General features: G+C 72.8%; 42 protein-coding genes (1 of these 42 running past the window's edge). 19 read left to right on the top strand and 23 right to left on the bottom strand.

From position 1 onward, the window contains the following. The 6 genes in view from ACFC0B_RS29395 to ACFC0B_RS29370 are tightly spaced (at most 22 nt apart) and all read left to right on the top strand, a layout consistent with a single transcriptional unit that may run on beyond the window. On the top strand, nucleotides 1-1146 hold the 3' portion of the coding sequence (locus ACFC0B_RS29395; protein WP_376092312.1) for a KamA family radical SAM protein. It extends 291 nt beyond the left edge of the window; only the last 1146 of its 1437 coding nucleotides appear in the window; its start codon lies off the left edge, out of view; its stop codon occupies nucleotides 1144-1146. Then, a complete protein-coding gene (locus ACFC0B_RS29390; RefSeq protein WP_376092309.1) occupies nucleotides 1143-2192 on the top strand; it encodes a RimK family alpha-L-glutamate ligase in 1050 nt (349 codons plus the stop codon). The genes ACFC0B_RS29395 and ACFC0B_RS29390 overlap by 4 nt, the downstream gene beginning before the upstream one ends. Beyond that, nucleotides 2189-3439 carry a phenylacetate--CoA ligase family protein gene (locus ACFC0B_RS29385; protein WP_376092306.1) on the top strand — a complete coding sequence of 417 codons (1251 nt, stop codon included), beginning with the start codon at nucleotides 2189-2191 and terminating at the stop codon, nucleotides 3437-3439. The genes ACFC0B_RS29390 and ACFC0B_RS29385 overlap by 4 nt, the downstream gene beginning before the upstream one ends. After that, the gene (locus ACFC0B_RS29380) at nucleotides 3436-4731 is read left to right on the top strand and encodes an MFS transporter (RefSeq protein ID WP_376092303.1); all 1296 of its coding nucleotides are present in this window, start codon (nucleotides 3436-3438) and stop codon (nucleotides 4729-4731) included. The genes ACFC0B_RS29385 and ACFC0B_RS29380 overlap by 4 nt, the downstream gene beginning before the upstream one ends. Continuing rightward, complete coding sequence (locus ACFC0B_RS29375) at nucleotides 4728-5594, top strand: SDR family NAD(P)-dependent oxidoreductase (protein ID WP_376092300.1); 867 nt, start codon at nucleotides 4728-4730, stop codon at nucleotides 5592-5594. Before ACFC0B_RS29380 ends, ACFC0B_RS29375 begins: the two co-directional genes overlap by 4 nt. Nucleotides 5595-5616: 22 nt before the next feature. Next, nucleotides 5617-6870: a phenylacetate--CoA ligase family protein gene (locus ACFC0B_RS29370; RefSeq protein ID WP_376092297.1), complete on the top strand. Its 1254-nt coding sequence runs from the start codon at nucleotides 5617-5619 to the stop codon at nucleotides 6868-6870. Nucleotides 6871-6940: 70 nt separating this feature from the next. On the opposite strand, the gene paaI is transcribed toward ACFC0B_RS29370, so the two are convergent. Beyond that, nucleotides 6941-7405 carry a hydroxyphenylacetyl-CoA thioesterase PaaI gene (gene paaI / locus ACFC0B_RS29365; protein WP_376092294.1) on the bottom strand — a complete coding sequence of 155 codons (465 nt, stop codon included), beginning with the start codon at nucleotides 7403-7405 and terminating at the stop codon, nucleotides 6941-6943. Nucleotides 7406-7539: 134 nt separating this feature from the next. Next, complete coding sequence (locus tag ACFC0B_RS29360) at nucleotides 7540-8991, bottom strand: WGR domain-containing protein (protein WP_376092291.1); 1452 nt, start codon at nucleotides 8989-8991, stop codon at nucleotides 7540-7542. 230 nt (nucleotides 8992-9221) lie between these two features. Between ACFC0B_RS29360 and ACFC0B_RS29355 the strand changes: the two genes are divergently transcribed. Next, nucleotides 9222-12095: a hypothetical protein gene (locus ACFC0B_RS29355; RefSeq protein ID WP_376092288.1), complete on the top strand. Its 2874-nt coding sequence runs from the start codon at nucleotides 9222-9224 to the stop codon at nucleotides 12093-12095. Between the two features lie 28 nt (nucleotides 12096-12123). Here the strand turns inward: ACFC0B_RS29355 and ACFC0B_RS29350 are convergent, their stop codons facing one another. From ACFC0B_RS29350 to ACFC0B_RS29320, 7 genes are all read right to left on the bottom strand, one after another. Beyond that, on the bottom strand, nucleotides 12124-13362 hold the full coding sequence (locus tag ACFC0B_RS29350; protein ID WP_376092285.1) for a styrene monooxygenase/indole monooxygenase family protein: 1239 nt from the start codon (nucleotides 13360-13362) through the stop codon (nucleotides 12124-12126). A gap of 165 nt (nucleotides 13363-13527) precedes the next feature. Next, nucleotides 13528-14571 (bottom strand): LacI family DNA-binding transcriptional regulator, encoded by a 1044-nt coding sequence (locus tag ACFC0B_RS29345; RefSeq protein WP_376092283.1) that lies wholly within the window; start codon nucleotides 14569-14571, stop codon nucleotides 13528-13530. A gap of 29 nt (nucleotides 14572-14600) precedes the next feature. Further along, nucleotides 14601-16385 (bottom strand): glycoside hydrolase family 36 protein, encoded by a 1785-nt coding sequence (locus tag ACFC0B_RS29340; protein ID WP_376092280.1) that lies wholly within the window; start codon nucleotides 16383-16385, stop codon nucleotides 14601-14603. 8 nt (nucleotides 16386-16393) lie between these two features. Beyond that, a complete protein-coding gene (locus ACFC0B_RS29335) occupies nucleotides 16394-17269 on the bottom strand; it encodes a carbohydrate ABC transporter permease (protein ID WP_376092277.1) in 876 nt (291 codons plus the stop codon). After that, nucleotides 17266-18204 carry a carbohydrate ABC transporter permease gene (locus ACFC0B_RS29330; RefSeq protein WP_376092274.1) on the bottom strand — a complete coding sequence of 313 codons (939 nt, stop codon included), beginning with the start codon at nucleotides 18202-18204 and terminating at the stop codon, nucleotides 17266-17268. The genes ACFC0B_RS29335 and ACFC0B_RS29330 overlap by 4 nt, the downstream gene beginning before the upstream one ends. Further along, nucleotides 18201-19544: an ABC transporter substrate-binding protein gene (locus ACFC0B_RS29325; RefSeq protein WP_376092271.1), complete on the bottom strand. Its 1344-nt coding sequence runs from the start codon at nucleotides 19542-19544 to the stop codon at nucleotides 18201-18203. Before ACFC0B_RS29325 ends, ACFC0B_RS29330 begins: the two co-directional genes overlap by 4 nt. Before the next feature lie 81 nt (nucleotides 19545-19625). Continuing rightward, complete coding sequence (locus ACFC0B_RS29320) at nucleotides 19626-20786, bottom strand: aminotransferase class V-fold PLP-dependent enzyme (RefSeq protein WP_376092268.1); 1161 nt, start codon at nucleotides 20784-20786, stop codon at nucleotides 19626-19628. Nucleotides 20787-21167: 381 nt separating this feature from the next. Here ACFC0B_RS29320 and ACFC0B_RS29315 point away from each other — a divergent pair, with 381 nt between their 5' ends. After that, nucleotides 21168-23519, top strand: a complete 2352-nt coding sequence (locus ACFC0B_RS29315) for a collagenase (protein ID WP_376092265.1) — start codon at nucleotides 21168-21170, stop codon at nucleotides 23517-23519. A 74-nt stretch (nucleotides 23520-23593) separates the two neighbouring features. On the opposite strand, the gene ACFC0B_RS29310 is transcribed toward ACFC0B_RS29315, so the two are convergent. From ACFC0B_RS29310 to ACFC0B_RS29300, 3 genes are all read right to left on the bottom strand, one after another. Beyond that, nucleotides 23594-24595: a substrate-binding domain-containing protein gene (locus ACFC0B_RS29310; RefSeq protein WP_376092262.1), complete on the bottom strand. Its 1002-nt coding sequence runs from the start codon at nucleotides 24593-24595 to the stop codon at nucleotides 23594-23596. A 242-nt stretch (nucleotides 24596-24837) separates the two neighbouring features. Then, complete coding sequence (locus ACFC0B_RS29305; RefSeq protein WP_376092259.1) at nucleotides 24838-25794, bottom strand: Gfo/Idh/MocA family protein; 957 nt, start codon at nucleotides 25792-25794, stop codon at nucleotides 24838-24840. Between the two features lie 66 nt (nucleotides 25795-25860). Beyond that, the gene (locus tag ACFC0B_RS29300) at nucleotides 25861-26676 is read right to left on the bottom strand and encodes an SAM-dependent methyltransferase (protein ID WP_376092256.1); all 816 of its coding nucleotides are present in this window, start codon (nucleotides 26674-26676) and stop codon (nucleotides 25861-25863) included. Between the two features lie 425 nt (nucleotides 26677-27101). Here ACFC0B_RS29300 and ACFC0B_RS29295 point away from each other — a divergent pair, with 425 nt between their 5' ends. From ACFC0B_RS29295 to ACFC0B_RS29280, 4 genes are all read left to right on the top strand, one after another. Continuing rightward, the gene (locus ACFC0B_RS29295; protein ID WP_376092253.1) at nucleotides 27102-27662 is read left to right on the top strand and encodes a sigma factor-like helix-turn-helix DNA-binding protein; all 561 of its coding nucleotides are present in this window, start codon (nucleotides 27102-27104) and stop codon (nucleotides 27660-27662) included. Beyond that, nucleotides 27659-28321 (top strand): hypothetical protein, encoded by a 663-nt coding sequence (locus ACFC0B_RS29290; protein WP_376092250.1) that lies wholly within the window; start codon nucleotides 27659-27661, stop codon nucleotides 28319-28321. The genes ACFC0B_RS29295 and ACFC0B_RS29290 overlap by 4 nt, the downstream gene beginning before the upstream one ends. A 218-nt stretch (nucleotides 28322-28539) precedes the next feature. After that, nucleotides 28540-30279 carry a hypothetical protein gene (locus ACFC0B_RS29285; RefSeq protein ID WP_376092247.1) on the top strand — a complete coding sequence of 580 codons (1740 nt, stop codon included), beginning with the start codon at nucleotides 28540-28542 and terminating at the stop codon, nucleotides 30277-30279. 181 nt (nucleotides 30280-30460) lie between these two features. After that, the gene (locus tag ACFC0B_RS29280; RefSeq protein ID WP_376092244.1) at nucleotides 30461-30670 is read left to right on the top strand and encodes a hypothetical protein; all 210 of its coding nucleotides are present in this window, start codon (nucleotides 30461-30463) and stop codon (nucleotides 30668-30670) included. Nucleotides 30671-30678: 8 nt separating this feature from the next. On the opposite strand, the gene ACFC0B_RS29275 is transcribed toward ACFC0B_RS29280, so the two are convergent. Both ACFC0B_RS29275 and rpe read right to left on the bottom strand, forming a co-directional pair. Continuing rightward, nucleotides 30679-31638, bottom strand: a complete 960-nt coding sequence (locus ACFC0B_RS29275; protein ID WP_376092241.1) for a pirin family protein — start codon at nucleotides 31636-31638, stop codon at nucleotides 30679-30681. 128 nt (nucleotides 31639-31766) lie between these two features. Further along, on the bottom strand, nucleotides 31767-32450 hold the full coding sequence (rpe, locus tag ACFC0B_RS29270; protein ID WP_376092238.1) for a ribulose-phosphate 3-epimerase: 684 nt from the start codon (nucleotides 32448-32450) through the stop codon (nucleotides 31767-31769). A gap of 242 nt (nucleotides 32451-32692) precedes the next feature. Between rpe and ACFC0B_RS29265 the strand changes: the two genes are divergently transcribed. Then, on the top strand, nucleotides 32693-33553 hold the full coding sequence (locus ACFC0B_RS29265) for a hypothetical protein (protein ID WP_376092235.1): 861 nt from the start codon (nucleotides 32693-32695) through the stop codon (nucleotides 33551-33553). A gap of 51 nt (nucleotides 33554-33604) precedes the next feature. Here ACFC0B_RS29265 and ACFC0B_RS29260 read toward each other — a convergent pair whose 3' ends face one another. The 6 genes from ACFC0B_RS29260 to ACFC0B_RS29235 form a co-directional block, all read right to left on the bottom strand. Beyond that, nucleotides 33605-34114 (bottom strand): DUF4188 domain-containing protein, encoded by a 510-nt coding sequence (locus ACFC0B_RS29260; protein ID WP_376092232.1) that lies wholly within the window; start codon nucleotides 34112-34114, stop codon nucleotides 33605-33607. Between the two features lie 135 nt (nucleotides 34115-34249). Further along, the gene (locus ACFC0B_RS29255) at nucleotides 34250-34903 is read right to left on the bottom strand and encodes a TetR/AcrR family transcriptional regulator (RefSeq protein ID WP_376092229.1); all 654 of its coding nucleotides are present in this window, start codon (nucleotides 34901-34903) and stop codon (nucleotides 34250-34252) included. Nucleotides 34904-35019: 116 nt separating this feature from the next. Continuing rightward, on the bottom strand, nucleotides 35020-36465 hold the full coding sequence (locus tag ACFC0B_RS29250; RefSeq protein ID WP_376092226.1) for an FAD-dependent monooxygenase: 1446 nt from the start codon (nucleotides 36463-36465) through the stop codon (nucleotides 35020-35022). A gap of 290 nt (nucleotides 36466-36755) precedes the next feature. After that, on the bottom strand, nucleotides 36756-37742 hold the full coding sequence (locus ACFC0B_RS29245) for an aldo/keto reductase (protein ID WP_376092223.1): 987 nt from the start codon (nucleotides 37740-37742) through the stop codon (nucleotides 36756-36758). A gap of 101 nt (nucleotides 37743-37843) precedes the next feature. After that, nucleotides 37844-38683, bottom strand: coding sequence for an ABC transporter permease (locus ACFC0B_RS29240; protein ID WP_376092220.1), 840 nt, complete (start codon nucleotides 38681-38683; stop codon nucleotides 37844-37846). Then, nucleotides 38683-39759: an ATP-binding cassette domain-containing protein gene (locus ACFC0B_RS29235; RefSeq protein ID WP_376092217.1), complete on the bottom strand. Its 1077-nt coding sequence runs from the start codon at nucleotides 39757-39759 to the stop codon at nucleotides 38683-38685. The genes ACFC0B_RS29240 and ACFC0B_RS29235 overlap by 1 nt, the downstream gene beginning before the upstream one ends. A 108-nt stretch (nucleotides 39760-39867) precedes the next feature. Between ACFC0B_RS29235 and ACFC0B_RS29230 the strand changes: the two genes are divergently transcribed. After that, nucleotides 39868-40614, top strand: coding sequence for a TetR/AcrR family transcriptional regulator (locus tag ACFC0B_RS29230; RefSeq protein WP_376092214.1), 747 nt, complete (start codon nucleotides 39868-39870; stop codon nucleotides 40612-40614). A 37-nt stretch (nucleotides 40615-40651) separates the two neighbouring features. Here the strand turns inward: ACFC0B_RS29230 and ACFC0B_RS29225 are convergent, their stop codons facing one another. Continuing rightward, nucleotides 40652-42121, bottom strand: coding sequence for a protein kinase (locus tag ACFC0B_RS29225; RefSeq protein WP_376092211.1), 1470 nt, complete (start codon nucleotides 42119-42121; stop codon nucleotides 40652-40654). A 126-nt stretch (nucleotides 42122-42247) separates the two neighbouring features. On the opposite strand from ACFC0B_RS29225, the gene ACFC0B_RS29220 reads away from it, so the two are divergent. Beyond that, a complete protein-coding gene (locus tag ACFC0B_RS29220) occupies nucleotides 42248-43384 on the top strand; it encodes a serine hydrolase domain-containing protein (protein ID WP_376092208.1) in 1137 nt (378 codons plus the stop codon). 152 nt (nucleotides 43385-43536) lie between these two features. Here ACFC0B_RS29220 and ACFC0B_RS29215 read toward each other — a convergent pair whose 3' ends face one another. Further along, nucleotides 43537-47043 (bottom strand): ricin-type beta-trefoil lectin domain protein, encoded by a 3507-nt coding sequence (locus ACFC0B_RS29215; RefSeq protein ID WP_376092527.1) that lies wholly within the window; start codon nucleotides 47041-47043, stop codon nucleotides 43537-43539. 843 nt (nucleotides 47044-47886) lie between these two features. On the opposite strand from ACFC0B_RS29215, the gene ACFC0B_RS29210 reads away from it, so the two are divergent. Beyond that, nucleotides 47887-54870, top strand: coding sequence for an RHS repeat-associated core domain-containing protein (locus ACFC0B_RS29210; protein WP_376092205.1), 6984 nt, complete (start codon nucleotides 47887-47889; stop codon nucleotides 54868-54870). A gap of 1 nt (nucleotide 54871) precedes the next feature. Continuing rightward, complete coding sequence (locus ACFC0B_RS29205) at nucleotides 54872-55348, top strand: hypothetical protein (protein WP_376092202.1); 477 nt, start codon at nucleotides 54872-54874, stop codon at nucleotides 55346-55348. Nucleotides 55349-55411: 63 nt separating this feature from the next. On the opposite strand, the gene ACFC0B_RS29200 is transcribed toward ACFC0B_RS29205, so the two are convergent. Next, nucleotides 55412-56221 carry an alpha/beta fold hydrolase gene (locus ACFC0B_RS29200; protein ID WP_376092199.1) on the bottom strand — a complete coding sequence of 270 codons (810 nt, stop codon included), beginning with the start codon at nucleotides 56219-56221 and terminating at the stop codon, nucleotides 55412-55414. A gap of 268 nt (nucleotides 56222-56489) precedes the next feature. Here ACFC0B_RS29200 and ACFC0B_RS29195 point away from each other — a divergent pair, with 268 nt between their 5' ends. Together ACFC0B_RS29195 and ACFC0B_RS29190 are read left to right on the top strand one after the other, a co-directional pair. Beyond that, complete coding sequence (locus ACFC0B_RS29195) at nucleotides 56490-57353, top strand: helix-turn-helix domain-containing protein (protein WP_376092196.1); 864 nt, start codon at nucleotides 56490-56492, stop codon at nucleotides 57351-57353. Further along, on the top strand, nucleotides 57350-57583 hold the full coding sequence (locus ACFC0B_RS29190; RefSeq protein ID WP_376092193.1) for a DUF397 domain-containing protein: 234 nt from the start codon (nucleotides 57350-57352) through the stop codon (nucleotides 57581-57583). Before ACFC0B_RS29195 ends, ACFC0B_RS29190 begins: the two co-directional genes overlap by 4 nt. The last annotated feature ends 88 nt before the right edge of the window (nucleotides 57584-57671 follow it).

Raw genomic sequence — 57671 nt, 5'->3', positions numbered from 1 at the left:
ATGGCCGCGCACGCCCCGACCACCCCCGAGGCGTTCACCGCCGCCTTCCTGGCGGACCCGGTGCGCCGCTACATGCTGCCGGTGCACGCCGACCGGCTGCCGCACTGGCCCAGCCACCCCAAGGCCGAGCGCGACTCGCTGCACGAGGCCGAGATGTGGGTGGTCGAGGGCCTCACCCACCGCTACCCCACCAAGGTGCTCGCCGAACTGGTCGCCACCTGCCCGCAGTACTGCGGCCACTGCACCCGGATGGACCTGGTCGGCACCTCCACGCCGCAGGTCGCCAAGACCCGCCTGGCACTGCGGCCGGAGCACCGCCAGGAGCAGATGCTCGACTACCTCAAGCGCACCCCGACCGTGCGCGACGTGGTGGTCTCCGGCGGCGACCTCGCCAACGTCCCCTGGCCACAGCTGGAGTCGTTCCTGGTCCGGCTGCTGGAACTGGAGTCGGTGCGCGACATCCGGCTCGCCAGCAAGGCGGTGGTCGGACTGCCGCAGCACTGGCTGCAGCCGCAGGTCCTGGAGGGCGTGCACCGGGTGGCGACGCTCGCCGCCGGCCGGGCCGTCAACCTCGCCGTGCACACCCACGCCAACCACGTCCGCTCGGTCACCCCGCTGGTCGCCGAGGCCGCCCGGGCGCTGCTCGACGCGGGCGTGCGGGACGTGCGCAACCAGGGCGTGCTGATGCGGCGGGTCAACGACACCCCCGAGGACCTGCTGGACCTCTGCTTCGCCCTCCAGGGCGAGGCCAACATCCTGCCGTACTACTTCTACCTCTGCGACATGATCCCCAACGCCGAGCACTGGCGCACCAGCCTCCACCAGGCGCAGCGCCTCCAGGAGGCGATCATGGGCTACCTGCCCGGCTACGCCACCCCGCGCCTGGTCTGCGACGTGCCGCGGCTCGGCAAGCGCTGGGTGCACCAGGTGGTGGCGTACGACCGCGAGCGCGGCATCTCGTACTGGACGAAGAACTACCGCACCGGCCTGGAGGTCCGCACCGCGGAGGCCGCCCCGGCCGGGCACGACGCGCTGGACCGCCTCCACCCCTACCACGACCCGGTGGACACGCTCCCCGAAGCCGGCCGCCGCTGGTGGGCGGAGCGGGCCGGGCACCCCGCACCCCAGGAAGGAGCAGCACGGTGAACCCCGCCGCCCCGCAGCACCCGGAAGCCCCGGACGATCCCGGCCCGCTGCGCCGGATGTGCTGGATCTTCCCCGACCGCGAGTCCACCCGGACGACCGCGACCTGGAGCCACTACTTCTGGGACCTCTACGCCGAGGTGGCCGGGGACCTGGGCCTGACGTGGTGCCGGCACGCGCCGGACGCGGTCACCGTCGACGCCACCGACCCGGCCCGCCCGCTGGTGTACGTCGACGAGGAGCCGGTCACCCCGCAGGACACCCTGTTCATCACCGCGCTCTACTCGCTGCCGTACCAGTCGATGGACGTCTTCAACCAGTACGCGCTGTACGCGGTGCTGGAGCAGGCCGGCTTCTACCTGCCGTTCCCGCCGCAGGTCTCGCTGATCGGCAACGACAAGCTGGCCACCGTGCTGCACCTCGCCGACTCGCCGGTGCCGCCGATCCCCTCGATCCGGATCGGCACCGGCCGGGACGTCGCCAAGCACCACTACGAGGTGGCGCTCGGCTCGCTGACCTACCCGGCGATCGTCAAACCGGCCGGCTGGTGCGGCGGCGGCGGGATCAACCTGGCGCGCGGCCCGGAGGACGTCCGGGGCCTGGCCAGCCTCGCCCAGGGCGGCGACACCACGCTGGTCGCCCAGCCCTACCTCGGCGACGGCACCGTGGACTACCGGGTCTACGTGATCGACGGCAAGCCGTACGCGGCGCTGCGGCGGGTGCCCGAGCCCGGTTCGCCGGTGGCCAACGCCAGCCGCGGCGGCTCGATGGAGTTCCCGCCGGTGCCGCCCGAACTGGCCGAGGCCACCGCGTACTTCGCCGAGAAGCTGGCGATCCCGTTCTTCTGCGTGGACTTCCTGTACGACGGCGAGCGGTACTGGTTCTCCGAGCTGGAGCCGGACGGCGTGATCGCCCCGGACTTCGACGACCCGGGGCGCACCCTGCAACGGGACATCACCCGGGCCCGGTTCACCGCCTACCGGGACGCCCACGCCAAGTGGCTCGCGAACCGCCCCCTCTCCCCCGCCCCCCGATCGGAAACCCGATGACCGACGCCTTCTCCCTGCCGCCCGAGGCGGCCGGGGCCCGACTGAACGTCGCCGCACGGACGCTGGAGCTGCTGCGGACGGTGCCCGCGCTCGCGCCGCGCTACGCCGGCCTCCCCGAGGGCCTCCGCGGCCTCGACGAGCTGGCCGCCCTGCCGCCGCTGCTCAAGGACGACCTGAACACCGCCCTGGCCCATCTGGAGCCCCGCTCGGAGACCGCCGCCACCTGGCTGTTCCAGAGCGGCGGCTCCACCGGCGCGCCCAAGGTCGGCTACGCGCCGACCGGCTTCTACATGGCCGCCGTCCAGGACCACTGGCAGGCGCTCGACCGGGACGACGTGTTCGCCAACGCCTGGGGCGCGGGCCGGATGTGGGGCGCGCACTTCCTCGCCGCCGCGCTCGCCGACCGGGCGGGCTGCCGGGTGATCGCGCTCGGCTCGATCACCCGCGAGGAGTACCCGGACTGGCTGGCCTTCCTCGCCGACCGCGGGGTGACCGCGATCGGCGGCACCCCGAGCGTGCTGCGCCTGTGGTTCGCGCAGGCCCGCGCCGCGGGGATCGAGCTGCCCGCCCTGCGCAAGGTGCTCTGGCTCGGCGAGGCCTGGCAGCCGCAGCTGGAGGAGGACCTCGCGGCCGTCGCGCCGCAGGCCCGCCGCTGGGGCATGTTCGGCTCCACCGAGACCTGGGTGGTCGGCACCAACACCCCCGACTGCCCGGCCGACACCTTCCACCCGCTGCCCCGGCAGCTGGTGCACGCGGGCCCGGACGGGCTGCTGGACTTCACCACCCTCGACCCGGAGGTGCTCAACCCGGTGCTGCGCTACCGCACCGGCGACGCGGGCGAGTTGACCGACTGCCCGTGCGGGCGGCCGGGCCGGGCGATGCGGGTGCTGGGGCGGCGCGACAACGTCGTCCAGGTGCGCGGCCTCGGCCTGCACGTGGACGAGCTGGTCGCCCGGGCGGAGCGTGAACCGGGCGTCTCCCGGGCGCAGGTGGTGGTCACCGAGGACGGCGGCCGGGCCACCGGTGTGGACGTCCTGCTGCTGGCCGACCCGGGCGCGGCGGTGGACACGGCGGCGCTGCGCGCCGAGCTGCTGTCCGGCACCTTCACGCTGAGCACCGCCTTCCAGCACGACCCGGAGCACGTCACGGTCCGGGTCGCGGACGCGCTGGTCAGCAACGACCGCACCGGCAAGACCGCCTCCTTCGCGGTCCGCGAGGTCCGGCCGGCCACCGGGGAGGCCTCGTGAAGCCGCGGCGTCCGGAGGACCTGGGGCGCGGCTTCAACCTGTTCTGGGCCGGCCAGACGGTCAGCGTGGTCGGCGACCGGATCACCGTGTTCGTCGTCCCCACCCTGATGATCTTCGTCCTGCACGCCTCCGCCCTCCAGGTCGGCGTGGTGGCGATGGCCCAGTACCTCGGCATCCCGCTGCTCGGCCCGGTCGCGGGCGTGCTGGTCGACCGCTGGGACAAGCGCCTGACGATGCTCGTCTGCGACCTGCTGCGGCTCGCCGCCGTGCTGGTGATCCCGCTCGCGTACTGGCTGGACTTCCTCTCCACCCCGCTGCTGTTCGGCTGCGTGGCGGTGATCAGCGGCGCGACCATCTTCTTCAACGTCGGCTATCTGATCGCCGTCCCCGCCGTGGTGCCGGAGGACCGGATGGTGCGCGCCTACTCCCGGCTGGAGGGCAGCAACTCGGTCTCCGAGGTGGCCGGCCCGTCGATCGCCGCCGGGCTGTACAGCGCGCTCGGGGTGGGCGCGCTGCTGGTGGACGCGGCCAGCTACCTGGTGTCCGCCGCCTGCTTCCGGTCCATGCCGCCGTGGGGCGGGCGGACCGTCGTCGAGGGCACCGTGTGGGAGCGGCTGACCGCGGGCTTCCGGATGAACTGGGCCGACCCGGTGCTGCGGCGGGTGGTGCTGGCGGCCGTCACCCTCAACTCCGGCGGGCCGATCTTCGTCACGGTGCTGCCGGTGCTCGCCTACCGGGGCCTCGGCGTGTCGGTCGGGGTGCTCGGCGCGGCCATGTCGGTCGGCGCGGTGGGCGCGCTGATCGGCGCCGTGGTCGCCCCGCGGATCGGCGCGCGCCTCGGCCTGGGGCGGACCCTGGCCTGGTCGCTGCTGCTGCACTGCCTGGTCGGGCTGGGCGTGCTGGCCGCGCCCGCGCTGCCGTCCGGGCCGGTGATCGCGGTGACCATGGGCTGCTACGGCTTCTTCATGTCCTGCATCAACGTGTGCAGCGCGCCCACCCGGCAGTCGCGGATGTCCGCCGAGCACCAGGGCGTGATGCACGCGGCGTTCCGCACCGTCACCTGGGGCGTGATCCCGCTCGCCGCGCTGATCGGCGGCCTCGCCGTCTCCGCGCTCACCGATCCGCTGGGCATCCGGGACGCGGCCCGCTGGGTGATGGCCGGCGGCACGCTGCTGGCGGCCTGCTCCTTCCTCCCCGCGCTCGGCATCCAGCCCCGGCTGGACGCCGCCGCCCGCGCGGCGAAGGAGCAGCCCTCCGACGCGGCACCCGAGTTGTCGGAGAGCGCGTCGTGAGCGCGCCCGACGTCCTGCTGATCACCGGCTGCTCCTCGGGCATCGGCCTGGCCACCGCCGTGGCCTCCGCCCGCGCCGGGTTCACCACGGTGGCCACCCTGCGCGACCCGGCCCGCGCCGAGGCCCTGCGCGAGGCCGCCGAGCAGGCCGGCGTCACGCTGGACGTCCGCCGGCTGGACGTCACCGACCCCGCCTCCGTCACCGCCTGCGTCGACGGCGTGGCCGCGGCCTACGGGCGGCTGGACGCGGTGGTCAACAACGCCGGGGTCTCCAACTTCGACCCCACCCTGGAGATGTCCACCGACGCCGCGCTGCGCGCCAACCTGGAGGTGAACTTCTTCGGCGTGATCGCCGTCAGCCGCGCCGCGCTGCCGCTGCTGCGCGCCTCCGGCGGGCGGCTGGTCACCATCGGCAGCGTGCACGGGCTGGTCGGCCAGCCGTTCAACGAGGCCTACTGCGCCGCCAAGTTCGCCGTCGAGGGCTTCATGGAGAGCCTCGCCCCGGTGGCCGGCGCGCACGGCGTGCGGGTCTCCGTCGTCGTCCCCGGCTTCGTGCCCGACACGGAGTTCGGGATCTTCCCGGACATCGACCGGCGCACCATCGCGGCCGCCTCCGGCCCGTACGCGCCGACCTTCGCCGACTACCTGGCCCGGGTCGGCGGCCAGGGCTGGGAGGCCGCCGGACAGCCGGCCCGCGAGGTGGCCGAGGTGGTGGTGCGGACGCTGCGCGCCGAGCGGCCCGCCTTCCGCGTCCCCACCAACGCCTGGGCCGCCGACCACCTGGCGCAGAAGCTCGCCGACCCGGACGGCTCGGCCGTCCAGACCCTCGCCCGTACCTGGATCGGCCGCGCCGACCACCGATGACCACCCGTCAGGAGCAGTCCGCATGCCCGCCAAGCCCCTCCCCGAGCTGGTCGACTTCGCCCGCCGCAACTCCCCCTTCTACGCCGAGCTGTACCGGGACCTGCCGCCGCGCGTCGAGCACCTCACCCAGCTGCCGCTGATCGAGCAGACCGCCTTCTGGGCCGCCAACTCCTGGCCGGACAACCGCCTGCTCACCGGCCCGCTGACGGACGCCGGCGTCTACAAGACCGGCGGCACCAGCGGCGTCCCCAAGTTCTCCCCCTGGACCCGCACCGAGCACGCCGACTCGGTCACCGCCTTCGGCGCGGGCCTGGTCCAGGCCGGCCTCAAGCCCGGCCACCGGGTCGCCAACCTGTTCTGGGCCGGCGAGCTGTACGGCGGCTTCCTCTACATCGAGAACGCCCTGCACCACGCCCCGGTCGACAACGTCCGGCTGCCCGTCGGCGCCGCGCCCGACGCCTACGTGGCCGGGCTGATCCACGACTTCGGCGTGGACGTGCTGGCCGGCGAGCCGATGAAGCTCAGCTCCGTCGCCGAGCAGCTGGTCAAGGAGGGCAGGGCCGCCGAGCGGATCGAACTGCTGCTGTTCGGCGGGGACCTGCTCTTCGCCGACCTGCGCCCGATCCTCTCCCGGGCGTTCCCCAACGCGGCGGTCTCCTCGATCGGCTACGCCTCGGTGGACGCCGGCCTGGTCGGCGCGCCGGTGCCGGGCGACGACGTCCGGGTGCACGAGGCCTTCCCGAACCGGACCGTGGTGGAGCTGGTCGACGACACCACCGGCGAGCCGATCACCGAACCCGGGGTGCCCGGGCGGGTCGTGGTCACCAACCTGTTCCGCACCCTGATGCCGATCCTGCGCTACCCGACCGGCGACCGCGCCGAGTGGGTCGACGCGGAGCGCGGGCGCTTCCGCCTGGTCGGCCGGTCCGCCGAGGGCGCCCGGGTCGGCACGGTGGCGATGCCGACCGAGGAGATCCGGGCCGTCCTGCTCGCCCACGACCCGGAGCAGATCATCTCCGGCATGCAGCTGGTGCAGCGGCGCTGGGACGGCAAGGACGGGCTGATCCTGCGCCTCGGCTACACCGAGGAGCCGCCGGCCGGGCTGGCCGGGCAGCTGGTCGAGGCGGTGTACAAGGCGCGGCCGCTCTACCCGGACGACGTGGCGGCCGGGGTGATCCACGACCTGGTGGTGGAGTGGGTGCCGCGCTCCGAGCTGGTCACCAACCCGCGCACCGGCAAGCTCCAGCAGGTCATCGACGAGCGCCCGCCGGCCTGACGCGCCGCGCCGCCCGGTCGGGGGTCTCCCCCGGCCCGGGCGGCGGGCGTCCGGCCCGTCTGCGCGGCGCTCAGCCCTTGTACGGCGTCCCGGCCAGCATCACGCTCTGGCCGCGGAACTCCGCGATCGCCTTCCCGGCCGCGTTGCGCACCGTCACGTCGTACACGCCGGTGCGCCCGGAGCGGGTGCGCTCCACCGCCTCGGCGGTCAGTTCGTCCCCCACCGCCGCCGGCGCCAGGAAGGTCACCTGCGCGGCCTGGGCGACCGTCACCGGTCCGTAGCTGTTGCAGGCGTAGGAGAACGCCGCGTCGGCGAGAAGGAAGAGGAAGCCGCCGTGCGCGATGCCGTGCCCGTTCACCATGGCCGGGCCGATCGTCATCCGCATCACCGCGTGTCCGGTGGACACCTCGTCGAGCGCGATGCCGAGCCCCTGGCAGGTCCGGTCCCGCTCGTACAGCGCGGCCATCCGGGATTGCGGCACGCCGGCGCCCGCCGACCCGCCGGAGTCCGCGACGGCCGCGGTGTCCACGCTCATGACGCCCTGCTTCCCCGGGAACGGCCCGAAACGGTTCGGTGTGCGGTGCGTGCGCATTGCCCCCGCATTACACCGAGGCCCGCTCCGGGCTGTCAACGGTCATCAGACGTGGACGGAGCGTCCGTCAGGGGAACTCAGAGCAGCCGCTTGATGTCCCCCCGCGCGCGGTAGAACGAGCCGCTGCCGGACTCCAGGACCTCCGCCACCAGGTAGCGCGCCCCCGGCACCCGGATGTCCTTCGGGAACTGCACCCGGCGGGTCGCGTCGAAGCCCGGCGACACCACCCGCACCCGCAGCCGGGTGCCGTCCTGCACGCACTCCACCTCGATGCCGCCCGCCGCGCCCGCCGAGCCGACGGCCACCGACTCGATCTCGGCGCCGGCCACCGCCGCCGTCCAGCCGCTGCCGTCCACCTCGGCGGCCTGCGGCAGCCGGCCCTCCTCGGCCGCCCGCACCGCCTCCTCGCTCGCGTCCAGGCAGACCAGCGAGCCGTCCGTGGTCACCAGGTAGAGCCGGCCGTCGCGGTACTGCATGCTGTACGCCGAGCCACAGCCGGTGCCGAGCTTCCACAGCCGGGTGCCGTCGGCCGCGAAGCAGTACACCGAGGAGTGGTTGTCGCCCGCGAACACGTAGCGGCCGTCGGCCGAGGCCGCGCAGGAGAACACCGCGGCGTCGCAGCGGTAGCGGGCCACCTCGGAGCCGTCCGCCTTGCGCAGCCGGTGCACCGAGCCGCGCGAGGTGCCGGCGAACACCTCCTCACGCTCCTGCCAGCCGAACAGCACCGCGCCGTCGGTGGCGGTGTGCCAGACCGGCGCGCCGCCGCGCGCCGCGTACCGGGCCACCCCGCGGGAGTGGCCGTGGTAGACGCCGTCGCTGTCGCAGCGCACCATCCAGCCGTCGGTGCCCTCGGCCTTGCGGCGCCACTGGAACTCGTCCTCGTGGTCGACGGTGGTGATCCCGCCGCGCGCGTCGGCCACGCCGAGCACGCCGTCGTGGATGTCCAGCCAGTAGATGTCGACGTCCTCGGCTATCTCGTACGCCACCCGCGGCACCTTGCCGCCCAGGTCGTACACCTTGCCGTCGTCGCAGCCCGCGTAGATCCACCAGTCGTCGGCGACGATGCACTTGACGCCGTCGGGCAGGCCGAAGCGGCCGGTCACCACGCCGTCGTGGGTGAGCGTGTAGACGTCGCCGCTCTCGTTGCCGACCCAGGCGTGCTCCTCGCCGACGAAGATGCCGAAGGCCGCCGCGCCGGAGCGGAACCGCCACAGCACCGGCGCCTGCCGGGCCGTCGAACGGGTGCTGACGATCGCCCGTCGCGTCACCGCCCGGGGCTGCCGCACCCCGCGCACGGCAGGGGCGTAGCCCTTGCGGACCTTCTCGCCGATCTTCTTGGCCGCGGCCGACGCGGCCTTCTCCGGCGAGGGGTAGCCGGTGGTCTTGGTCTGGCCGCCCTCGCCGATCCGCCCGTAGGTGATGGTGACCTCCGCCCCGCTGACCCGGACCTCGTAGAACTTGTGCGCGCTGCCGCTGTCCTCGGACAGCTCCAGGTAGGTCGACTGCTCGTCGGTGGCGGTGGCTGACATGGCGTGGGCCCCTTCCGGGCACGGCGTGACGTGGTGGGGATGACGCGGCGGGCGGCTTCGCGTCGAGGCGCCCGGCGACACCTCAGAACCTAGCCGCCCGCACCGACAGCGGTCCGACCGGGCCGGGGGTGCGCGGAGTCTGCCCGAACGGACCTTCCCCCGCGGGCACCGCTCTGACAGCATCGTCCGCTATCCGGTCACCAGGCACCGGGGCCGGGGGGAGCCGACGGATGCAGGACCTGGCGCCACCCGCCGCCCCCGCCACGCCGCCCGCCGCACCGGCCAAGCAGCGCGGCCACCGGCCCGCCCGCTGGGTGCGCACCCGGCTGCGGGCCGCGCCCTGGACGGCGCTGCTGAACGCCGTCCTGGTGTTCACCGTCGTGCTGCTCTCGACCGGACTGCCCCGGGGCGTCGACCGCGGCGAGGACGCCGCCCTGCGCGACTTCCTGCGCGACCGCGGCATCGACGCGACCAGCCTGGTCACCCACGCCGAGCTCCGCCCGGACGACACCGCCGCCCGACTGGACGCCGTCGCCGAGCGGTTGACGGCCGCCGCCGACGGGGAGTTCCGCGTCTCGGCGAGCGGACCGGTGTACGGCGTGCGGACCGCCCAGCCGCGGACCCTCACCGACCCGCAGCTGTCCAGGCCCGACGGCCCCGACCCGAGACTCCGGTTGCGCTACCTCGCCCGGCTCGCCGAGCACGCCACCCTGACCGAGGGCCGGTGGCCGGCCGCCTCCCCCGCCGACCGGCCGCTGCAGATCGTGGTGTCGCAGGACACCGCCGAGAAGCTCGACATCCGGGTCGGCGACGTCCTCTCCCCGGAACCGCTCCCCCGCCTCCCGCCCTCCCCGGGGACGGAGGTGGTCGGCACCTTCCGGGTCCGGGACGAGGCCGACCCGTACTGGACGGACGTCTCCTGCCTCGACCGGCCGTGCCTGCGGATCCCCGACACCTTCGAGTGGAAGCGCTGGTGGGAGGCCACCGGCCTGACCAGCGGCGACGACCTGCCCCGGCTGCTCACCTGGGCGGACGGCGGACAGCTCTACTGGCGGCTGCCGGTCGACCCGGACTCGCTGCGCGCCGACCGGCTGCCGCAGGCCGAACGGGAGCTCGCGAGCCACCTGACCGGCCCCACCGCCGCCCGGCTCGCCGCCGAGACCGGCCGCCCCGATCTGCGCACCTTCTCCTCCCTGCCCGAACTGTTCGCCCTGGCCACCGCCCGCCGGGACGCCGCCGCGCCACTGGCGGCGCTCGGCCCGGCCGGGCTGGCCGGCGTCGTCGTGGTCGTCCTCTGCCTGGCCGCCGCGCTGGCCGCCGACCGGCGCGGCCCCGAACTCCTGCTGCTCCAGGCCCGCGGCGGCTCCCGCCGGGGCGTGCTGCGGTGGCTGCTCGGCGAGGGCGCGACACTCGTCCTGCCCGGCGCCGCGCTCGGGACCCTCCTCGCCCTCCTGCTGCTGCCCACCCCCCGCTGGGGCCCCGCCCTGCTCGCCGGGACCGCGGCCACCGCCTTCGCCCTGCTCGCCTTCCCGGCCAGGGCGCTGCTGCTGCTCAGCCCGCGCGCGGGGGCCCGCAGGGGCGCGCGCAGCCGCGGCGCGCGCCGGGTGGTCGGCGAACTCGCCCTGCTCGCCGTCACCGCCGCCGCCGTGGTCGAGGTCCGCCGACGCGGCGCCGCCCCGCCCGGCGCCGGGATCGACCCGCTGCTCGTCGCCGCCCCGCTGCTGATCGCCCTCGGCACCGGCCTGCTGCTCGCCCGGCTCCAACCGCCGCTGCTCGGCGCCCTCGCCCGGGCGGTCGGCCGGCGGCGCGGCACGGTCGGCTTCCTCGGGCTCGCCGGTGCCGCGCGCGGCACCGGCGGCCGCCCGCGCCCCGCCGTCCTGCCGGCGCTCGCGCTGCTGCTCGCCGTCACCACGGCCGGATTCGGCGCCGATGTGACCGCCGCGGTCGACGCCGGCCGCACCCGCGAGTCCGCGCTCGCCACCGGCGGCGACGTCATGGTGAGCGCCCCCAAGGGCTTCGGACTGGCGTCCGCCTTCACCGAGGCGGCCGGCCGGCTGCCGGGCGTGCGGGCCGCCACCGCCGTCACCCTGCTCACCGACGCGGCCGTGCTGCGCCCCGGCCAACGCCACCTCACCATCAGCCTGCTCGTCGTCGACCCGGCGGCCTACGCCGAGATCTCCCGCTCCGTCGGCCGCGGCGCCTTCGACCCGGCGCAGCTCGCCGCCCCCGACGGCCCGGCCTGGCCGGACGGGCGCGACATCCCCGTCCCCGCCCTCTACTCCCGCGGACTCGTCGAGCAGCTCGGCGGCCGGGCCGGGGCCGAACGGATCTACCTCACCAGCACCGGCGAACTGCGCGCCCAGTACGCGGGCACCGTCGACGCCACCCCGGCCCTGCGCGACTCCACCCACCCGTTCATCGTCCTCCCGGCCGGCCCCGCCGGCGCCCGGCTGCCCGAACTACGCGACCACGGCCACTGGTTCGCCGTCGGCGACATCGACGAGACGGCCGTCCGGCGCCTGCTGCACGACCAGCCGGTGCACCCGCTGCTCGCCGACACCGCCCGGCTCACCGGTGTCCCGGTCGTCGGCCCGCGGCCCGAGGACATCCCGGACGGCTACCTGCTGACCGCCTCCGACGCGCTCACGGCCGCCCTCGCCGACGACCCGCTCCAGCGCGCCGCCCTCCGGGTCTTCCGGGCCACCACCGCCGGCGCGGGCGTGTTCGCCCTGATCGCCGCCCTGCTCACCCTGCTGCGCGCCGCCCCCGACCGCGCCGCCGCCCTCGCCCGGCTGCGCACCATGGGCCTGCGCCCGCGCCAGGGGCTGGCGCTCATCCTGGTCGAGGCCCTGCCGCAGACCCTCCTCGCGGCGGCCGGCGGCGTCCTCGCCTCCCTCGCCGCCGTCGCCCTGCTCGGTCCGGCCCTCGACCTGTCGGCCCTGATCGGCACCCGCGTACCGCCGGGCCTGCCGCTCCACCCCGCCGCCGTCCTGGCGCCGGCCCTCGCCCTCACCGCCCTGGTCACCGCCGGCGTGCTCGCCGAGGCCCTGCTGACCGGCCGCCGCCAGGTCACCACCGACCTCCGGGTCGGCGACGCGCCCTGACGGCGGCCGGTCCGCGCGGGCGGGCCGGCTACGTCCGGGCGTCCACCGAGGCCAGATAGGCGCCGGTCAGTTCGGGGGTGGCCAGCCAGGCGGCGTGATCGGCGGGCTCGGCGTAGGTGTTGGCGAGCCGCCGGGCCACCGCCTCGTGCTCGGCGGCGGCCGCGAACACCGCCTGGAGGTGGTCGGGCATCGTCAGCAGCGCCGCCGTCAGCTCCACACCGTGGCGGGCGTGCCGCTCCCAGAACTCCTCGAAGACCCCGGCCATCCACGCCGCGGTGAACGGCCCGTCGCCGCGCTCGACGATCGCCCGCAGATACGCGTCGGCCGCCCGCGCGGCGCCGTTCGCGCCCTGCCCGGTGATCGGATCGTTCACCACGACGGCGTCCCCGATCCCCCACACGGCCACCCCGCCTCCCAGGTCCGCCACCGGCCGCCGCACCACCGGCGTCAGCGCGCCGTACAGCGAACCGCCGGGGTCGGTGGGCTCGGCCCCGGCCCACAGCTCCGCTTCCCAGGGCAGGTACTCGGCCATCGACTCCCGCATCCTGCGCAGCTGCTCCACGCCGCCGGGCCGGTCCCCGAAGCAGTCGAACGGGCTCCCCGGCACGGCCTCCCAGAGCAGGATGTCGCAGGGTCCCGACAGCGTCAGCGCCGGCTGCAGGTACAACTCCCCCACCCCGGGCACCGCGTGCATCCGCGCCCGCGGCGCGGCCGCCGGATCGGGCGCCCCCACCCCGTGCGCGTACAGCGCCGCCAGCCGCCGCTGCGGAGCCTCGAACGGCGAACGGGCGGCGTCCCGTTCGAAGATCCCGGCCAGTTCGCCCCGGCCCGCCGCGACCAGCGTCAGCTCGTTGGCCGCCGCCAGCTCCCGCAGCCCGGCGAGGTCCAGCTCCCGGTACTCCACCCGCCCGCCGCGCTCCTCCACCAGCTCCAACCAGCGCGCCATCTTCAGCCGCTGGTCCACCGACTGCGCCGGCTCGTCCAGCGTCATGGTGAACTCCAGGGCCCGCACCCCGGGTTCGGGCACCAGCACCGCGTCCACCGACCGCACCCCCGGGGCCTCCCCCTCCCACAGGTCCAGCCCCGCCGCCCGCTCCACCCGCAAGGCCGGCCCGAACATCGCCTGCGTCGACATCACCGCCCCGCCCCGCACCTGCGCCGGCGTCCGCGCCGCCACCACCGTGACCTCGTACCCGCCCGCCCCCAGCAACCCCAACGCCACCTGCAACCCCGCCTGCCCCGCCCCGACCACCGCGATCCGCCGCACAGCACACCCTCCGACCTGCCGTCGATAATTGACGAAGGATCAGTTCTACCCCCGCACCGCACACGGCACCACCTGCCGACCCCCGCCCGGACGGGCGGCAGCAACCGGAAGGACGACCCGCCGCACCCACCTCGCACCCCCCCGGCCAACCGCGGGCCGGCTCCCTCAGGCGGGCGGCGGCAGCTGGTGGTGGTGGTGGTCGGACGAGCTGGGGCGGACGATCAGTTCCGCGCGCAGTTCGAGGCCCTCCGCGGGGGCGGGTTCGCCGCGGACCTGGGCGAGGAGGCGGGTGACCAGGGCGGTGGCGATGGGGCGGAGCGGGAGGCGCAGGGAGGTGAGGGGCGGGCGGAGGTGGCGGGCGAGGGGGGTGTCGTGGAAACCGGTGACGGCGAGGTCCCGGCCGATGTGGAGGCCCTCGGTGCGGGCGGCCTCGTAGATGTCGAGGGCGGCGAGGTCGTTGTCGGCGGCGAGGGCGGTGGGCCGGTCGGGGGAGCGCAGCAGGGCGCGGAGGTCGCCGTCGGCGGGCGGGGTGACGAGGGTGAGGCCGAGCCGGGCGGCCTCGCGGTGGAAGCCCTCGCGGCGGGCGGCCAGCCAGGGCAGGGACGCGGGGGCGCCGACGAAGGCGACCCGGCGGTGGCCTCGTTCGGCGAGGTGGCGGGCGGCGTCGGCGGTGGCGGCCCGGTTGTCGATGTCGACCCAGTGCGGCGGGAGGTCGGGGCCGGTGCGGCCGAAGGCGGCGAAGGGGATGCCGAGGCGGGCGGCGTGCGCGGCGCGGACGTCGTCGGGCAGGACGTCGGCGAGGACCAGCCCGTCGACCTGGCGGGCCGCCGCCACCGCGTCGATCGCCGCCCGGACGTACCGCTCCCCCGCCGCCGGGCGCAGGAGCAGCACGTGGTGGCCCTCGGCACCGGCGGCGTCGACCAGGGCTTCGAGGAAGCCGGCCATCAGCGGGTTGGGGTCGTGCGGGTCGTCGACCGGGGCGAGGTAGCCGAGGGTGCGGCGCTCGCCGGTGCGCAGCGACCGGGCGGACTGGTCGGGCCGGTAGCCGAGCCGGTCGACGGCGGCGATGACCCGAGCGAGGGTGTCCGGGTGGACGCGGTGCGGGGCGTTGAGCGTGTTGGAGACGGTCTGCCGGGACACCCCGGCCGCGCGGGCGACGTCCGCGACGGTGGTGGCGCGGCGGGCCGGACGCGGTCCCGGGGTGGTCATCGGCGCTCCTCGGACGGGGGCGGGGCCGCTCAGACCCGGCGGAGGGTCAGCAGGCCGCCCCGGGGGACGTGGACGGTGGCCCCGCCGTCGAGGTCGACGGTCGAGGTGCCGACGGTCCGGCCGCGGGCGTCCTGGACGGTGGCCTCGGCCGTGCCGTGCCCGCCGGCCAGGCGGACGTCCGGGTCGGCGTCGGCGTTGGCGACCAGCAGGCTACGCCACTGGCCCGCGGCCGCCACCGGCAGCGCCGCGTAGCGGCCGGTGATCACCTCGCCGTCCCCGACCGCCGTCACCATCGGGTAGCCGAGGTCCGGCCGGGCCGGACGCAGCGCGCCGAGCTGCAGGGTGTCGAGGTGGGCGCGGGCGACGCCCAGCCAGAAGGCGAGCGCCTCCCGCTGCCCGGCGGTCTGCGCGGCGAGGTCGACGGAGATCTGCGGCACGCCGAACAGGACGTTGATCAGGTGGCAGGCGACCTGTTCGGCCGGTTCGGCCGGGTGCCACATCAGCATGTCGGAGTGGACGGCGAGCGGCCCGGCGATCAGCCGGGTGTCGACGATGCGCTGGCGGTTCTCGTGCGGGCTGAGCGGGCAGTCGGTGGCCCGGACCATGGTGGCGTAGGGCCACAGGCCGGGGCTGACGTAGGGCTGGCGGTGTTCGATCATCGCCTCGGGGCACGCCGCGTCGACCCGGCGGCGGATCTCGCCGAGCAGCAGGCGCACGCCCTCGTCGACGGTGGCGCAGTCGGCCTCGGGGCCGGGGGCGGGCGGGTCCTGGACGCCGAACCAGTCGACGAAGTCGACCTTCAGCCCGTCCATGCCCCACTCCTCGGCGGCGCGGGCGAGCCGGTCGGCGAGGTGGGCGCGGACCTGCGGGTAGCGGGGGTCGACGACGACGGCGCCGAGGTGGCCGGCGTCGGCGAGCGCGTACGGGGAGAGGGCGTCCCAGGCGGCGCTGTCCTTGCCGATGAACGGCAGGGCGTACCAGAGGAGGTAGCGCACGCCGAGGTCGTGGACGCGGGCGACGTGGGCGGCGGTGTCGGGCAGCGAGCGGGGTTCCCAGTCGCCGCAGTGGGCGTAGCCGCGGGTGCGGTCGGTGGTCATCCAGCCGTCGTCCACGATGATCGTGTCGAGGCCGAGGTCCTTGCCGAGGGCGGCCTGCCGCTCGACGGCCTCGGGGGTGATGTCCTGGTGCAGCGCGTACCAGGTGGAGTAGGCGGGCAGGCGGGCGGCGTCGGGGACGTGCGACGGGCGGTCGGCCCGGTCGGCCCACCAGTCGGCGAGGTCGGCGAGGCTCTGGGCGAAGTGCCGGCCGGAGGTGTCGATGCGGACGGTGAGGTGTCCGGCGGCCTGGACCCAGAAGCGGAACTCCCCGCTCTCCTCGACGACGCCGGCGCTCGCCAGGGCGTCCTCGCGGTCGGCGGCGAACGCGCAGCGCGTGGTGTCGCCGGTGCCGACCAGGGCGGCGACGGGGGCGCCGCGGGAGAGGGTGGTGCGGCGCGGGGCGCTCCAGGCGGCGGGCAGCCAGCCGGTGCCGCGCGGTTCGGGGGTCCAGAACGAGGTGACGTCGGTGCAGGGGAGGCGCCATTCGATCCGGACGTCCCCCGGGCCGTCGCGGTCGGCGTCCTCGGCACCCGCCTCGGCGGTCACCTCGACGACGTCGGCGGCGACGGTGCGCACGCTCGCGGTGCCCGTGGCCAGCAGTTCCAGCCGGCCGGCGGCGAGGCCGGGCACGGCGAGCGGGCGCGGGCGGGCGGTGGTGGCGGCGGCGTGCGGCTCCCAGATCTCCGCGGCCGCTGTGCCTTCGGCGTTCTCCGTCATGGTTCGGTTCAGCCTTTCGTGGCGCCGGCCAGCAGGCCGGAGATGAACTGCCGTTGGAGGACCAGGAAGAGGATCATCATCGGCAGGGTGGACAGCGCGGTTCCGGCGAGGATCAGGCCGTAGTCGGTGTTGGCCTTCATGCCCTGGAGGGTCGCGAGCGCGACCGGCAGGGTGTGCATCTCGGGGGTGCGCAGGGCGATCAGCGGCCAGACGAAGTTGTTCCACGAGCCGAGGAACAGGAAGATCCCCAGTGCGGCGAGCACCGGCCGCATGACCGGCACGACGACGCCGAACAGCACCCGGATCTCTCCTGCGCCGTCGACCCGGGCGGCGTCGAGCAGTTCGTCGGGCATGCTCGCCAGCGCCTGGCGCATCAGGAAGATGGCGAACGGCACGCACAGGCCGGGCAGGATCAGGCCCTGGTAGCTGTCGAGCAGGCCGAAGGACATCATCATCTTGAACAGCGGGACGAGCATCACCTGGTCCGGCACGACCAGCGTGGACAGCAGGACGGCGAACAGCACCGTGCGGCCGCGGAACCGGAACTTGGCGAAGGCGTAGCCGGCCAGCAGTGCCACGACGAGCGCGCCGACGGTCTGGATCCCGGACACCAGGAGCGAGTTGAGCACGACCCGGCCGATGCCCACCCGGTCCTGGAGGTGCCGGAGGTTCTCGCCGAGGTGGGAGCCGGGCAGCAGGTGGGGCGGCCAGTCGAAGATCTCGGTGTCGCTGTGGGTGGCGGCGACCACCAGCCAGTAGAAGGGGGCGACGGACAGGCCGGCGACGCCGGCGAGCAGCAGGGTCATCGGCCAGCCGCGCAGCCGGCGGCGCCGGCCCGCGGGGGCGGCGGGCGTGACCGGCGCGGCAGGGGCGGCGGTCGTCATTCGCGTTCTCCCATCAGGCGCATCTGGACCGCGCCGAGCACCGCGACCAGCAGGGTGAGCGCGTAGGCGATGGCGGAGGCGTAGCCGAAGTCGAAGTAGCGGAAGCCGTTGTCGTACAGGTACATGGACACGGTGAGGGTCGCGTTGTCGGGGCCGCCGCGGGTCAGGACGTACGGCTCGTCGAACAACTGGAGGGTGCCGATGGTGGAGAGCACCACGGTGAACAGCAGCACCGGCCGCAGCGCGGGCAGGGTGACCGAGAGGAACCGGCGCACCGGTCCGGCGCCGTCGACCATCGCGGCCTCGTACAGCTCCTTGGGGATGCCCTGCAGGCCCGCCAGGTAGATGACGGCGTTGTAGCCGGTGTAGTGCCAGGTCAGGACGAGGACGATGGCCATCTGGGACCAGAAGCCGCTGCCGAACCAGTTGACGGCGGGCAGGCCGATCGCGGCGAGCGCCTTGTTGACGGCGCCGTTGTCGGTGTTGAGCAGGAACGAGAACAGCACGCCGGTGGCGACCAGGCCGGTGACGGAGGGCATGAAGACGCCGAGCCGCCACACGGTGCGCCAGCGGACCAGGGCCGCGTTGAGGCCGACCGCCAGCAGCAGGGCCAGCGCGAGCATCACCGGGACCTGCACGACGAGGATCCGGCCGGTGTTGCGGAGCGCCGTCCAGAACAGCGGATCGTCCAGCAGCCGCCGGTAGTTGGCGAGGTCGGCGCCGTGGGTGGCATTGCCGGTGCCGCCGGTCAGCGACAGCAGCATCGAGGAGACGATGGGGTAGGCCTTGAAGACGCCGAACAGGACCAGTGCGGGCGCGAGCAGCAGGTAGGGCACGGCCCGGCGGCGCAGCCGGGCGCGGCGGACCCTGGCGTTCGGGAGCGGCGTGCTCGCGAGCGGGGTCCGGTCGGCCACCGAGGGGACGGCGGACGTCACTTGAGCTTGCGCCCGGTCTGCTGGGCCAGCTGCTTGGCGGCCTCCTGGAGCGCCTCGGCCGGGTCGGCGCCCTTGGTGAGCACCTTGCTCTGGGCGTCGCTGACGAGCTTGAGCGCGCGGGCGAAGTCGCCGGAGTAGTTGGTGGCGTCGCCGCCCTCGGCGAGCAGTTCGGTGAAGGTCTTCAGGACCGGCTGGCCGCCGTAGTAGGCGCTCGGCTCGCTGTAGACCGGGTCCTGGTAGGCGGCGGTGAGCGCGGGGAAGACGCTGCCGGCCTTGAACATGGCGTTGACGGCGTCGACCCGGGTGAGCGCGTACTCGACGAACTTCCAGGCGGCGGCGCGGCGCGGGCTGGAGGCGGAGACGGCGAGGTGGGTGGAGTTGACCAGCGCGGTGCGCTTGCCGCCGGGGGTGACGGCCGGGGGCCGGGTGAGCCGCCAGTTGCCGCTGAGGTCGGGGAACTTGGTCTCGATGAAGTGCGCCGCCCAGGAGGGCTGCGGGCCGGCGCCGAGCTTGCTGTCCTTCATCTGGGCGCGCCAGACGGTGGAGCCGGGGGTCTCCAGGACGAGGCCGGCGTCGTTGAGGCGCTTGACGACGGTGAGGGCGCGGACGCACTCGGGCGAGGTGAGGGTGATGTCGCCCTGGAGGTCGAAGAAGAACGCGCCCTGCTGCTGCATCAGGGCCTGCAGGAAGTCCACGTCGGGGCCGGGAGTGCCGGTGCGGTTGAGGCCGACCAGGCCGACGCCGGGGTTGGCGGCCTTGAAGGCGTCGGCCGCGGCGATCACGTCGTCCCAGGTCGCGAAGGTGGTCGGGTCGAGGTTGGCCTTGTCGAACATGTCCTTGCGGTAGAAGAAGCCCTGGGCGTTCACCTCCCAGGGCAGGGCCCGGGCTCGTCCGGCCTTGTCGGTGACGACCGGCCACAGGCCGGGGGTGAACTTGTCCTTGTGGGCGTCGGCGCCGAGGGCGGAGAGGTCGGCGAAGCCGTTGGGGAACTTCTCCAGGTAGCCGGGCAGGTAGTCGCAGCCGATGTGCAGCACGTCGGCGAGGCCCTGGCCGCCGGCCGCCAGACCGACGGTGATCTTGTCCCAGATGGCCGGGTTGCCGACGTCCTGGACGTCGACCTTGATGCCGGGGTTGTCCTTCTCGAAGGCGGGGACCACGCCGCGCAGGGCTTCGGCCGCGTTGGTCCAGGACCAGACGGTGACGGTGCCGGTGGCGGCGTCCCCGCCGGAGGAGCCGGCGCCGTCGGAGCCGCCGCAGGCGGAGAGGGCTCCGCCCGTGGTCAGGGCCAGCAGGCCGGCGCCGGAGGCGCGCAACAGATCGCGGCGGGTGAGGTGTGACATGGCATGCCTTTCCGAGGGGGGTGAAGGGCTGACGGGACGTGCTGGCGGGCGGTGCGGGGAGGGGCGGGGCGGGGCGTCCGCTCAGGCGGCGCGGACGCCCCGCCGGACGCGGCCGAGCGCCTCGGCGAGCGGCTCGGCGGTCTCGGGGTCGGTGCTGGCGTGCGGCGACAGCCGGATCCAGCCGCCGCGCAGGGTGGTGGCGAGGCCGGCGGCGGTGAGCGCGGCGTGGACGGCCGCGGGGTCGGCGCCCGGCAGCCGCAGCCGGCCGATGCCACTGGCGGCCGCCGGACCGTCGGACCCGAACGGCCCGCGCAGCCCGTCCGGCCCGCCGACGGTCTCGGCGCCGGCCGCGCGGGCGGCGGCGAGCAGCCCGCCGAGCACCTCGCCGATCCGGGCCTCGATCCGGTCGGCACCGGCGTCCCGCACCAGGGCGAGCGCCGCACCCAGGGCGGCGACGGCGGGGCCGTCCGGGTTGGTGAGGGTGTGGGCGACGGCGCCGGGGCGGGGCGGGCACGGGTGGGCGGGGGCCTCGATCGGGTCGAGGACGCCGGACCAGCCGCCGAGCCCGGGCGCGAGCCGTTCGGCGACCCGGTCGCGGACCATCAGCACGGCCGCGCCCCAGCCGGCCCGCAGCCACTTCTGGCCGCCGGCGGCGAGCACGTCGGCCGCGTCGGCGGCGAGGTCGACGGCGCCCAGGGCCTGGACGGCGTCCACCACCAGCACCCGGTCCGGGCCGATCAGCTCCTTGAGGCCGGCCAGCGGCGCCCGGAAGCCGGTGGCGGCGTCCACCGCGCAGACCGCGACGGCGCGCACCCGGTCGTCGAGGTGGGCGCGGACGGTGTCGACGGTGAGCGGGCCGTCGAGCTGACGCACCGCCAGGCCGCCGTTCTCGGCGGCGCGCAGCCACGGGTAGAGGGCGCCGGGGAAGTCGGTCCGCGCCACCAGCACGGCGCCGTCCGGGTCGCCGGACCCGCGACCGAACGCGTGGGCGGCGGCGAAGAGGCCGTGCGAGGTGGAGCTCACGAAGGCCACCTCGCGGGGCGCGCAGCCGAGCAGCTCACCCGCCGTCGCGGCGGCGGTCACCGCCTCCGCGTCGAGACGGTCGAGCGCGGCCCAGCCACGGCGGTGCAGCCGGTCCGCCTCGCGGACGAGCACCCGGCGGACCACCTCCGACACCGGCCCGAACCGGGCGAAGTCCAGGTAGCCGAACGGCTCGGCGAACTGCGCCAGGTAATCACGCATGACTCTCCCCCACCTTTGGGGCGATTTGAACGTTCAAATCACACACAAACAAACAGAACCGATCAACACCGAACGAGCGGGAGCCAGCAAACGCCTCTGGTTGAGTCCGCGTCAAGACCTCTGCGGCCGGAACGGCCCGGTCGAGACCCTCTCGTTATCCACGGCCGACACCTCCTCGATGCCCGCCAGATGTCCGACCGAAGGCCTCTTGCGTAATGCAATTTGACATTACTATTTTACTGATGACGGGATCGAGACTACCCACGCCGTTCCCGCCGCACACCCAACTCCCGCGCGGCTCAGCGGTCCTGGCACTCCCCCACGCCCTCGGCCCGTACCGCGCCCAGTGTCGCGTACCTCCACACCCTCACTGGAGAACTGGTGTCAGCAACCCCACGTCTGCGCACAGTCCTGCTCTCGGCGGCCCTCGCCGCCACCCTCGCGGCCCCGCTCGTCCAGAGCGCCCAGGCCGCCGCACCGGGCCCCGTCGCCGCGGCGTCCGCCGCCTCGTCCACCTTCGGCGAGGCCGCCCGCCACCCGGCCGGCCCGACGGGCGACGTCGCGCACGGGGCGTCCACCGCAGGCCTCCCCGGCCCGGAGGGCGCGCCGGGCAGCGAGGCCCGCCAGCCGACGACGACCGCCGGGCAGCCGGTCGCCGACCCGTCCGACCTCACCGCGACCACGGCGCCGACCCCACTCGCCGCCGGTGCGACCTGCTCCCTCGCCGAATTCGCGGCCCTCTCCCCGAGCGCCCTGGCCGACTTCCTCGCCGACCGGTCGCACACCTATGAGGGCTGTCTGCTCCCGCTGCTGCGCAACTGGAGCCCCGAGCTCGCCAAGGTCATCACCCCGGCCCACGTGCGCTCCGTCGCCGAGCGGATCACCGCCCTCGCACCGGGCTTCGACAGCGCCAACAACCTCAACCAGCAGGAGCTCTGGTACTTCCTGCACGTCGCCGTCCTGTTCGACTTCGACCACACCGAACTCGACATCAACGACGACACCACCATGACGGCGGTCGAGGACGCGATCGCGGCCCACACCGCCAACCCCCGGGCCTTCGACCCCACCGAGGCCGCCGGCTACGCCATGGGCGAGCTGCTCCAGACCTCCACCGCCCCCAAGCTGCGCCCCGGCCGCCTCGCGCTCACCGAGCGGGTGCTGCGCCAGTACACCGACGCCGCCAGCCCGTACATCGGCAGCCGCGGCTGGAACTGGGCCCTGCAGAGCGCGCTCCAGATCAACTTCCAGGGCGTCAACAACGCCAGCGAGGACGGCGGCAAGTTCCGGACCGACGCCGCCGCCAACCCGGGCTACCGCCACGCCATCCGCGACTTCGCCACCTACACCCACCTCAAGGGCACCGAGACCGAGTGGGCCGTCGGCGACGCCATGAACGAGTACGCCCGCCTCGCCACCGTCGAGGCGCTCAAGCCCGAGATGAAGGCCGAGGTCGGCGGGATCATCACCACCCTCCGGAACAACTTCGGCCGGCTCAGCCGCCCGTGGCTCAACGTGGCCGTCCCGGTGAACGACTTCGGCCTCTGCCAGCCGTACGAGGCCTGCCGGGCCGACCTGATCCGGCACTACTTCCCGAACACCTTCAGCTACGACAACGGCACCCTGGTCATCCGCACCGCCCTCGACAAGGCCACCGCCGACCAGCTCTACTACGCCACCAAGCAGGTCAAGGGCCAGTTCTTCCGCACCATCGGCACCGACCAGCCGCTCGCCGACGACACCCACCCCGTCCTCACCGTGCAGCTGTACGACACCAAGACCAACTACAAGTGGCTGCAGTACCTGCTGTTCGGGATCAGCGACGTCGAGAACGGCGGCATGTTCATCGAGGAGAACTCCACCTTCTACACCTACCAGCGCACCTCCGACGAGTCGTACTTCAGCCTGGAGGAGCTCTTCCGGCACGAGTACACCCACTACCTGAACGCCCGCTGGGCCATCCCGGAGAGCGGCTACACCGAGCGCTGGCCGGCCGACACCACCTTCGCCATGAACGAGGGCACCGCCGAGTACTTCGCCGGCGCCACCGCCAAGGACGGCGTCAAGGCCCGCAAGTACATGGTCCGCCAGATCAGCTGGGACAAGCGCGACGGCAAGCCGCGCCTGACCGTCGACCAGATCCTGCACGCCCAGCGCTCCCTGGGCTTCCGCGTCTACCCGTACGCGGCCACCCTCTTCAACCTGCTCGGCGAGCAGCGCCCCGACCAGCTCGCCGAGATGTACCGCCTGCTGCGGGCCGACGACCTCGACGGCTACAACGCCTGGCGCGACCGCCTCGGCAAGGACGAGGGCCTCCAGCGCGCGTACACCGCCTACCTCGACGCCGAGATCCCGCGCGCCGACGACCTCTACGTGCCGGACACCGGCTTCACCCCGAACGGCGGCCTCCGCTTCGCCTACGCCTCCGAGGTGCAGGACGCCTTCGCCCGCGCCACCCAGAACGCCCCGGTCTGCAAGGACAACGCGGACTGGAACAACTCCATGCGCTTCACCTGCACCGGCCGGATCACCGCCAACCTCAACAACTCCCTGGACTCCGGCCGGATCCGCGAGTCGATGGCCGACACCGTCGACTACTACCTGCTCACCCGCGCCGGTACGGCCGCCAACAACCTCGCCGACATGAACTGCTGGTTCGGCAAGGTCGACGTCTGGCCCACCGGCCAGGCCGGCACCGCCGACTACACCTGCGAGGGTCCGCTCCGCCGCTGACCGCGCCCTCCCGCGGGGGAACCGAGCCGACCCCCACCGGCCCGGTCCTCCCGCGGGCGGCGCGCCCGCCGGGTTCAGGGGCTGATGCCCGTGGCGTAGGCACTGGTGCCGCAGGTGGGCACCGTGAGGAAGCCGTAGCCGGTGATCACGGCCGGGTGGCCGCAGATCCAGCCGGACGAGGAGGCGGTGCCGAAGACCTTGCGCAGCGCGATGCCGCGGGCGGTGGTGGCGGTGTACTCGGCAGTGCGGAAGCCGTGCCACAGCACGCGGCCGTAAACGGTGGCGGCGAAGGCGGGGTTGATGCTGTTCGTCGCGCTGTCGAGGGAGGCGATCGCGTTGACGGCGCGGACGGTGAGCGGGCCGGGCGACTCCACCGCGGTGCCGTGGCCGCGGTACACTTGGTCGACGTAGACGCCGACCGAGTACGGGAACACCACGTCGTCGTCGTTGAGCAGCGGGTCGGTGCCGCGGTCGTTGCGCGGACCGGAGGTCACGCAGGCGCCCGGGGTCACCGCCGTACCCCCGCCGATCGCCTTCAGGAACGCCGCCCGGGTGTCCGAGTTCAGCTGCGGGAGCACCGGCTTGATGGTGGTGTTGATCCACGACGGGTCGAGCTGGCTCCAGGTGGTGGCGGTGCACTGGTAGATGCTCCTGAGCTGGTTGGTGCTCAGGTTGGCCGGCGCGTGGCCGCCGGCCTTGGCCGCCCAGGTGACCGCGTCGCGCGCGAACGGCACGAAGAGGTACGGCTGGGGGTTGAGGTCGGTCACCGGCTGGCGCGCGGAGCGGAGGTAGTCCACGGTCGAGGCGGTGTAGAGCCCCAGCGCGCTGAACCCGGCCAGGGTGCCGTCGGGGCGGGCGATGGACGTCGATCCGGTCTTGGGAGTGATCGGGCTGGGCCCGGTCGCGTCCCAGCTGAAGAGCCGCGGCTGCCCGGGCATGACGGTGGCGTCGTAGTCGTTGGACGTCTGGTTCATGAATCCCTGGGTGGTGTCCGCCCCGACCCCCACCAGGTCGATGGCGGCCGGCACCACCCCGATCGGCGGATCGGCCACCGCCGCCGGCGCCAGCACCCCCACCGCACACACCGCAGCCGCAAGACCCGTCATCACACGGGCCGCCGTCGAACGCATCGAAGATCCCTCCCGGGCATCACCCACCCGGCCCCACCGGCCGGAGGTGCGCCCATCTTCACCACCCGGCCACCCCGCGACAACGCCGCTCGACCTTCAACCCGCCGTGTTTACGGCCAGGTTGAATCCTCCGACCAGCCAGCATCCGGCCCCGGCGACACCCCGCCCCCCAAGAGTTCTTCCCCCGGTCACCCGGCCGCGGGGGCCGCCCGGTGGATCTCGGTGATCGTCGCGGCCGCGTCGAAGCCGAGGACGCGGTCGGGGCGGGCGGAGAGCAGGCTCGCGTAGAGCGGGCGGTAGTGGGCCACCTTGCGCGGGGTGCGGCCGTCGTTGCCGAAGGCCGCGAGCAACTCGCCGCCGCGGGCCGCGAATCCGGTCATGGCCGTGTGGTCGATCCAGACCTCCACCCCGGACCGGCCGAACACCAGGCTGCTCTCCTTGCTGCTGGATCCGGTCATCCAGCTGCTGCGCAGCCGCGCCGTGCCCACCGCGCCCCGCGAGCGGAAGTCCACGGTGCACCAGGCGCTCGCGCCGCCGTCCGCCTGCTGGACGGAGGTGAGCGCGGTGAGCTCGTCGACGAAGCGGGTGATCATGCTCAGCTGGTTCACACCCGAGTCCGTCCAGCTGGACCCGTACGAGGCGAAGGCCGCGGGCAGGCGCTGGGCGTACGGGTCGTAGAACGCCGAGGTGACGGCCGTCACCGGCCCCCACTCGGGGTGCGCGGCGAGCAGCTCCGCCGCCCAGTCGACCTCCGGCGAGAACGCGAAGTGGTGGGCGGTGAACAGCCGGCCCCGGACGTCGGCCTTCCCGTCCAGCTCCCGCAGCGCCGCGAGCGGGGCGAGGTCGTGGACGAGCGGCTTCTCCACCAGCACCCTGGCGTCCGAGCGGAGGAGCGCCTCGGTCACCAGGTCGGCGTGGGTGGCCGTCGGGGTGGCGAGGACGATCAGGTCCGGCCGGTGCGCGTCGAGCGCCCGGGCGAGGCCGTCGTGGTGCGGCGGCGCGGCGGACCGGAAGCCGACCGGCCCGACCGGCCGCGGGTCGACGGTGAACTCCAGCTCCACGTCGTCCCGTTCGGCCAGGACCGCGAGGTGGGTCTCCGCGATGATGCCGAGCCCGACCAGGCCGACGCGTACCGGTTCAGTCATCCGATCCGTTCCTCTTCCGTGGGCTTGAACATCCGGGCTCCGACCGTGCCAGACTGGCGGCACGGCTCAGGGGCGGATGGCGACGGCTCCGTAGCAGGAGGCCTCCGCGTCCGTGATCTGTTCGGTGTCATGGGCGAGTTCCGGGTGCCAGCGCGGAGTGGCGACGACGCCCGGTTCCATGATGTCCCACCCCGTGAAGAACCGGGCGACCTCGTCGCGGGTGCAGGCGGCGACAGGGGTTCCGGCGGCGGTGTAGACCTGGATGAGCCGGGCGGTCTCCTCCGGCGCGAAGTCGGGGGTGACGTGGCTGATCACCAGCGCGGAGCCGCTGGGCAGCTGCGCCTTGAGGCCCTCGGTGATCCGGTGGGCGTCGCTCGGCACGAAGTGCAGCAGCGCGTTCATGCTGAGCGCTATCGGCCGGCTGAAGTCCAGGATCGAGCGGGCCGCGTCCAGGAGGTCGCCGGGCTCGCGCACATCGGCCTGGACGTAGGCGGTGACGCCCTCCTCGGTGCCGCGCAGCAGCGCCTGGGCGTGGAGCAGCACGATCGGGTCGTTGTCGGCGTAGACGACCTTGGCGTCCGGCGCGACCGACTGCGCGATCTCGTGCAGGTTCGGCGAGGTGGGGATGCCGGTGCCGATGTCGAGGAACTGCCGGACGCCGGCCTCGGCGAGCAGGCGCGTCGACCGGCGCATGAAGGCGCGGTTGGCCCGCGCGGCGGTCGGGGCGTAGGGGAAGACCGCCAGGGCCCGTCCGGCGGCCTCGCGGTCGGCGGGGAAGTTGGTGGTGCCGCCGAGGTAGTAGTCGTACATCCGCGCCGAGTGCGCGAGGTGGATGTCGAGGTTGACCTCCACGTCGTCGATCCGGGCGTCGCCGTCCGTCATGTGTCTCCCCCTGGTAGGTCATCGGCCCGCCCCCGCTCGGGACAGGACTGATCGGCGTCCGCGCCTCCGTGGCGAACGGGTGGCGAACCCCTGGCGCGGCCCCATCCACTATGCCCACACGCCCGAACGGCCAATCAAGGGCCACCACCGGCGGGGACGCGACCGCGCAGGAGCACGACCGGAACAGATCATATGGCAGCCGATCCTGACCGTCTTCGAGCAGAATCCCCTCTCCATCCGCCACTCGTTCTGTCTGATCTTGAAACCCTTTGCCTCGCCTTAACATCTCGGCACCTAATACGCCTTAATGTTCCTACCGGGGACGCGAGTTCCCGCTGTGACCGCCGCACGACCGCGGGCTCCCCGCAGTCGGCGGCCTGCGCCGGGCGGCGACCGACTGGGGCGCCGCGGGGGAGGAATGGGACGTGACCGAGAGCGACTGGGTGGTCGGCGACCGGGACCGCCTGACGTTCGACGCGTTCTGCGACACGCACGAGAAGGCCTGGATCGGGTTCGCCCGCGCGCGCCTCCGCGACGAAGCCGCCGCCCACACGGTGGTGGAGCTCGCCAAGGTCCGCGTCTGGGAGGAGTGGACCCGCATCCTGCGCGCGAAGATCCCGCCGTCCCACGCCTGGGCGATCCTCAAGGAGGAGATCGGCGCCTCCCTGGCGGGCATGATGATGAACGGCGAGCCGCTGCCCACCCAGCCGAACGTCCCCGGGTGGGTCCACTCGGTGCGGCTCGCCGCCGAGCGGGCGCAGCACCTGATGGAGACCCAGGGCGGCAACGAGCAGCTGTACGCCGCGCTGCGGCGACTGTCCGAGCGGCGCCACGACGTGATCGTGCTGCGGTACCTGCTCGACCTGTCGGACGAGCAGATCGCCGACTACCTGGGGACGACCCAGGCCAACGTGCGCTCGACCGTGAGCCAGGCCCTCGACCGGCTGGCCGCGTCGCTCGGCGGACGCCGGGGAGCGGGCCGGTGACCACCGAACACGACCGGGCCCTGCACCCGAACATGACCGGCGTCCACCTGCCCGCCCGGGCCCCGCGGCCGCAGCCCGGCGGAGCCGGCGTCTCCTGGGACCGGCTGCTGGCCGCCCCGAACCCGCTCTCCTCCGACCACCGGCAGGCGGCCCACGAACTCGACCTCGCCGCCTCCCTGGTCCTCGCGATGCCGTCCGCCGCGGCCTCCCTGGCCCTGCTCGTCGACGGCGAGCAGATCCACCCCGAGGGCGCCCTCGTCCTCGGCGCGCTGCTCTACGTCGCGGGCCACCGCGACGGCGCCCAGTTCTGGTGGCAGTTCGCGGCCGGCGGCGGCTCCTACACCTCCGCCTCGTTCCTGAGCCTGCTGCACCGCAGCCTCGGGGAGTTCCTGGACGCGGAGGTCTGGCGCCAGCAGGCCGAAGCCCTCGCCGCCACCCCCCGCGCCCCCCAGCGCGTCCTGGGATCCACCCGCGCCCTGCTGCCGGCCAAGGTGCTCACCGACATCCTCGCCCGCTGCCACTACGGCCTCGACGTGAAGCTGCCCCCCCGCCTCGCGGCCGTCATCCACCAACTCCCCGTCGCCGGCGACGACCCCGAGTACGGCGAACTCCCCCAACCCAGCGCCACCCTCGTCCGCGACCTCACCCGCGAGCCCTGACCCCCGCGCCGCCTCGGACTTCCCGGCGGTGGCGGCCCGGGGCCCGGCGGTCCGGTCGCGTGGAAGCGGCGGCTCGTCGCACCCGCTCGGCAGGTGTCGCGTGGTCGGTAGAGTTTGCCCGGCGTCGAACGCCCTGAACCGCGGGGCGTCGGGCCGTAGACCTGGGCAGTCGCGCGCGCCGGTGTCCGGCCGTTGTGCTCCAGCGGGAGGGACATCGCATGCAGGACTCGTCGGACTCGATGGAGATCGCCGATCCCGAGGAGGGCGGCCGGGGCCACGGCACCGACTCGCGTACTGGTGACGACCCGGCGACCGAGGCGGACGTCGACTCCGCGGACTCCACGGCGGTGTCGACGGTCTTCGTGGAGGTGCTTCCGGGGATCGCTGTCGTCCTCGGTGACGTCCCGGAGGTGCTCAAGCCCGGTCTGATCGACTTCGGGATCGTCCCGGCCGCCGACCGCATACGGATCTCCACCGTGCTCGGCTCGATCGGCAACGCGGCGACGCTGGCCGGCGCCGTCCGGAGTGCCTCCGCCGGCGCCCAGGGGCTCTACCGGGTCACCGGCGCGACCCAGGGCCTGCTGACGGCCGGCGCGACGCTGGCTGTCAAGGACGGCGCGAACCTCGGAGCGGTGTTCGCCAACGGTCGCATCATCGCCCAGGCCCGCTTCGTCCCGGTGGCCGAGCTGGGTCTGGCGTCGGGCGCGGCCTCGATCGGGCCGGCGCTGGCCATGGTCGCCCTCCAGATGCAGCTGAGCGAGGTCACGGGCCTCGTCCGCACCAACATCGCGCTGACGAGCCAGGTCCTCACCGCCGTCCGCCACGCGCAGTGGGCCGAGCTGGCCGGCCTCGTCTCCGTCGTCGACCGCGCGCTCGACCAGGCGCGCGAGCTGGAATCGGTCCCGACCTCCTTGTGGGACGACGTCGCGGGCAGTGGAGCGGCACTGGAGAAGCAGCTCGACCTGTACCGGCGCAACGTCCACGGCCACGTCGCACAGATCGATCGGGCCGACGCACCGCACCGCCGTGAGTACCTCCAGTCGAACGCCGAGGCGATCGTCTTCGACGCCCACGCCCTCCTCTCCTCCCTCAAGGCATGGACCGGGTACCAGGCCCTGCGCGCCGGGAGGGCGAGCACCGCGGGCCGCGAGGACGCCGTCGAGGCGCGGTACGTCGATGTCATCGCGCGCGACACCCGCGCGGTGCTCGACTCCGTCCTCTTCGGGACGGCGGACCTCGTCCACTCGCTGACGCGCGAGCTGAGGACCATCGCCGAGCTCCCCGGACGCGAGACGCTGTCACAGTCGCTGCTGGGGAAGCGGAAGGACTCGAAGGCCGCCCGCGAGATCTCCGCCCGGCTGCTGGAGGCGATCGTGCCGCTCGCCGATGCCCTCCGTCCGCCGGCCCCGCCGCTGGAGGCTCCGGACATCGTCTGCGCACCCGCTTCTTCGGACCTGGAACCCTACCTCCGCATCCTGCAGTGGTTCCTCGAAGGCGGCGAGACGCTGCGGGTCCTCGCCCTCCTCGACCAGTCCGACGCCCTCGGTCCGGTCTCCGCGATTCTCGGCGGGGCCAAGGAGAAGCTGGCGGCCGCGAGGGACAAGGCCGCGCCGACGTCCCTTGTCGCCGTCACGAATCACCGCATCCTCATCGCCAGGACGAACGCTTTCCTCGGGCAGGGCGAGATCCGTCAGGACATCCCGGTCGAGCAGGTCCGGTACGTCCGTGTGGCGACCGCACAGGGCAGCGGCGGGCGCTCGGCGATCGACCTCATCACCCGCGACGACAACCTCCGGTGGCTCTTCCACCCCGACATGGACAACGCCCACGTGGACGCGCTCGCCGCCGTGCTCGCCGAGTCGATGACGATCCCCGACGTCGAACGCGACCGGCTCCGACGGAGGCACCTCGCATCCGTGACGGCGGGCACGGCGCGCACGGCGGACGAGACCGCGTAGGGCGCGCCCCGTCGATGCGCGCGAGTCCACCACCTCCGGCGTTCCTGTCCGACCGACGGGCCTCGCCACCCCCTGGCGGCTGTTCCGCCCGTGATCACACCGACACGCCCGGACTCACCCGCCGGGCCAGGGAACGGATCTCACCGAGCAGGTCGGCCGGCTCCCGATCGAGGTCCAGCGCGTGCTGGTGGATGACGACGCCGGCGTGCCGCACCCGGTGGGCGGCGTGCGGCGCGCTTCCCTCGGCGTAGACGAGGTGTCCTTCCCGCAGGCCGAGGGCGGTTACGTGTTGGCGACCCGGGCGCGACGGGAACTGCACTTCTGCTACGAGGGGAACGCGGAGCCGGCCGCGCTCTCCTCCGTGGGTACGGCCCTGTTGCTGCGCGGTTGAACGATTCCTCAGCGCTCCCGCCCCCGGGCCTTCAGGGGGATGTCGGGGAGGGCCGGGGCGCTCAGGCGGGTGCCGTCGTAGCCGTGGACCTCGCCGAAGCGGGTGCCGGCTTCCCAGTCGGTGCGGGCCTGGAGGATCTCGTCGCCGGTGCGGCCGATGAAGTTCCACCACATGACGAGTTTCTCGGCGAAGGGTTCGCCGCCGAGGAGGAGGAAGGTGGCGTCGGTGGTGGCGTGGAGGGGGAGGGTGCGGCGGCCGGTGCCGAGGTAGAGCATGGCGCCGGGGGCGAGGGGGACGGTGTCGGCGGTGAGGGTGCCGGACATGGTGAGGACGGCGTACTCGAAGTCGGGGTCGAGGGGCAGGCGCAGGTCGGTGCCGGCGGTGAGGGTGAGGTCGGCGCCGACGAGGGGGGTGTGGGTGGTGCCGGGGGAGGTGGTGCCGTCGAGGGTGCCGAGGATGACGGTGGCGGTCAGGCCCGGGGCGGTGACGGTGGGCAGGTCGGGGTGGTGTTCGAAGGCGGGTTCGCGGTGGCGGTGGGTGTCGGGCAGGGCGACCCAGAGCTGGGCGCCGTGCAGGAGGCGGGCGTGCGGGCGGGGGGACTCCTCGCTGTGGGAGATCGCGCGGCCGGAGGTCATCAGGCCCAGCTCGCGCGGGCGCACGGTCTGCAGGCTGCCGAGGCTGTCGCGGTGCAGCACCTCTCCCGCGTGCAGCCAGCTGACCGTCTGCAGGCCCATGTGCGGGTGCGGCGGGACCTGCATGCCCGGCTCGTCCGCGATGTCGTCCGGACCGTAGTGGTCCACGAAGCACCACGCCCCCACCATCCGCCGGCCCAGGCTCGGCAGCAGGCGGCGCACCATCGTGCTCTCGCCCAGCCGGACCTGACGGGCGGGCAGCAGGTCGCGGACCGGACCGCGGTCGGCCTCGCCTCCGCAGGTGGTCGGGGCGGGCCTGACGTCGAGGTTGCTCATGGGGCGGTCACCGCCGTGTGCAGGGGACCGGGAAGGAGTACGGACCGCCGTCCCCGGCCGGAGGGGTCGTCGCAACGATCCTCCACCAGGGCACGGCGATCCTCCACCCGGGACCGCCCGGCCGGGGCTCAGTGCCCGCAGGCCCACCAGGCGTCGGCGCTCGCGCCCTCGGCGAGGGTGCGCAGCTTGGCGACCGCCTCGGCCGGGTCCTCGGCGCCGTACACCGCCGAACCGGCGACGAAGACGTCCGCGCCGGCCTCGGCGCAGCGCTCGATGGTGCTCGCCGAGACACCGCCGTCGACCTGGAGCCACAGCTCCAGTCCGTGCTTGGCGATCAGCTGCCTGGTCCGGCGGATCTTCGGCAGCATGATGTCCAGGAACGCCTGGCCGCCGAAGCCCGGCTCGACGGTCATGATCAGCAGCATGTCCAGCTCGGGCAGCAGGTCCTCGTAGGGCTCGATCGGCGTGGCCGGCTTGAGCGCCATCGAGGCGCGGGCGCCCTTGGCCCGGATCTCGCGGGCCAGCCGGACGGGCGCGGCGGCGGCCTCGACGTGGAAGGTCACCGAGCCGGCGCCGGCCTCCACGTACTGGGGGGCCCAGCGGTCCGGGTCCTCGATCATGAGGTGGCAGTCGAGCGGGGTGTCGGTGGCCCGGGCCAGCGACTCGACGATCGGGACACCGAGGGTCAGGTTGGGCACGAAGTGGTTGTCCATCACGTCGACGTGCAGCCAGTCCGAGCCCCGCACGGCCTCGGCCTCCTGGGCCAGCCGGGCGAAGTCCGCGGACAGGATGCTGGGGTTGATCTGCGCCATGGGGCCTGTTACCTCTTCTTGCCTTCGTGCCGTCTGCGAGGGATCGGGCGTGCGCGGGGCGCACCCCGGCCATCATCTCGTGCACCGTCGGCCGCGTGGCACCACCGAGACCTCCGCGTGACCGTCATCACACCCCGGTCAGGGTTATCGTGACCGGCGCCGTGGTCATCAGCCAGTACGACAACCTGCAATGAGTACACCCGTACGGCGCGACCGCCCCCTCCCCTGAGGAAGGTTCCCTCTTGGCCGATCTCGTCCACCCCGCCCGGGCCCTGTGGTGGCTCTTCGAGCCGGTGCACGCCGTCACCTACTTCACCCCCGAGAGCCTCGGCGCCTTCGAGGCGGTCGGCCTGCGCGGGGTCGCGCGCAGCTACTTCGCCGGCCGCGCCGCCCCGCTCGGCCCGGTGGACGCGACGCCGGTGATCGCGGCGTTCTTCAACTTCGCGCCCGCCCCGATCGAGCGCGCCCTGCCGGAGGTCTGGAAGCTCGCCGACCCGGAGACGGCGCTCGCCGCCCGGGCCTCCGGCGCCTCGGCGGCCCTGGCGCGGCTGCTGGAGCACGTCGACCGGGCGCAGGTCGAGCTGGCGACCGACCTCCTGGAGGACGCCGTCACCCGGCTGGACTGCGCCGGGCGGGTCCTGGCCGCCGCCAACGCCTCCCTCCCCCGCCCGTCCGACCTGTACGGCCGCCTCTGGCAGGCCGCCACCGTGATGCGCGAGCACCGCGGCGACGGCCACATCGCCGCCCTGGTCTCGGCGGGCCTCGACGGCTGCGAGGCGCTGGTGGTCCGCTGCGCCCTGGACGTGCGGCGCGAGGCGCTGCAGCCGATGCGCGGCTGGACCGACGCCGAGTGGGACGCGGCCGCGGCCCGGCTGGCCGAACGCGGCTGGCTCACCGAACGCGGCACCATCACCGAGTGCGGCCGGATCCGCCACCACTCGCTGGAGGCGGCCACCGACCTCGCCGCCGCCCGGGTCTGGGAGAACCACCCGCGCGCCGAGCTGGACCGGCTCGCCGCCGCCCTCAAGCCGATCTCGGCCCTCTGTCGTACGGCTCTGCCGCCGATCAACCCCATCGGCCTGCCCGCGACCACCACGGCCTGACACCTCCGGCCGGCCGCCGCCACCCGCCCCCTGGCCGGTGACGGCGGCCGGTCACTCCTCCACCCCCTCGGAGCGGAAGGCGAGCCGCTGCTCGGCGGTCCGCCCCCGGCTCTCCACCGGCAGCACCCCGGTCGCGCCCGCGAGCCCGAACGGCGGCATGTCGAAGTACACGCACTCGTACGAGCCCTCCGGCACGACGTACGTCTCGTGCCAGAGCCCGACCAGCCCGCGCAGCCGGCCGTCCTTGAGCTTCTTGTTGGCGGTCTTCCACACCCGGTGGTGGAAGGCGTCCGGCGCGGTCGCGTACCGGTACAGCTTCTCCTTGGACTCCCAGTACTGGACGACGTAGTAGGTGCGCGGCGAGGCGGTCAGCAGGACCTTCCCGCGCAGGCCGCGCTCCGGCTCCTTCGCCAGGTCGTGGAGCATCCGGAACATCGCCAGCATCGCCGGCACCCACTGGTGGACGGCCCAGAACCGGTTGATCCGCATCCCGATGAGCAGGACGACGGTGTCCCCGGTGGCGGCCGCGGTGGTGAAGCCCGGAGTCGGTTTCGCGAACACGTCTGCCCCCAGCCTGTCGGCGCTTCCGGCCCTCCCAGCGCTCTGGCTACTCGCGGGTAGAGGCCGATGTAATCGGCGATTACATCAGCGCGCCCGCACCCGGTCAACCCTCCGCGCACGCGAAGTCCCCTCCGCTCAGCGCGGGTTGGCGACTCCCCGGCCGAAGGTGTCGAGCACCTGCGCGACCACCTCCTCCGCCTTCTCGGCCGGCAGGTACCCGTCCACGATCATCTGCGCCAGCCCGTACACCAGCGCCTGCCCCGCGAGCCCGACCAGCGCCGGATCGCCCGGCCGCAGCAGCCCCGCCGCCTGGTCGGCGACGATCACCTCGGTGTACGCGCGGTCGATCCCGGACAGCCGCTCGCGCAGCTCCGGCTGCGGGGAGGGCGCGAACACCCGCGACCGCACCAGCGCGAAGCGGTGGGGGTACCGGATCGCGTAGCGGACGAAGCCGAGCCCGACCGCCCGCAGCACCGCCCGCTGATCCCCGGCACCCGCACCCATGCCCGCACCCGCGTCCGGGTCCGCCCCCGCGGCCGCGGCCATCTCCACGCGCTGCCACCGCTCGAAGTCCGCCAGCGCCCGGTCCGCCACCGCCGTCATCAGTGCCCGCCGGTCCGCGAAGTGCCGGAACGGCGCCCCGGCCGAAACCCCCGCCCGGCGGGCCACCTCCCGCATGGTGACCTTCTCCTGCCCCAGCTCGTCCAGCAGCTCGAACGCCGCCCCGACCAGTGCCTCGGGCAGCGCCCCGTGGTGGTAACTCCCGCGCTCCGCGGGCCTCTCCGTCATGCGGGCAGTGCTATCACACCACCGGCGGCCCCAGGGCCGGTGCCAGGCGGTCATCGGCCACGGGCCCGTTCCGGGGGCGTTCCGAGGCGCGTTCCCCGGCGTGTTCCCCGACGCGTTCAGCTGACGGGGGCGCCCCACCACCGGGTCAGCGCGGCCTCCATCCCACCCTGACCGTCCCCGACCCAGACCACATGACCGTCCGGCCGCAGCAGGACGGCGGGCACGTCCAACTCCGCCCCGGCGTCGGCGACGTGGTCGACCCAGTCCGCCCAGCCCTCCGTCGAGAGCCGGCCGCCGGTGCGGTCGAGCAGCAGCCCGCGGCCGCCGTGCAGCCGTCCGTACAGTCGGCGGTCCCCCGACAGTCGGACGTCCCGCAGCCGTCGGCCGACGAGTGCGTGGTCCCCGTCGCCAACCTCGTAGCGGATGTCGACCGCGGTGATCACACCGGTGACGTAGCGGTTCACCTCCTCGACCTCCATCAGCCGAGCGAGCAGTTCCCGCAGCGCGGTCGGCCCCGGCGCGCTGCCGAGCAGGGTCATCTGCGCCTGGGTGTTGGTCAGCACGCGGGCGCCGACCGGGTGCCGCTCCGTGTGGTAGCTGTCCAACAGCCCCGCCGGCGCCCAGCCCTCGACCTCGGCGGCGAGCTTCCAACCCAGGTTGAACGCGTCCTGCACACCGAGGTTGAGCCCCTGCCCGCCGGTCGGCGGGTGGATGTGCGCCGCGTCGCCGGCCAGCAGCACCCGGCCGACCCGGTAGCGCTCGGCCTGCCGGGTGGCGTCGCCGAACCGGGAGAGCCAGTGCGGCGTGTGCGCGCCGAAATCGGTGCCCGCGACGGCGCGCAGCCGCGCCTTGAACTCCTCCAGCGTCGGCGGCGTCGCCCGGTCCTCGGCGACGCCGGCCGCCGGCACGATCATCCGCGCGACCCCCGGTCGGCCGTCCACGTCGGGGGCCACGCCGAACCGCGGTTCGGTGCGGCGCACCCGCTCCACCACGGCGGCCACCTCCGCCGGGTCGGCGGTCAGCTCCAGGTCGCCGATCAGCGTCTCGACCGTGGCGGGCTCCCCCGGGAAGCCCACGCCGAGCGCCTTGCGCACCGTGCTGCGCCCGCCGTCGCAGCCGACCAGGTAGCGCGAGCGCAGCCGTGTGCCGTCCGCCAGTTCGACGGTCACGCCCTCCGCGTCCTGGCTCAGTCCGGCGACCTCGCAACCGCGCCTGATCACGGCCCCGAGTTCGAGGGCGCGCTCCTCCAGCAGCCGCTCGGTGACCGCCTGCGGGGTGGCCAGCCCGTACGGGTGGGCGGTGTCCAGGCTCTCCGGCCAGGTCGTCATGACGCCGCCGAACAGCCCGCCCACCTGGAACTTCTCGCTCACCGCGAGGAACCGCTCCAACAGCCCCCGCTGGTCCATGATCTCCACGCTGCGCGCGTGCAACCCGCGTCCGCGCGACTCCCCGCCCCGCTCCGCCAACCGCTCCAGCACGACCGCGCCGACCCCGTGCAGCCGCAGCTCGCACGCCAGCATCAGCCCGGTCGGCCCGCCGCCGACCACGACAACGTCCTTCACCGGAGGCCCCGTTCCCTCGTTCACGCACATCCGCCGAAACGGGCAGAACGCCATGGATTCCACGAATCCCGCCGTTCCGCCCCATCCCGGCCCAGGCCGATGATTCTGCGCCTCCCCCACCCCCTTGCCGCAAGACCCCCCGTGCGCTATACGTTGAGAGTGGCGGCGAGTGAACACCCCTCGCCCGTCCGGTCCTCCCGCACCCCCTCCCGCACCCCCGGCTGACGCGTGTGTGCCCGCGTCTCGGCGAGACGCGGGCACACACGCGTGAAGTCTCCTCCCCTCCGCTGCTACCAGGCGTAGTCCTCCGGGGCCGGCTTCCGGCCCGGGAAGAGGGCGTCCAGACGGGCGAGGACCTCGTCGTCGAGCTTGATGCCGAGGGCGTGCACGGCCGCGTCGAGGTGGGAGGCCGCGCGCGGGCCGACGATCGGGGCGGTGACGGCGGGGCGGGAGAGCAGCCAGGCGAGGGCGAGGTCGGCGGGATGCTCGCCGACCTCGGCGGCGAGGTCCTCGTAGGCCTGGATGCGGGGCCGGTTGGCCTCCAGGATCTCGCCGGCGTGCGGCAGCGCGCCGCGGACGAGGCCGCCCTCGCGCTCCTTGCGGAGGGCGCCGCTCAGCACGCCGCTGCGCAGCGGGGACCACGGGAGCAGGCCGAGCCCGTAGTACTCGACGGCGGGGATGACCTCCAGCTCGATGGTGCGGTCGAGCAGGTTGTAGAGGGACTGCTCGCTGACCAGGCCGAGGAAGTGGCGGCTGCCGGCGGCCTCCTGGGCGCGGGCGATGTGCCAGCCCGCGAAGTTGCTGGAGCCGACGTAGATGATCTTGCCCTGGGCGACCAGGACCTCCATCGCCTGCCAGATCTCCTCCCAGGGCGTGTCCCGGTCGATGTGGTGCATCTGGTAGAGGTCGATGTAGTCGGTGCCGAGGCGGCGCAGGCTGGCGTCGACGGCGCGGCGGATGGCGAGGGCGGAGAGCCGGCCCTCGTTCGGCCACTCGCCCATCGGGGCGTAGGCCTTGGTGGCGAGCACGGTGCGCTCGCGGCGGCCGTCGCCCTTGGCGAACCAGCGACCGATGATCTCCTCGGTGCGCCCCTTCTGGCCGCCTTCGACGTTGCGGCCGTAACTGTTCGAGGTGTCGAAGAAGTTGATGCCCCGTTCGTGGGCGCTGTCCATGATCAGATGGGCGTCGGACTCCTCGGTGTGCGGGCCGAAGTTCATGGTGCCCAGACAGAGTCGGGAGACGGTGAGGCCGGTGCGGCCGAGGTGGGTGAACTCCATGGAGCCACCCTGAGCCGCACCGGCCGTGCTGTCCAGCACATTTCGCCCCGTGGGACGCGGGTCGCGCGGGTGCCGGCGAAGTGCCCGCGAAGTGTCGGCGGTCAGCGTCCGCGGGCGCCGTGCGTAGCGAACTTCCGTACCGCGAGCGGGCCGCAGAGCAGCAGCAGGAGCGCGCACCAGAGCAGGGTGGCCGAGGTCGCGTGCTGCATCGGCCAGGCGGCGGCCGGGGCGGACGGGTTGCCGAACAGCTCGCGTCCGGCCTGGACGACGGCGCTCATCGGGTTCCAGTCGGCGAGCGCGGCCAGCCAGCCGGGCATGCCGCCGGTGGGCACGAAGGCGTTGGTCACCATCGCCAACGGGAAGACCGCGACGGCCAGTTGCCCGGCCGCCTCCTCCTTGCCGACGGCCAGTCCGAGCAGCAGACCGACCCAGGTCATGGTGAACCGGAAGAGCAGCAGCAGGCCGAACGCCGCCGCGGCGTCGCCCGCTCCGCCGCGGATCCGCCAGCCGACGGCCAGCCCGACCGCCGACAGGAGGGCCAGGACGACCAGGCTGACCAGCAGGTCGGCGAGGGTCTGGCCGAGCAACAGGCCGGTGCGGGAGACCGCCATCGAGCGGAGCCGGTCGGTGATGCCGCGCCCGACGTCGCGGGCGGCGCCGACCATGGTGGGCATGATGCCGTTGACGGCGACCATGGCGAACAGGCCGGGCATCAGGAACTCCCGGTAGCCGCCGGTGTCACCGCTTCCGGACGCACCGGGCACGGCGATGGCGCTGCCGAACACATAGCCGAACAGCACCACCATCAGCACGGGGACGGCCAGCGAGGCGGCCACCAGTCCGGGCGAGCGGCGGTAGGCGAGGAGGACGCGGAGCGTCGACGACCAGGTGTCGGCGAGCAGGCGCGCGGGCGCGGACATCGGGCGCGCGGGTGCGGACATCAGGCGGCCCTCTCCGTCTCCGTGTCCGTCTCCGCTTCCGTGCCCGTCACCGCTTCCGCTTCCGCTTCCGCTTCCGCTTCCGTGGAGGTGCCGGGCGGCGCGCCGTCCGCGCGCCCGGTGAAGGCGAGGAAGACGTCGTCCAGCGAGGGCGGCCGGAGCGCGGCGTCCCGGGCGACCACCCCCACCGCGTCCAACTCCCGCACCAGCCTGGGCAGCAGCACCTCCACCCCGGGCCGGGAGACCACCTCGACGGTCCGCTCGTGCTGGTCCACCCGCACGTCGCCGGTCCCGGCGAGCGCCGCCACTACCACGGCGGCCCGGCCGAGGTGGGCGGCGTCGGCGAGGGTGACCGAGACCCGGGTGCCGATCGACGCCTTGAGCCGCTGCGGCGGGCCGGTGGCGATGGCGGCGCCGTGGTCGACCAGCACGATCGAGTCGGCCAGCCGGTCGGCCTCCTCCAGGTACTGGGTGGTGAGCAGCACGGTGGTACCGGCGGCGGCCAACTCCCGCACCACGTCCCAGATCTGCTGCCGGCTGCGCGGGTCGAGGCCGGTGGTGGGCTCGTCCAGGAAGAGCACCGGCGGGGCGGTGACCAGGCTGGCGACGAGGTCGAGCCGGCGCCGCATGCCGCCGGAGTAGGTGCGGACGAGCCGGTCGGCGGCCTCGGCGAGCCCGAAGCGGTCGAGGAGTTCCCCGGCCCGGGCCCGGGCGCCGCGGGCGCCGAGGTGGTGCAGCCGGCCGAGCAGGTGCAGGTTGTCGCGGCCGGTGAGGCCCTCGTCGACGGCGGCGTGCTGACCGGCCAGGCCGATGCTGCGCCGGACGGCGTCGGGGGCGCGGACCACGTCGTGGCCCGCCACCCGGGCGGTCCCGCGGTCGGGGGCGACGAGGGTGGCGAGGACGCGGACGGCGGTGGTCTTGCCCGCGCCGTTGGGGCCGAGCAGGCCGCAGACGGTGCCGGCGGGGACGGTCAGGTCGAGGCCGCGCAGCGCGCGGGTGGTGCCGAAACGTTTCTCGACGCCGGCCATCTCGATGGCGGCGACGGTGGCTCCGGCGTGGTTCCGGATGGTGTCGGACATGGCTCCGCCCACCCCCTCACTAGGTACAGCGTACGTAGAAGAGCTTGCGGGCGCATCGTACTACGTACGCCGTACGTATCTAAGATGGGGAACCGAGGTGATCAACCAGTGCCGTCCGAAGAATCCCCGCACAGCGACTCCGCCCCCGCCGCGTTTCCGGGCGAGGCACCCGAGCTGATCTGGCTGCGCCCCGAGCGCACCGGCCGGGGCCCCCGCCCGGCCCACAGCCGGACCTCGATCGCCGCCGCCGCCATCGCCATCGCGGACGCGGAGGGCCTGGACGCGGTCTCCATGCGCCGGGTCGCCTCGGCACTCGGCGCGGGCACCATGTCGCTCTACAACTACGTGCCGAAGAAGGAGCACCTGCTCGACCTCATGCTCGACGCCGTCGCCGCCGAGTACGACTACACCGCCCTCACCCCGACCGGCGACTGCCGCACCGACCTGCGCCGACTCGCCCACGAGCAGCTCGCCGCGCTGCGCCGCCACCCCTGGGCGCCGGCCCTGGTGATCGCCCGCCCCGGCCTCGGCCCGCACGCCCTGCGCTACACCGACCACTTCCTCGCCGTCACCGAACCCAGCGGCCTGGACGGCACCGCGCGCCTGGAGGCGCTCGCCCTGCTCAACGGCTTCGTCTGCCAGTACGCCCAGTACGAGCGCACGGCGGCGGCCGGCGCCAAGTGGCAGGCGGAACTGGCCGGTTACCTCGGCCGCGCCGCGGCGAGCGGCGCGTACCCCCACCTGGCCGCCGCGTTCGCCACCGCCGGCGCGCCGGCCGGCGACCCCGACACCGTCTTCGACCGCTCACTCGACCGCGTGATCACCGCCGCGCTGGCGCCGGTCGAGCAGCCCTGACCACCACCTGGGGCACCGCGCCCCGACAGCCCGTCGGCTATTCCTCGCGGCGGCGGCTGCCCGGAACGAACATCCAGAGCAGCCACGCCCCCGTGCCGAGCAGCAGCATGTTGACGGCGATCTGCCCCGGCGCCTCCCCGAACCCGGTGTCCCAGCCGCCGAGCCACGCCTCCAACAGGCTCCCGGTCAGGTACCAGAGGCCGAAGTCGGCCACGACGGTCACCGCCCACACCGCCATCGGATGCCACCGGGGCCGCGGCACCGCGTGCAGCAGCGCCAGCGCGGCGGTGATGCCGAGGGCGGTCGGGACGAAGTCGGGGCGGACGTGGTCGAGGTAGTTCCACGGCAGCACCGAGCCGACGACCCAGATCAGCGCCAGGCAGCCGATGAACCGCACCAGCATCGCCGCCGCCGGGTGCGGCGCGGGGCGCCGGGGCTGCGGCACGGGCGCGGGCGGTACGGGCACGGACGGCACCGGCCCCTGCCACCCCGTCGGCTGGGACGGCGCCAGCGGCCCGGGACCCACCGGCGGTGTGGACCGCGCGCCCGGCCCCCACACCGGGGCCGCCGCCGCACCGGCCTGCGGCGGGACCCGCACCGGCCCCAGCACCGGCGGCACGTCCGCCGCCGTCGCCAACGCCGTCACCGGAGGCGGCCCGTACGCGCCCGCCGGTGCCCCCGGCGCCTGCGCCCGGGCCACCGCCGCCAACGCGGCCAGCACCCGCTCCGCCGACGGCCGCGCCGCCGGGTCCTTGGTCAGCAGCGCCCCCAGCAGCGCCGCCAGCGCGCCCGCCCGTACCGGCGGCCGCGGCTCCTTGGTCACCACCGCCACACACAGCGCGCCGAACGTCGACCCGCCGAACGGCGCCTCGCCCTCCACCGCCGCGTACAGGGTCGCGCCGAGCGCCCACAGGTCGTTGGCGGGCACGGGCGGCCGGCCCTCCAACTGCTCCGGCGCCATGTACGCGGGCGTGCCGATGACCGCGCCGGTCCGGGTGAGCGCCGTGGTCGCGTCCGCCATGTGCGCGATGCCGAAGTCGGTGAGGACGACGCGCTCGCCCATCAGCAGCACGTTGTCCGGCTTGAGGTCCCGGTGCACGATGCCCGCCGCGTGCGCCTGCTGCAGCGCCTTGACCACGGCCGACCCGATCTCGGCGACCCGCGCCACCGGCAGCGCGCCCTCCCGGGCCAGCGCCGTCGCCAGCGAGACCCCGCGCACCAGCTCCATCACGATCACCGGCGCGCCCTCGTGCTCGACGACGTCGTGCACGGTGATGATCCCGGGGTGGTTCAGCCGGGCGGCGGCCCGCGCCTCGCGCAGCACCCGCTCGACGAGCTGCTCGCGCTCGGCGTCCGTCACGCCCTGCGGCAGCAGCACCTCCTTCACGGCGACGTCCCGGCCCAGGGTGGTGTCCCAGCCCCGCCAGACCCGCCCCATGCCGCCCTGGCCGATCAGCTCCACGAGCTGGTACCGGCCCCCGATCAGTGCCCCGTTCACCGCTGTCATCCGGCACACCCTAGCGGCCCGGCCGCACGGCGTTGACGCCCCGTCATCAAATCATTTCCCCCGGACACCTTCCGCCGCCTACCGTGACCCGGCCAGCGATCCCGCGCCCAGGAGAAAGACACCGCCATGCAGACCGACCACCACGGCTGGGCCGACGAGGGCTTCGGCGCCGTCGCCGACGCCTTCGCCCGCAACTTCGCCGACTTCCCCGAACTCGGCGCCGCCGTCACCGTCCACGCGGGCGGCCGCAAGGTGGTCGAACTGTGGGGCGGCGTCGCCGACGAACGCACCGGCCGGCCCTGGCAGGCGGACACCGTGGTCCCGGTCTTCTCCTGCGCCAAGGCGCTGGTCTCCCTCTCCGCCCACCTGCTCGCCCAGCAGGGCCGCCTCGACCTGGACGCGCCGATCGCCCGCTACTGGCCCGAGTTCGCCCGGGGCGGCAAGCAGGCGATCACCACCCGCATGGTGCTCGCCCACCGCGCCGGCATCCCCGCCCTGGACGCACCCCTGACCTTCTCCCAGATCGCCGCCTGGACCCCCGTCATCCGCGCGATCGAAGACCAGAAGCCGCTCTGGGAGCCGGACACCGCGCACGAGTACCACGGCCACGTCTTCGGCTTCGCGATCGGCGAGGTGATCCGCCGCATCACCGGCCTCACCCCCGGGCGGTTCTTCCACCTCACCTTCGCCGCACCCCTCGGCCTCGACGCCTGGATCGGCCTGCCCGCCACCGAACTCCCCCGCCTGGCCCGCCTCGCCGAGGCCGAGGGCCGCCGCCCGATGCCCGGCCCCGAGCACCTGCTCACCCGCATCGTCACGATGAACGGCGCGCTCGTCTTCCCCGGCCTCGACGAACCGCACGGCTGGAACGACCCCGACCTGCACGCCGTCGAACTCCCCGGCGCGGGCGCCGTCGCCTCCGCCACCGCCCTCTCCACCCTCCTCGCCGCCACCGTCACCGGCCTCGACGACGCCCCACCCCTGCTCACCCCCGCCACCATCGCCGACGCCACCCGCGAACTCTCCTCCGGCCCCGGCCACCTGGGCTTCGACCTCGGCGCCCGCTGGTCCTCCGGCTTCCTCCTCCCCTCCCCCACCCTCCGCCCCATGCTCACCCCCCACAGCTTCGGCAACGACGGCGCCGGCGGCCAGTTCACCTTCGCCGACCCCCACCTCGGCCTCACCTTCGCCTACACCGCCAACCGCATGATCGGCCACGCCGACCCCCGCGCCAACCACCTCATCGCCGCCCTCGGCGTCTGAGCAACGGACAACCGCTGTTCCTGAACGGTCCGCCGCGGTCGCCGCCCCACGGCGGTGATCGGTGGACACAACAGCACAGGGCCCCGGCCGGAGCCGGGGCCCTGGTTCACCGAGGGCGGGGGCACCTCGCCGCCCTCGGTGGGTTGAGTGTGTCAGGGGGTGCGTTCGGGCTGGAGTGTCCAGCGCTGGTTGGCCTGGAGTACGGGGCAGTCCCAGATGCCGAGTCGGGTGCCTTGTGCTGTTGCCCAGCCGGGCAGTTCCAGGCACTTGCCGCCGGTGCTGTCGGCGTTGACAGTGCCCGGGATGTAGAGTCGGCCGTCGGGTCGCATGCTCCATTTCTGTCCGGTTTCGCCTGTGCAGAGGGCGAGGACCGCGCGGGTGCCGTTGGTGAGTGCGTTGTCCTTGGTCGACAGGCAGTAGCTGCCGACGCGGACGGTGCCGTCGCTTGCGAAGTTGAACCGCTGGTTGGCCGTCTGCCAGCAGGCGTAGACGGCGAGTTCGGCGCCCGGGCGGGGGCCGCCTTCGGCGTCGGCACAGAGCCAGTCGACGAGGGCGGAGTGGATGGAAACGCTCGCGTCGGCGTAGCCGGCGAGGACCCAGGGGGCGAAGCCGGTGACCTTGCCGTTGGTGCCGGAGCCGGGGAAGATCGCGAGGGCGTTGGTGTTGTCGATCACCCAGAGATCGGCGAGTCCGTCACTGTTGAGGTCGCCCGCGCCGATCCGCGGGTGGGTGCCGGCCTTGAGCGCGGCGTTGGTGGTGAGCTTGATCCCCTTGTCCGGCTTGGTCAGCGCCGAGTAGTCGACGGTCTGGTCGGGGTTCCAGCCGAGCGGATAGGCGTAGATGTCGCCGGTGGAACGGCTGCGGGCCCAGAGCGTCGCCTGATTGACGGACTTGTTGGTGAGCGTACTGATGGTCGGTCCGTTGGCGGCACCGGGGTTGATGAGCTCGAGATCGTCCCAACTGCCGCTCGCCGCGGGGATCAGCAGCGCGGTGGGAATCTCCGGGGTGCCTCCGGGCTCGAAGAGGTAGAGCTTTCCATCCTCGACGGTGAGGATCGAGGTCTGCGTGGTGAAGACGGGCCGGTTGATGGCGGGCTTCTCGGCGGTGGCCTCACCGGTCGGGGTGCCGAATGCGAGGAGCTGCGAGATGTGGCTCCACGTGTCGTGGTAGATGTCGCACGGCGCGCCGGTGCCGTACGTGAGGCAGATCTCCGGGCGCGTAACGATCCCGGGCACGAGCTTGTCGAAGCCCCCGGTTCCGTTGTTGTTGATCAGGTAGAGCGCGTCCGCGAGAGGCTTGGTCCTGTCGGTGACGGGCTTGTTGTAGTGGGCGATGATCTGGTCGACGGAGGCGCCGACGGTCAGGCTTCCGCGATGGCTTATCTGGAAGTCGGCCCAGGTGGTGCCGTAGTCGTTGGCACCGGGAGCGGCCGCCGAGGTCGCGGCGAGCGAGCTCACCGGATCGGCATTGCCACCGATGACGCGGAGGTCGCCGTTCTTGTCGGCGCCGACGATGTCGGCCTTCTGGTCGTTGTCGACATCACCGAAGAGCGGCTGGGTGCCGGGCTTCCAGGGGACGTAGAAGTTGTAGACCGCGGCCTGGCTGTAGTTTCCCGCGATGTCCATGGCCCAGGCATAGATGGTGTTGATGCCCCACTTGCGCGCCTGGTAGTTGAACGTGGTCCCCGGAGCGAGGGTGGAGGGGTCGTTGGCGTCGCACGTCCAGCCGACGACCGGGGTCGGGTCGGCGCTGACGCGCACGCACGCGATCCCGGATGCCCGGAGGCCCGGGCCGGGGGCGGGGTCCTCGGCGTTGACCGTGAAGGCGCCCTGGTCGTTCATGTACTTGGCGGGGTTGGGGTTCGGCGTGCCGGCGGGCGGGAAGTCGCTGGAGCTGATGCTGGCCCGCGGGTTGGTGCGATCGACGCGGAAGTAGCACCACTCGCTCGCCGGCGAGTCGAGGAGTCCGTCGGACGACTGCGCGTACCAGCCGTACTGGTGTCCGTCGCTCAGCGCGCCCGGCGTCACCGGTTCCGCCGGGTAGTTCCAGCTTCCGCCCCAGGTGCCCCAGCGGTAGCTGAAGTTGGGGTCGTTGTCGTCCCACACGTGGACGCCGGTGTGCACGATCTGGCCGGTCGGGGACCAGCTGTTGGCGTAGAGGTAGATGTTCTGGTTGCTGCCGATCCACCCGGGGTTGTCCCAGGGGCGGACCCCTCCGCTGGTGCACTCGGCGGCACCGCCGTTGCTGTTCTTGGTCTTGGCGAAGCCGGGGGTGGGGTAGGTGCGCGGGTGCCAGACCGTGGGCGCGGTGTCGTAGGTGGTCGTGACGCTCGGCTTGCTGTCGAGGTGGTGCCGGTAGAGCTTCTCCATCTCGCCGGCCCTGGGCGCGATGCCGATGGTCCAGGTGGACCACGTGCCGTTGGCGGCGCGCTTCATCATGTCAGTCACGTCTATGGCGAGCGGGCCGCCGTTGCCGCTGATGACCTGGCTGCCGACGAACTCGCAGCCCTCCATGACCGCGCCCTTGTTCCCGTAGCCGCACGGCTGGTCGGTCCACTTGCTGTGGTCGTGGATCGCCGTGGGGGCCCAGTAGACGCCGAGCTCGGTCGAGGTTCCGGGGCTGGCCGCGCCGGTCACCAGGCCGTTGAGGGTCGAGCTGTACAGAACGGGCGGGGAGTCCGCGCCCTCGACCTTGGTGTAGATCGCCGGATTGACCGCGAACTGGAAGTACGCGCGCTGGCGGCCTTCGATGCCGCAGTCCTGGTTCGGATCGGTGCTGTGGTAGCCGCAGAAGCCCGTCGCGAGGTTGGTCTTCTTGTTGTAGTACTCGTAGCCCGGGTGGTTCTCCTGGACCTCGACCGACCCCTGGATCCCGCTGGTGACCGCGGTGAGCGACGGGTCGAGGTACCAGGGCCCGCTGCCGGCGCCCAGCGCCTGCGGGTCGGGCGTCAACTCGATGGCCCCGCCGGCGACCTTCGTCCCCATGGTGGCGACGTTGGCGCCGTCCCCCGGGCCCTCGGCGGTCGATGGCAGTCCCGTCGGCTGGAGGTCGGCGTCTCCGGCGGCGGGGGCCGCCGCGAGGCCGAAGGACTTGGCGGCCGGGGCCGGAGCACTCTGGCCCGTCCGTGAAGAGTCCCACTGCAGCGACGCGGGCGAGCGGAACCGGGCCACGCCGGCGTCGTCCTTCACGTCGATCTGCCCCTGGTCGTCCGCGGTGACGGTCAGGCCCTTGGTGCTGATCGGGAAGCGGAGGGTCTTCAACGCGGGATCGGCCGCAGCCTCGGGGGTGTGCACGACGATGACGTCCCGCCAGCCGCCGACGTCGAGCGCGGTCAGCTGCAGGTCGACGCCCGGCAGCACGTTCGCGTAGGTGGCGGTGCCGCCGTCCACGGAAGGCCTGGGCAGCGTGAACGGCGCCCCGACGGAGAGCTCCTTGCCGTCCGGGGTTGCCACGGTGGCCATCGGGCCGACGCCACCCCCGGAGAAGGTCACCGCGGTCGGGGAGACGGACGGGCTGAGAGTGCCGTCGCCGTTGGCCCGCAGGCTCGCGTCGATGTCGGCCCACGCGCCGTCACGCTTGACGCGCACGGGTTGGGCGTTGTCCGTGGTGGTCAGCCTCCCGTCCGGGTTCGCCACGGTCCTCGACGTCTCGCTCGTCATGGTGTCCACGACGACCGACCTGCCGCTCGCCTTCGCGTTGGAGATGGCGTCGAATACCGCCTGTTGCTCAGGTGTCCGGGGGGGTGGTGGTTGCGAAGGCGCAATCGGTGTCACACCTCCGACGGGCCCGTGCGCGGCCGTGGAATCGTCGGCGAATGCGGCGGGTACGCCGAGCAGGCCGATACCGAGGACACAACTCGTGGCGATGGCAGTCAGCCAGACCGTACGACCACGTACGGATTGTGTGGATGATGTGTGCACTCTTGTGCGCGATGCAGTGGGCATGCCTACCGCGCTTCCCCTTCCCGGGCAGCGGCCCCCGTCTGGGGTCACGTTCGGGTCGGAACGATGGTGCCTGACCTGCGGTTTAGTCAACCCACTTGCGGGTTCGTGCCCAGCATGTCCGGAAATCTTCCGGTCCCAAGGTCAAGAGTCCATAAACATCGTGCGCATGGTGGCCGAACGATCTGGTGGCACGTCAGAGCCCTCACCTATCGTCACTCCGACCGTGGTGCATCCATGTTCATTTGACGCCACGTCGACAAAGACCGAGGAGATTCTCCGGTGGGAGTTTTGCCTGCCCGGATACGGGCCGGGAGTTCAAAAAGACGCCGATGGCGTTCACCAGTGGTGGCGGCGATGGTCGCCCTGGCATTGACGGGGGTGTCCGTTCCGCCGGCGGTGGCGTGGACGTATCCCGAACCGGAGGGGAAGGTTTGGAGCCCTCCCAACTCTCCGGCGGTGGGAGCGGCGGTATCGGTGGAGGGCCACGACGCCCAGCCGCCGAACCAGGAGCCCGCGACCCGGACGCCCAATGGGCCGCCTAAGGCCGCGCCCACCGTCGTGACCGGGACCGAGACCGTCACGATCGGTGTCGACAGCGCCGGAGCGAAGGCCGCCCGCGCGGCCACCGGGGGCGCCTCACCCGCCTCCAGCGGTGCCTCCGGTGCCAAGGCCGGCGATCTCGCCGTCCGCGTCACCCCCGGCAGCGGTGCCGGCGAGAGTGCGCGCACGGTCCGCGTCCAGGTGACCGCTCCGGAAGCGGGCAAGGCGGCAGGCGTCGTCGGCCCCCTCATCGCAGTGTCCGACGTCGAGGCGTCGACGACCGGCGACGGTCGCAGCGCCAAGGTCTCCCTGGACCTCAAGTCGCTGCAGGCCGGCGCGTGGTCCGACCGCGCCGCGCTGGTCGCGCTGCCCGCCTGCGCCCTGACCACGCCGGATCGGGCCGAGTGCCGTACCCAGACACCCGTCCCCGTCCAGGCCGACGGCCACGGGTTGGTCAGCGCCGAGGTGACGCTGCCCGCGGCCGCCCCGGCCCAGGAGCGCGCCGGAGGAGTCAAGACGTCCTTCGCAGCCGGGATTGGTTCGGCTGCTCCGACCGGTTCCGCCTCTGTCGCGAGCGCACCCGTGGTACTCGCCGCGCTGCCCACTCCATTCGGCGCCGGCGGCAACTACACGGCGACGACGCTCTCGCCCTCCGCCGGTTGGAACGCCGGCTCCAACTCCGGGAGCTTCTCCTACGCCTATCCGGTCTCCGTGCCGGCGGCCCTCGGCGGCGAGGCGCCCACCGTCACGCTCGGCTACAACTCGGCCGCCGTCGACGGGAAGACGTCGGCGACCAACTCACAGTCCTCCTGGGTCGGTGACGGCTGGGGCTACGAGCCCGGTTTCATCGAGCGCTCCTACAAGGGCTGCAACAAGTCCGGGATCTCGGGATCCGCGGACCTGTGCTGGGGCGGCCAGAACGCCACCCTCGCACTCGGTGGCCGTTCCGGCACCATCGTGCGCGACGACGCCACCGGTACCTGGCACCTGCAGGACGACGACGGCTCCAAGATCGAGCAGCTGACCGGTGCACCGCGCAGCGGCAACGACGTCAGCTACCGGGACATGGAGTACTGGCGGATCACCACGCCGGACGGGATCCAGTACTACTTCGGCCTCAACCACCTGCCCGGTGGCGACGGCACCGACCCCGCCGCGAACTCCGTCCTGACGACGCCGGTGTACTCGCCGAAGAGCAGCGACCCCTGCTACAGCGCCTCGTCGGGCAACGACTCCTGGTGCCAGATGGCCTGGCGCTGGCAGCTCGACTTCGTCGTCGACCCCCACGGCAACCTGACCACGTACAAGTACGCGACCGAGGGCAACAAGTACAGCCGGGGCGGCGCGCCGGACAGCAGCAAGGGGGTCCTCACCGACTACCAGCGCAGCGCGTACCTCCGGGAGATCGGCTACGGCCAGCGGCTCGACGAGCAGAAGGCCGCCAAGGGCACTCTCAACCCTGCGGCGAAGGTCGCCTTCACGGTCGCGGAGCGGTGCCTGCCCTCCGGTTCGGTCACCTGCGCCGAGGACCAGCGCACCACCGCCAACGCCGACTTCTGGCCCGATGTCCCGGTCGACCAGATCTGCACCGGCTCGGGCACCTGCACGAACTCCGCACCGACGTTCTTCACCACCAAGCGGCTGACCGCCATCACCACCCAGGCCCTCGTCAGCGGCGCCTACCGCACCGTGGACAGCTGGGCGCTCACCCAGTCGCTCGCCGACCCCGGAGACGGCACCAAGAAGACCCTGCAGCTGGACTCCGTCCGGCGAACCGGGTCCAACGGCCAGACGCCGATCACCCTGCCGCCCGTGAGCTTCACCTACCGGATGATGGCCAACCGGGTCGACGGCCTGGACGTGCCGGAGCGCATGTTCATGCGCCCGCGGATCCAGGGCATCACCACCGAGGCCGGCAGCCGGATCAACGTCGCCTACAACGATCCCGAGTGCTCCCGGGTCAACAACCGCATGCCCGCCTCCGCGGACGGCAACTCCATGGCGTGCATGCCGGTCAAGTGGTATCTGCCCTACCAGGGCATGCCCGGCCAGGACCCGGAGCCGGTCGACGACTGGTTCAACAAGCCGCTCGTCAAGCTCGTCACCGAGCAGGACCTCGTCAGCACCCCCGCGATCGGCAAGACCACCGAGTACACGTACAACGGCGGCGCCGCCTGGCACCGCAACGACGCCGAGTCCACCGACCCCAAGGCCCGGACCTGGGACCAGTTCCGCGGCTACCAGTCGGTGACCACCACCACGGGCAGCGGCTCCTCCAGCGAGGCCCCCAAGACCCAGCAGACGATCACCTACCTGCGCGGGATGCACGGCGACTACCTCGCCAACGGCACCGACAAGCGCAACGTCCAGGTCACCAGCCCCCTCGGCGGCACCGTCACCGACGAGGACTGGCTCGCCGGCCGCATCGTGGCCACCGAGGACTACGACCAGGCCGGCGGCACCGTCCGATCGGTGGCCGGCAAGCAGTACAACGGCCAGCAGATCACCGCCACGCACGCCCAGAGCGCCGGCGCACCGCAGATCCACGCCCGCTACTCGGACTCCCAGACCACCTCTCTTACCAAGGCGAAACTCGCCGACGGGAGCTGGCGGACCGCCAGTACGGTCACCACGACCGATCCGGCGCACGGGAACCGCGTCGTTCAGGTCAATGACAAGGGTGACGGCACCACCGCCACCCCGGAGATCTGCAAGACCACCAGCTACGCACTGAGCGACAACCCGCTCCTGCTCACCCTGGCTTCCGAGGAAATCACCGTCCAGGGCAACTGCTCCACCAAGCCCACGGCCGTCACCACCATCAGCGGCAGCCGCACCCTGTACGACGGCAAGCCCCTCGGGTACGCCGGGACAGCGGGCGACCCGACCAGCAGCCAGGCCCTCGACCACCACGACCAGGCCGGCAATCCGGTCTACGCCCACTCCAGCAGTGTGACCTTCGACGCCTACGGCCGGAGCATGACCGCCGCATCGTCGAACGGCTCGACCTACGACCGCGACGGCGCCCAGCTCAGCGGGCCCTCGGTCACCCCGGCGGTCACGGCAACAGCGCTCACTCCGGCAACCGGCTCCCTTCCCTCCGAGGTGCGGACGACCGGACCGATGGGTGCGGGCTGGACCACCACCGTCGTCCAGGACCCTGCCCGCGGCCTGCCGCTCACCAGCACGGACATGAACGGCCGGGTCACCACGTCGAAGTACGACGCGATCGGGCGCATCACGGACGTCTGGGCCCCGGACCGCCCGACGAACGCACTCCCGAGCAAGACCTTCAGCTACTCCGTCAGGGGCACGGCGGGACCGTCCACCATCACGACCAAGTCGATCAACGACGACGTCGCCACCTACCTGACGACCATCGAACTCCTCGACGGATTCGGCCGCGCCCGGCAGACCCAGAGCATGAGCACGGCCTACCCGACCGGGCGTCTGATCACGGACACCGTCTACGACACCCACGGCTGGGTGATCAAGACGTCCAACCCGTACTACGAGAAGACCTCGTTCCCCACCGAATCCATCTTCCTCCCCGTCGGTGACGGCCAGATTCCCGGCCAGACCTGGAACACGTACGACGGCACCGGACGCGTGGTGCGCTCGGAGTTCCGCTCGAACGGCAACCTCCAGTGGGCCGGCACCACGGCCTACCCCGGTGCGGACCGGACCGACACCACCCCGCCCACCGGGGCCACGCCGACCTCCATCGTGACCGACGCCCGAGGCCGGACCACGGCCGCCTGGGAGTACCGCACCAGCACGGCCACCGGGAGCCCCGCCGACGCCGACATCACGACCTTCGCCTACACCGCGGCCGGCCAGCCCTCCGGGCGCACCGACAGCAGTGGCAACACCTGGAGCTACACCTACGACCTGAGGGGCCGGAAGGTCTCCGCGACCGATCCGGACACCGGCACCAGCCAGACGTTCTACGACACGGACTCGCAAGTCGACCGTACGACCGACGCCAAGGGCCAGACCCTGGCGTACACGTACGACCTGCTCGGCAGGAAGACCGGAAGCTACAGCGGCAGCGTCGCCCCGGCCAACCAGCTGGCGGCCTGGACGTACGACACGCTGGCCAAGGGCCTGCCGACCTCCTCAACCCGCTACGTCGGCGGATCAGGCGGACCGGCCTACACCACGGCCGTCACCGGCTACGACACCGGCTACCGGGCCCTGGGTACGTCGGTCACCATCCCCAGCGCCGAGGGCGCCCTCGCCGGCACCTACTCCACCACCAACATCTACAGCAAGGGCCGGGGGTTCCTGAAGGCCACGACCATCCCGGCGGCTGGTGGCCTGCCGGCCGAGACCGTGTCCTACGGCACGACCATCACCGGCCTGCTCACCTCGGCCTCCAGCCGGGGACAGGCCGTCATCCCCCAGATCACCTACGACCCGATGGCCCGCCCCCTGGAGACCACCTTCGGCGCCTACGGCGTGCAGGTCGTCTCGCTCCAGCAGTACGACTGGGCCACCGGACGCGTCATCAACTCCTTCGTCTCCCGCCAGACCGGCACCGTCGCCACCGACCAGACCAGCTACACCTACACGCCGTCCGGCCGGATCACCTCGGTCAGCACCATCCAGGACGCCGCGAGCACCGACACCCAGTGCTTCACCTATGACCACCTGGGCCGGCTGACCAACGCCTGGACGGACACCCAGGGCGTCCGTACCACCGCCGACTGGACCGACTCCGCCGGGACCACCCACGGAACCGGCGGCTCCACCAGCGTGCCCGGCATCGGCGGCTGTAACAACGCCACCGGCCCGGCCCAGGTCGGCCCCGGCGGCCGCAGCATCGGCGGACCCGCCCCCTACTGGAACACCTACAGCTACGACGCCAGCGGCAACCGCACCGGCCTCGTCCGCCACGACATCACCGGCAACAGCACCAACGACACCACCACCACCCAGACCTTCGGAGCCGCAAAGAGCCGCAACACCCCCACCACCGCGCCCAACACCGGCGGCGGAACCGGCGGGCCCCACGCCCTCCTGACCTCCACCACCACCGGACCCGGCGGGACCAAGGCCGTCAGCTACCAGTACGACGCCAAGGGCAACACCACCGCCATCACCGACACCGCCGGCACCACCACCCTGACCTGGAACGGCGAGGACAGGCTCGCTTCCCTCGCCAAGACGGCCGGCGGCACGACCACCTACCTCTACGACGCCGACGGCAACCAGCTCATCCGCCGCAACCCCGGCAAGACCACGCTCAACCTCCCCACGGACGAGCTCACGCTCGACACCGCCACGGGCTCGACGAGCAACGTCCGGACCGTCGCCTCGGCCGGCGGCCTGACCTACCTGCGCGTCACCGCCCCCATCGGCGGCGGCACCACTCTCATCCAGGCCACCGACCCCCACGGCACCAGCGGCCTCCAGATCGGGACGACCAGCACCCAGCCCGTCACCCGCCGCCCCACCGACCCCTTCGGCAACCCCCGCGGCACCCAGCCCCCGGCCTCCAGCTGGGCCGGCGGCAAGGGCTTCGTCGGCGGCACCAAGGACGACACCACCGGCCTCACCAACCTGGGAGCCCGCCAGTACGACCCCGCCACCGGCCGCTTCATCAGCCCCGACCCGATTCTCGACGACGCGAACCCGCAGCAGTGGAACGGCTACGCCTACAGCGAGAACGACCCGGTCAACCGCAGCGACCCCAGCGGCCTCGCCTCACCCGAGTGCGGCACGCTCTACAAGTGCACCGGTACCGGCGGCACCATCACGATGAAGAACGCGGAGCAGGCAACCGCGGAATACGTCCCCGAAACCGCTCTTCAGCGGCTGGTCGACAGTGCTCCCGGATACAAGCCCGTGGTGCCCATCGGCCCGCCTCCGAAGAAGCGCGGTTTCTTCGACGGCGTCAAGGACACCGTCGTCGGCACCGCGAAGGGCATGCTGCAGCCGTACAAGGACATGAAGAACTGTGTCTTCGGCTGGAGCGGCAGCGCCTGCAAGGCGACCGCGATATCGCTCAACCCTGTCGCGATGTCGATAAAGACCGTCAGCGGAAGTATCGACGGCGTCAAGGAGATGGCCGATCAGGTAAAGAACGGCGAGTACGCCTACACCAGCGGCCAGGCCACAACCCTGATCCTCATGTCCGTGGTCGGCAAGAAGATCAGCGGAGGATGCCACAGTTTCCTGCCGAGCACACTCGTGCTCATGGCCGACGGCACCGCGAAGCCAATCGGCAAACTTCAAGCAGGCGAGTTCGTCACCACCACCGACCCACAGACCGGTGAGACCACGTCACGACCCGTGACCGCGACGATCGTCACGCCTGACGACTCAGAGTTCACCGAACTCACCCTGACCGTTCCTACGGACGGCGGCGAGCCCACCACCACAACGACCATAGCCTCCACGTCCACCCACCCGTACTGGGACGAAACCACCCGGCGCTGGACCGAAGCCGGCGCGCTCCAGACCGGTCACCGTCTCATCGGACCCGATCAGAGCACGATGCTCATCGTCGGAACCCGCAGTTACACCACGCAGCCCCAGCAAGCCCATGACCTGACGGTCGCGGACCTTCACACGTACTATGTGCTGGCTGGCTCGCTTCCGGTATTGGTGCACAACTGCCCGACTTTCATTCCGCGCACCGCCAACAAAGCAGCCTCAGGTAATTCCGTCACGGTTTTTCACTACACAGACAAGGCCGGATACAACGGAATCCGCTCACAGAATCCCTACGTCATCCGCCCTGGAAGCTCAAAGAACGGGGCCGGCCCATTCTTCACCAACAAGAGCCCCAATGACCTGAGGGCTCCTGGGGCATTCAAGCGCGTCCTGGGAATCACGTCCGCAAAGTCCGAGTATGTGATGGAATTTTCAGTCGAGCAATCCGAACTCGTCCCCCTAAGAGGAGGTCGAGGAGCGCATATTTTCGAAATACCCGGGGGTGCCACCGTCCCCAGATCATCAGTTGAATATTTTGGCCCTACAGAAGAATGGGGTTAAATTGATCACGGGCCATGACCTTGTCATTTTGACACCCGGCCCGGTCGCCGGCGCGATCAGTTCGTTCCTTGATGCGACGTCAAGAAAATGGGGCAGCCTACTGTTTTCCCAGCAGTCGGGCGAGTTTCACCCCTGGATCGGGAGAGTCGAGGACATCTCGGACAGTTCTGGAGATCTACTCATTGCTCAAGACCGACAGATGGCCGATCGCTGGCAAGAGGAAGGCTATTTTGTCGACAACCAAGGAGGCCCATTCTCCATCCTCTACCAGCCAATGGAGAAAAGGGAACTGAAGGTTTCATCCCTGGAGGACCCATACAGCCACAACGGATTCGGCTTCAGGCCGTACGAAATGCTCCTCCTGATGCATTCGGCATGGCTAGTAACTCTTGTCACCCCTGACGAGGAATCCCCATTTTCGCGGGATTTGATGAAATCCTTCACAGCTGAAATCCTGAGATCCACACCCAGCAGTTGATGACCCCGATGCGGTAGGCGCTTCCACCTGGAACGCCTACCGCATCGGACGTATCGGAGCGGGTCAACCCAGGGCGCGGGGGAGGGTGGTGCGGACCCACTGCTCGGGTTCGGAGAGGTGGGGGGCGTGGCCGGCGTGGGGGTAGACGTGGCGTTCGGGTTTGGGGAGGGAGAGGTCGATCAGGTCGAGGACCTCGCCGTACATCGGTTCGCTGTCGTCGCTCTGGGTGAGGAGGACGCGTTCGGTGAAGCGGTTGAGGGCGGTGAGGTCGAGGTCGAGGGCGTCCGGGTCGCGCAGTTCGTCGAGGTAGGTCGGCGCGTTGCGGATGTAGGTGTGGCGGACCGGCGCGGGGAGCTGTTCCCAGGCCCCCGGGCCGAAGGCGACGGTGTCGACGTAGCGCTCGGCCCCGGCGGCCGATTCGGCCTGTTCGAGGAGCTCGCGGACGGCCGAGATCCGTTCGGCGAAGGCGACGCCGAGGGGGCGCAGCTCCGGGTCGGCGAGCAGGGTGCCGGTCGCGGGCGGTTCGTGGACGGCCACGCCGCGCAGCAGGTCGGGGCGGGCGGCGGCGAGGCGGAGGGCGATCAGGCCGCCGTAGGAGTCGCCGCAGACGTAGGCCGGCGCGAGGCCCAGTCCGACGATCAGGGCGGCCAGGTCGGCGGCGTCCTCGTACACGGAACCCTGGGTGAGCAGGTCCTCGCTGCGGCTGTGCCCGCGCCGGTCGTAGGCGACGGCGGTGGTCTCCTCGCCGAGCCCCGGCAGGACGCGCGACCAGCTGTCGGCGTCCGTCCACGATCCGTGCACCAGCACCAGCCCCGGCCCGGCACCCCGGGTCTCGTAGTACAGCGACACCCCGTTCACCCTGATCTCCGCCATCACGAGCCTCCCGACCTCGGTCGTGCACCGGTAGCGCCCCACCCACCAGCGTGACACACCCCCGTCACACCGGTCGGATGAACGGACCGGGGGGAATGCGGACGCCGTCACGGAGCGGAACCACCGGCCCGGCGGACGATCACGCGGAATTCCCGAAATCGAATACGCATGGGAATGTCCGAGAAAATCGGTGGACCTTGAAAGCGGCTTGAGTCCCGGCGGCGCGTGCGGCAAGACTGGGCCCCAACATCCGAACGGAGGGCCCCACTTGACCACCGACCTCTCCACGATCCGGCAGATCAGACTCGGCGACGAACTGCGAGCCCTGCGGCTGGAGCAGAACAGGAAGCTCCTGGAGGTCACCAGCGGTCTGGACGGCTGGAGCGCCGCACGCCTCAGCAAGATGGAGCGGGCGGAGCAGCCCGTAGGCCCCAGGGACCTCGCGACCCTCCTCGACTACTACGGGGTCAGCGGCGCGGACCGGGAGTACTACGAGAACCTCCTCGGCAGCGGGCCGCCGCCGAAGCAGTGGTGGCGGAACCTGGACTACGCCGAGGCGATCACGCCGGCCTTCGCGGAGTACCTCGCCCTGGAGGCCGAGGCCTCGTCCATGCTGGACTACTTCCCCTCCGGGTTCCCGGGCCTCGTGCAGACCGGCGAGTACGCGATGGAGATGATCGCGGCGGGCCTCGACTCGCCCAACGAGGAGAGCGTCGAGGCGGGGGCCGAGGTCCGGATCCTGCGGCAGCGGAGGCTCACCGACGAGCCGGCGCTGACGCTGGAGGCGTACTTCGGTGAGGTCGCGCTGCTGATCGCCGGCGATCAGTCCGTCCTGGCGCGGCAGATCGCGCACGCCGTCGAGGTCGCCCAATTGCCGAACGTGACACTGCGCATGGTGCCACTCAGCGCAGGTCGGACCGGCATTCTGTCATCCGGCGTCACCCTCATGCAGTTCCCGGGCGATACCGAAAACGGCTTCGTATTCATCGAAGCCGTCGGCGGTATGCTCCCGCGTAGGACGGGACGCGACGTGCGACGAGCCGAGCGAGCCTTCGCCCGAGTCGAGCGGCATGCGTTGTCTCCTGCCGACACCATCACCGCCCTTGAACGCAAGTTGGAAGAGCTGACGTGAGCCAGAAGCACGATCCCTACGTCCACGACCCCTCCGACGCCGAGTGGATCAAGTCCCCCTTCTCCGGTGACGGCAACGGCAACTGTGTGGTCATCGCCCGCTTCCCCAACGGCGACGTCTGGCTCGGCGACGACAAGGCCCCCGACCGGCCCCACCTCGCGTTCGACCACGCCGAGTGGGCCGCCTTCGTCAAGGCCATCGAGACCCGCTCCCCCGACTTCACCGCCTGACAGTGATGATGTTCGTGGTGACGCTGCGGGTGGGTCTGACTCGCCGCCTGACTGACGTCTCGACTGTCCTGTTTGGGATTTGTCGGCT

It is taken from the genome of Kitasatospora sp. NPDC056184 (assembly GCF_042268405.1).
Lineage (GTDB): Bacteria > Actinomycetota > Actinomycetes > Streptomycetales > Streptomycetaceae > Kitasatospora.
This window is presented reverse-complemented; position numbering and strand designations above follow the sequence as displayed.

What these genes read in the sequence shown, in the direction of transcription:
- ACFC0B_RS29385 (WP_376092306.1), top strand. Translation starts at nt 2,189, where the DNA reads ATGACCGACGCCTTCTCCCTGCCGCCCGAGGCGGCCGGGGCCCGACTG.
- ACFC0B_RS29370 (WP_376092297.1), top strand. Translation starts at nt 5,617, where the DNA reads ATGCCCGCCAAGCCCCTCCCCGAGCTGGTCGACTTCGCCCGCCGCAAC.
- paaI (WP_376092294.1), bottom strand. Translation starts at nt 7,405, where the DNA reads ATGAGCGTGGACACCGCGGCCGTCGCGGACTCCGGCGGGTCGGCGGGC.
- ACFC0B_RS29360 (WP_376092291.1), bottom strand. Translation starts at nt 8,991, where the DNA reads ATGTCAGCCACCGCCACCGACGAGCAGTCGACCTACCTGGAGCTGTCC.
- ACFC0B_RS29355 (WP_376092288.1), top strand. Translation starts at nt 9,222, where the DNA reads ATGCAGGACCTGGCGCCACCCGCCGCCCCCGCCACGCCGCCCGCCGCA.
- ACFC0B_RS29345 (WP_376092283.1), bottom strand. Translation starts at nt 14,571, where the DNA reads ATGACCACCCCGGGACCGCGTCCGGCCCGCCGCGCCACCACCGTCGCG.
- ACFC0B_RS29340 (WP_376092280.1), bottom strand. Translation starts at nt 16,385, where the DNA reads ATGACGGAGAACGCCGAAGGCACAGCGGCCGCGGAGATCTGGGAGCCG.
- ACFC0B_RS29335 (WP_376092277.1), bottom strand. Translation starts at nt 17,269, where the DNA reads ATGACGACCGCCGCCCCTGCCGCGCCGGTCACGCCCGCCGCCCCCGCG.
- ACFC0B_RS29325 (WP_376092271.1), bottom strand. Translation starts at nt 19,544, where the DNA reads ATGTCACACCTCACCCGCCGCGATCTGTTGCGCGCCTCCGGCGCCGGC.
- ACFC0B_RS29320 (WP_376092268.1), bottom strand. Translation starts at nt 20,786, where the DNA reads ATGCGTGATTACCTGGCGCAGTTCGCCGAGCCGTTCGGCTACCTGGAC.
- ACFC0B_RS29305 (WP_376092259.1), bottom strand. Translation starts at nt 25,794, where the DNA reads ATGACTGAACCGGTACGCGTCGGCCTGGTCGGGCTCGGCATCATCGCG.
- ACFC0B_RS29300 (WP_376092256.1), bottom strand. Translation starts at nt 26,676, where the DNA reads ATGACGGACGGCGACGCCCGGATCGACGACGTGGAGGTCAACCTCGAC.
- ACFC0B_RS29285 (WP_376092247.1), top strand. Translation starts at nt 28,540, where the DNA reads ATGCAGGACTCGTCGGACTCGATGGAGATCGCCGATCCCGAGGAGGGC.
- ACFC0B_RS29275 (WP_376092241.1), bottom strand. Translation starts at nt 31,638, where the DNA reads ATGAGCAACCTCGACGTCAGGCCCGCCCCGACCACCTGCGGAGGCGAG.
- rpe (WP_376092238.1), bottom strand. Translation starts at nt 32,450, where the DNA reads ATGGCGCAGATCAACCCCAGCATCCTGTCCGCGGACTTCGCCCGGCTG.
- ACFC0B_RS29255 (WP_376092229.1), bottom strand. Translation starts at nt 34,903, where the DNA reads ATGACGGAGAGGCCCGCGGAGCGCGGGAGTTACCACCACGGGGCGCTG.
- ACFC0B_RS29245 (WP_376092223.1), bottom strand. Translation starts at nt 37,742, where the DNA reads ATGGAGTTCACCCACCTCGGCCGCACCGGCCTCACCGTCTCCCGACTC.
- ACFC0B_RS29240 (WP_376092220.1), bottom strand. Translation starts at nt 38,683, where the DNA reads ATGTCCGCACCCGCGCGCCCGATGTCCGCGCCCGCGCGCCTGCTCGCC.
- ACFC0B_RS29235 (WP_376092217.1), bottom strand. Translation starts at nt 39,759, where the DNA reads ATGTCCGACACCATCCGGAACCACGCCGGAGCCACCGTCGCCGCCATC.
- ACFC0B_RS29225 (WP_376092211.1), bottom strand. Translation starts at nt 42,121, where the DNA reads ATGACAGCGGTGAACGGGGCACTGATCGGGGGCCGGTACCAGCTCGTG.
- ACFC0B_RS29220 (WP_376092208.1), top strand. Translation starts at nt 42,248, where the DNA reads ATGCAGACCGACCACCACGGCTGGGCCGACGAGGGCTTCGGCGCCGTC.
- ACFC0B_RS29215 (WP_376092527.1), bottom strand. Translation starts at nt 47,043, where the DNA reads ATGACGAGCGAGACGTCGAGGACCGTGGCGAACCCGGACGGGAGGCTG.
- ACFC0B_RS29200 (WP_376092199.1), bottom strand. Translation starts at nt 56,221, where the DNA reads ATGGCGGAGATCAGGGTGAACGGGGTGTCGCTGTACTACGAGACCCGG.